Genomic DNA, 57,671 nt, shown 5'->3' on the forward strand with positions numbered 1-57,671 from the left:
GAAATCAGCGATCTGGTCACGGTCGGGATTGACCACCTCGCATCCGACCTGCGGATTTACCGCAACGTAATTTTGCTAACTATTTGATATATAATGACATACTATCGATCTTCTCTGCCTCCTAAAAAATTCGGTGACAAGCACATCCAAAACTAGCATGCTAGCGTGTAACAAATGACGGGAGGAACCCATGCATCTTTGGCCCGAAATCGCACGCGGCAGCATCCGCCTGGGATATGTCCAGGCTGGCCCGATCCGCACGCGCTATGTGGAGGCGGGGGACGCCGGCGCCGATGAGGCGGTGGTCTTCATCCCCGGCACGGGCGGCCATCTGGAGGCGTTTACACGCAACCTGCTGCCGCACGCTGAACAATACCGCACCATCGCGCTGGACATGATCGGCCACGGCTATAGCGACAAGCCCGACCATGATTATGAAATCCGCCATTATGTTCAGCATCTGCTGGATTTCTGCGATGCGCTGGGCCTGGCCCGCATCCATGTCCATGGGGAATCGCTGGGCGGCTGGATCGCGGCGCAATTCGCCATCGACCATCCCGACCGGGTGGCGACCCTGACGCTGAACACGGCCGGTGGCCTGAATACCGATCCCGCCGTCATGCAACGCGTCTACAACGTCACCATGAAAGCCGTGGCGGAGGCCAGCCCCGCCACCGTCCGCGCCCGCCTGGAATGGCTGATGCACGATCCAAAGCGCGTCACCGATGATCTGGTCGAGCTGCGCTTCGCTATCTACACTCAGCCCGGGTTCCTGCGCGCCATGGAACATATCCTGTGCCTGCAGAACATGGATATCCGCATGCGCAACGTGCTGACGGATGAAAGCCTGACGGGGGTGAAGGCGCCGACCCTGGTCATCTGGACCGACCATGACCCCACGGCGCCCGTGGCGACCGGCGAACGTTTCGCGCGCGCCATCCCCGATGCGCATCTGGTGATCATGGATGATTGCGCCCACTGGCCGCAATGGGAGAAGGCGGATGAGTTCAACCGCCTGCACCTGGAATTCCTGGCAAAGCACGCGCCGGCCTCCCGCCGGCCCGCCACCTGATGGGGGCGTCCATGTCGTCACCGAATGTGCGCATGATCTGCGCCTCGCACACACCCCTGATGGACCATGTGGATGCCGATCCGCAGGTGGATGCCGATGTGCGGCGCCACTTCGCCGCGCTGGCGGCGGAGGTGACGGAATTCGACCCCGAACTGATCGTCGAATTCGCACCTGACCATTTCAAAGGCTTCTTTTACGACATGCTGCCGCCCTTCACGGTCGGCATCCGCGCCACGGCCATCGGTGATTATGATATCGGCGGCATGGGCGATGCGTTCAACGTGCCGGAGGATCTGGCGCTGGATTGCGTGCGCGCCCTGCATGCATCCGATGTCGATGCCGCCATGTCCTACCGCGCGCAGCTGGACCATGGCTTCGCACAATTGCTGGTCCTGCTGACCGGCAATGTGGGGCGCTACCCGGTGCTGCCCATCCATATCAACTGTTCCGGCCCGCCCCTGCCCTCCTTCCGGCAGGTACGGCGACTGGGGACGGAGGTGGGGCGCTGGCTGTCGGGCCTGAACAGGCGGGTGCTGATCCTGGGCTCGGGCGGCCTGTCGCATGATCCGCCTATCCCCAGCATCCAGACGGCCCCACCGCCCGTCGCCGAAATGCTGATCGCTGGCCGCAACCCGCCCATGGAGGCGCGGCGTGCGCGTGAGCAGGCCAATTACGAAACAGCGCGCAAGCTGGCACGCGGCGAAGGAAGGGCCACACCGCTGAACCCCGACTGGGATCGCGCCTTCATGGAGCAGATGGCGACGCTGGATTTCGACAGCATCGCCACCCTGGGCGAGGCGGAACTGACCCGGCTGGCCGGGTGCGGCGGGCACGAGGTGCGCAACTGGGTCGCCGCCTATGCCGCCATGGCCGCCACGGGTCCCTTCGACCATCAGCAGATTTTCTATCGCGACATCCCGCAATGGAATGCCGGCATGGGCATCGCCACTGCCCGGCATCAGACGGCCTGAACAAGGAACAGCACAATGACGAAGGTTCTCGTCCTTTATTACTCCGCCTATGGCCATATGGAGATCATGGCCGAGGCGATGGCAGACGGTGCCCGCCGCACCGGTGCCGACGCCGTGGTGAAGCGCGTGCCGGAAACCGCACCGGAGGAGGTGGCCAAGGCCGCCCATTTCAAGCTGGACCAGAAGGCTCCCGTCGCGACCGTGGAAGAGTTGGGCGAGTATGACGCCATCATCGTCGGCTCCCCCACCCGCTTCGGTCGCATTGCCAGCCAGATGGCCGCCTTCTGGGACCGCACGGGTCCGCTCTGGTACTCAGGCGCCCTGCGCGGCAAGATCGGGGCGGCCTTCACCTCCACCGCCACCCAGCATGGCGGACAGGAAACGACCCTCTTCTCCATCATCACCAATCTGCTGCACCATGGCATGCTGGTGTGTGGTTTGCCCTATTCGCATCAGGGGCAGATGCGCATTGATGAGGTGACGGGCGGCTCCCCCTATGGCGCCAGCACCGTCAGCGGCATGAAGGGTGAGCGGCTTCCGTCGGAAACCGAACTGGAAGGTGCCCGCCACCAGGGAGAGACTGTGGCCCGGCTGGCAGGCCGGCTCGGTGCCTGAAAGGTGCCGGGGCAACGATAAAACGGGAGGAGGAGTGCCAAGATGATCAACGGCTTGCAACATCTGGCCCTGGGCGTGCCGGACCTGGCACCCGGTGCCGACTTCTATGAAACCTTCGGCCTGTCGGTGGAAAACCGCGCCGACCATCTGGCCTTTCGCTGCAAGGGGCGGGCACAGGACCAAATTGTGCTGGTGGAGACGGGGCAATCACGGCGCTTCCACCATGTCTCTTTTGGCACGGACGCAGCGGGGCTGGAAGCCATCGCCGGTCGCCTGCATGTGCGCGGGGTGCAGTTGCTGCCCCGCCCCTTCGCCGGTGCCGCAGAGGGCTTGTGGTTCCTGGACCCGGATGCGCATCTGGTGAATGTGCAGGTCGCGGACAATGCCGGGCGCGCACCGGAAGCGGGACCGGTGATCAACAGCCCCGGCCTGAACCCGCGCGCCGGCACGCGTGGCTGCCCGACCCGGGCGCTGCCCACCAATCCGCGTCGGTTGGGCCACCTGATCCTGTTCACGCCCGACGTGACGCGCAAGCTGACCTTCTATTGTCAGGTGCTGGGCATGAAACTGTCCGACACGTTGAAGGATGAATATGGCGCCTTCCTGCGGATCGCCGGCGACAGCGACCATCATGTCATCGGCTTCCTGAATTCGCCGGCCCCCGGTTTCCACCATGCCAGTTTCGAAATGGCGTCGGTCGATGAAGCGGAACTGGCGGCGGTGAAGCTGAAGACCAAGGGTTACAAACATGCCTGGGGACCGGGGCGGCATGCCATCGGGTCCAATTACTTCCATTATTTCCGCGATCCGTGGAATGGCATGTGTGAATATTACTATGACATGGACCATATCCCGGCCCAATGCGACTGGGAGGCCATTGAATGGACCAAACAGGACGGCATGTTCCTCTGGTCCGCTGACGGCCCGCCGCCCCCAGATTTCGGCCGCAATTACGAGATCGACTGAGGAAGAGGAAAATCATGGACCTGGGTTTGAAGGCCAAGAGCGCCATTGTCTGCGCCGCCAGCCAGGGGCTGGGGCGGGCCTGCGCCATGGCCCTGGCACGCGAAGGCGCCAATGTCGTCATCAATGGCAGGACCGAAGAAACGCTGTTGGCGACCGCCGCCGACATCAGGCGGGAAGCGCCGGACGTGACGGTGATCCCCGTACTTGGCGATATCAGCGACCCGGCAATCCGGGCAGCCGTAGTCGCGGCGGCCCCGCAGACGGATATCCTGGTCAATAATAATGGCGGCCCACCGCCCGGTGATTTCCGGGATTGGGACCGTGACACCTGGATCAAGGCACTGGACGCCAATCTGCTGACGGCGGTGGAACTGATCCGCCTGACGGTGGATGGCATGGCGGAACGCGGCTATGGCCGCATTGTCAACATCACCTCCTCCTCCGTGCGCGTGCCCATCCCCGTGATCGGGCTGTCCAGTGCGGCGCGGGCGGCGTTGACAGGGTTCGTGCTGGGTCTGGTTCCGTCCCTGTCGGGCAAGGGTGTGACCATCAACAACCTGTTGCCCGGCCCGTTCGACACCAACCGCTTGCGCCATTCCAAGGCGATCACGATGCATTTGACCAAGAACCATGTGGCCGGTCGCGTGGGCGATCCTGACGAACTGGGCGCCATGTGCGCGTTCCTGTGCGGACGCTATGCCGGCTACATCACGGGGCAGAACATCCAGATGGACGGCGGCCTCTATCCTGGAAATTTCTGACGGACGGGGAGACTCCCACCCCGACTGAGCGCCCGCTGGCAACGGCGGGCGCCTTTTTTATGCGCCACACTTCCCCCCAAAAAAAGACCGCCGGCCAGGGACAGGGGGTGAACCCTGCCCCGACCGGCGGTGTATCCGCAGTCAGATCGGAAAAGTTACGCCACATCCGCCAGGAAGGAAGCCGCTCCCTGGATGTTCAAAGTCGGGCTGCGCCAGGCCACATATCCGTCGGGACGGATGATGTAGAGGGCCTGACCATCCCGGAGATCGACGCCGTAACGCTCAAACACATCCGACAAGGCGGTGAATTCCACCCCCTGGCCCATGCCGAAATCCTGACGCGCCACCAGATGCGCCGACAGGTTGGGCCGGTCCGCCACCATCCCAGCCAGCGACTGGTTCAGATGCTCGATCTGCCGTGCGTCCAGCGGTTTGCGCGACAGGGCCAGCACCGTCATCCGGTAACCGGCCAGCAGGTCGAAAACCTCCCGCCCCAACCGCAGGGGGGCGTTCGGCGCCCGTGCGCCCGGCACCGGCCCCTTCTTCCAGCCGGCCCTGTCAGATGCGACCGCCGCCGTACCTGCGGGATAGATGATGTCGCGCTGTGACAGGCGGCGGAAGGCCTTGGTCTGAATGGGCCGCGCGCGCGATATGATCTTCAACATCAGCGGCAGGATCAGGTCGCGCAGCGCCGCCTTGAACCCCGCCTGACCGGCAGCGGCGGCGAACAGGCGGCCTGTGCTTTTCACCACCTTCTCGCCCACGGGCCGGCGCTCCCCGTCATAGGTGTCCAGAAGCGCGGCATTGCCGCCACGCAGGGCGGCGGACAGTTTCCAGGCCAGGTTCGCCGCATCCTGAAGGCCGGTATTCATCCCCTGCCCGCCCGCCGGCGAATGGATATGGGCGGCATCCCCCGCCACAAAGGCCCGGCCAGACCGATACCGGTCCACGAACCGGTGATGGGCGCGATAGCGGGTGATCCAGACCGGATCGCTGAGCGTGATGGGCATGTTGATGGCGGCCGACATGCCTTCCTGCATTTCCTTCAGGTCCAGGGGCAGCGGCTGCGCCGCCTCCCCTTCGCCGAAGCCACCGGAAAGATCGGTCGCCATCACACGTGACAGCCGGCTACCGTAAAGCGGCAGGAACAGGCCGATGCGCCGACCATTGATGAAGACACGGAACCGGTGATGGTCCAGCGGCCATTCCACCTTGCAATCGGCCAGCAGGAAACGCTGCGGCAGCATCTCCCCGTCCCAGCCAATGCCCGCCGCCTCGCGCACCACGCTGCGCGATCCATCCGCGCCGACGATGTAGGTGCTGCGGATTTCCTCGACCGTACCGTCCAGGGCCGTGACATGGGCGCTGACCCCGTCCTGATCCTGCACCAGATTAAGCAATTGCCTGCCGCGCTCCACCCGCACGCCTTGCGCCTCCAGATCCTGGATCAGCAGCGTTTCCGTCTCCGATTGCGGGATCATCAGGATGAAGGGAAAGGGTGTATCGGCGGTGCGGGCCAGATCGAAATTCAACCCGCCCCGGAACGGCCCCTTCACATGCAGGTTCACCGAACCGGCAATGACGCCGCGCGCCAGGAAACGGTCGGCCAGACCGATGGATTGCATCAGTTCCAGGGTGCGCGCCTGGACCGCGAAGGCACGGGATTCACGCGTGGGTTCGACCCGGCGTTCGATGATCCGCACCTTCACGCCGCTGCGCACCAGCAGGCACGCCGCCATCAGGCCCGTGGGACCGGCACCGACAACCAGGACCTCACAATCCGGTACCGCGCTCATGGGACGTCCCCCTTCGCGGCGAAGGTGCGGCAGAGCGTGATGGCATAGGGTTCTGTAAACAGGTCCTCGCGGCTGTCCTGTACCCAGCGCGCCACCTCGCCGCCGACATGCAGCTTGAAGGCATCCTCATCGATGAAGGTGTTGAAAATGGCGAAGCGGCCACCGCCCAGGTCCATGGCGCGAAAGCTGGTGGTGCCGGGCTCTGCCTGCAGGCGGCGCGCCGCCTCTGTCAGGAAGACGCGCGCGGCATCTTCCTTCCCGGGGCATGCCTCCATCGTCGCCCAGACGGCAAGTGCATCCGTCGGCATATCATCCTCCCTGCTTGGATCGTTATGCCGGTAGAATGTGCAGACGATGATCAAAGTGTCAACAGTTTGCAGTTGCACTGTCGACAAATACTGCTAGAATGGTTTGCATCATGAATGAACGCGCCCCAACCCCGTCTCGTGAGAATGTCACCGCCGTCTATCGGCGGCTACGCCGGATGATCCTGTCCGGCAAGCTGAAGGGCGGGCAGCACCTTTCCCAGGTGCAACTGGCCCTGGATTTCGACACCAGCCGGGGACCGGTGCGCGAGGCGCTGCGCATGTTGCAGCAGGAAGGACTGATCGAGGCGGAAACCAACCAGCAGGGACGGGTCGTCAGCTATTCCATCGATGATCTGGAACAGGTCTTCTCCTTGTTGACACTCAACGCCGCCATGGCCATCCGGGCGGGGGCGGACCGGTTGACGGAGGCCGACATGGCCATCGTCCGCCGCGCCGTCGCCCGGATCGAAGCGGCACCGGAACTGGCGCAAAGTCCACGGGGCGCCACACGGCGGCGGCTGGCGTTCCGGCGGCTGATCAGCACGCTCTGCCGCCATGGCGGACGCCATGTCACGCAGATGATCGATGATCTGCTGGACCGGCTGGCCATGTTCCGTGGCATGCATGAGGTGGTGGGCAGTCCCCCGCCCTATCCGCTGGAGAACGGGTTCCAGCCCCTGCTGGACGCCTGCGAGAAGAAGGACGCGGCAACGGCTGCCCTGTTCATGACGGAAAAGATCGCCAACATCGCCGGCAAGGCCCTGGCCTATCTCGACCGGCGCTATCTGCCGGTGCAACTGAACCTGTATGTGGAAGCCGTGCGCGGCGCGTTGAGCGCCTCCGGACAAGCCGGCCCCTCCACTGTGACCATCCGCGTGCGCGGCATGCCCGGCGGACGTGTGGAATGCGTGATCCTGCCCGACTGAGCAGTCGCCGCAGGAAGTGTTGACACCTATGCTGCGCACCAGCCGTAACCGACACCGAATCAACAGGTGGAACCATGGATATGATTGCCCCGCGTGAGGGCGGATTGTCCGCCCGCGATGGGCCACGCCCCCGCACGACCCCACATGCCCCGCACAGCCAGATCGACCAGATCCCGACGGACCGGCGGCAGCTGGGACGGTCGCTGCTGACGGCACTGTCGGCCCTGCCCGGTGTGGAAACCGGCAGTAGCCGGCGCGCCCCGCCCGGTACCGTCGGGCTATACCTGCGCGGAGGGCGGCCCATGGAACGGCCACGGGCCTTCCTTCTGGGCCATGAATTCGCCCATGTGCATCTGGAGGATGATGGCAGCCTGCATACCGTCCTGCCCGAGCCGCTGCGCGGCGATGCCATCGCCAAAGGCTGGGCCGAACCGCACCCGTTGGCCGGATACCCCACCGTGTCGCCCGACACCGTGATGATCTACGCACCCCGCAACCAGGAGGAGGTGTCATTGGTCGCCTGGCTGGTCCGCAACGCCCACGCATACGCATCCGACAGCGTCAGCGCGGAACCAGCCTTCTAAAACCGCCGCAGGCCGCGAAACAGCCATCGCAGCCCGCCCAATCTTCAAAATCAAGCCATGACCAACCGGCATCCGGACGCTTCACCGGGGGCCGGAGAGGGAGGTTGCACGCCCAGACGCGGAAGTTTCCGCAATCATACCAATCCGCCTTGATGCTGACCAATAGTCAGCATCAAGGCGGCCCTCAAACGCCGGGCGCGCGCATCCGCGCGCTTGGCTTACGGCGCACGAGCGCCGGGCCGCCAGTCGGCGGCCTCCAATCCACCGAAGGTCAAACCTTCGGCGGATTGGTATCAGAACAACAAGGGTCCGGGTGTGGTTTCAGCCAGCCGTCCCCGCCCTTGCCGAAATAATCCAACCGACGACAATAAATATCTTGGGGAGGTACTCATGAAGAAAATCCTTCTGGCCGGCACAGCCCTGCTGACCGGCCTGACCGCAACCACCGCCTTCGCGCAGACACCCGCACCGGCCAAATCCGGGCTTGAGGAGTTCGTACTGGAAGAGATCGTGGTCACGGCGGTGCGTGCGCAGACGCTGTTGTCCAAGACGCCCGTGTCGGTGTCCGCCGTCAGCGCCGACAATCTGCGCGACCAGGGCATCAGCGACCCGACCAATCTGGCCGACGCGGTGCCGAACCTGGCCATCGACCGCGTCAATGGTGCCGGCGTGCAGATCACCATCCGTGGCGTTTCCAGCACCGATAACAGCGAGAAGGGCGACCCGTCCGCCGCCTTCCTGGTGGATGGCGTCTATATCGCGCGGCCACAAGCACAAGAGGTCAGCTTCTTCGACCTGGAACGGGTGGAGGTGCTGCGCGGCCCGCAGGGCACGCTTTACGGACGCAATACCACGGCGGGTCTGATCAACCTGATCTCCGCCCGTCCCAAGGATAAGTTCCAGGCATCCGGCGACCTTGCCTATGGCAGCTATGATACGCTGCAGGCCGCCGCTATGGTGAATGTGCCCGTGGATGACAACATCGCCATCCGCGCCGCCGCCAACTACAATTACCGCGATAGCTACCTGTACGAGGGCGCGTCCACCCCTTCGCTTGATGCCGGCAAGAAGGACCTGTCCTTCCGGCTTAGCGCCAAGGCCGATATCGGGGAACGGGTGCGGCTCTATGTAAAGGGCGACACCAGCACGATGAAGGGCAATCCCCAGACCGGGGTGGCCCTGTCCAACTTCTTCCAGATGCCGATCATTGCGGCCCCCAACGGACAGCGCGGGGCCACGCCCATCCGCCTTTCCGACCAATCGTCAAAGGAACTGCGCACCCTGGGCTTCACCCAGAACCGCAAATCCACGACCGATAACAGCACCTGGGGCATCCATGGCGAGCTGGAGGTCGATATTGTCGAGAACCTGACCGCCACCTACCTCGGCTCCTACCGTGAATTCACGCGCGACGAATTACAGCGCGGCTATGTAGGTCTGACCTATCAGGCGCTGCCCGGACTGCCGCCGCCGGGCGTGCGGGTACCGCTGGAAGCCACGTTCGATGGCGAGTATGAGCAGCAGTCGCATGAGCTGCGCTTCGCCTATCAGACCGACCGCCTGTTGGCCCAGGGTGGGGTCTATTATTTCCGTGAACAGTCCGGCGTGGAATTCCTGCTGTTCGGCACGCGCGGCTTCACGGCCGGCCAGCGTGGCTATGTCTATGGTTTCCCGCAGGACCCAACCATCTCCAAGACGTTGGGCTTCTTCGGGCAGGCGACCTTCAACCTGACCGATGATCTGCGTTTCACGGGCGGCCTGCGCCATACCAGCGATGACAAGTCTCGCGTGGGCGCCACCATCAACCACGCCAATGTCACCGATCCCCTTGATTTCACACCCGCCACCCAGCCCGGAACCACCAATCCGCGCGGACAGCGGGACTCACTGAACAATGCCGCCGTCAGCTATACCAAGCTGACCTGGCGGGCGGGCCTGGACTATGACCTGACCGACGATACGATGCTCTATGGCACCGTCTCCACGGGCTACAAGGCCGGTGGCTTCAACGAGGGCTGCCTTGCCGGGCAGGTGAACTGCAATGCGCCGGTTCCCGCCAGCGATCTGTTCTATTCACCCGAAACCCTGACCGCCTATGAGGCGGGGGTGAAGACCAGTCTGGCCAACCGCAAGGTCCGGCTGACCGGCGCCTATTTCCACTATGATTATTCCAACCTGCAGCTCAGCCAGATCTCGGCCACCTATTGCGGTGGCGCGCCGTGCCTGGTGACCAGCAATGCCGGCAAGGCGAAGATCGACGGCGTGGAACTGGAGGCCCTGGCCCAGCCCGATGCGCGCAACCGCTTCAACCTGTCGCTGGCCTGGCTGGATGCCCGCTACACCGATTATCTGGTCTCCGCCGGCGTCAATCTGAAGGGTGAGCAGTTGGACCGGTCGCCGAAATGGACGGCCACCCTGGGCTATGACCACACGCTGCCGGTGGGCGAAGGGTCACTGGTGCTGGGCGCGCGGTCGCGGATCAGCGGCGGCTATCACCTGATCAATACCGCGCTGCGCAACTTCTTGCGTCAGCCCAGCTTCACGCGCACAGACCTGACGGCGACCTACAATGCGCCCGGCGACCGCTATTACATCCAGGCCTATGCCAAGAACCTGGAGAATGACATCGCCCTGGGCAGTGTCGCCCTGTCGGCCAATTACCCGGCCATGACCGATGGCACAGCCCAGATCTCCGACCCCCGCACCTTCGGCGTGCGGGCCGGGTTCAAGTTCTGAGGTGGTGGCCGTAGGTCAGGTCGAGCGGAGCGAGCCCTGACAGAAAAGGCTTGAAAGCAATACTGTCAGGGCTCGGCTGGCGCCTCGACCTGACCTACGGGTCGCCGGGAGGAGATCATGGAATTCACGACCTCGCTGGCCGCACCCTGGGTCATCCCGACCCTGCTGGTCATCCACCTCATCGCCATCGCCTTCATCATCGGTTCAGCACTGGTCAGCAATTTGCGGCTTGCCGGTGTCCTGGCGGGTGATGTGGAGGTGGGTACGGTTCTGCGCCGCTATCGGCCCTGGCTTTGGGGGGCACTGACGGTAGCACTGATATCCGGACTGATCATGGCCGTCGCGCGACCGGACAGGCTGCTCGGCAACCCGGTCTTCGGGGCGAAGCTGGTGCTGCTGCTGACAGCCATTGTCATGACGCTGCTGGCATCCCGGCTGCCGAAGCCGCTGGCCTGGGTGTCACTGGGCCTGTGGATCGCCGTGATCGTCTGTGGGCGCTGGGTCGCCTACGCGGTTTGAAAGGGGCATCATGAGCGACTTTCTTCACGCCGTTCAGGCCTCAATGATCGGGCAGTTCATGCGCGACAGCGCGCTGGCCTTGCCCGGCGTCGCGGCGCTGCATGTCGTCGCGGTCGCCCTGGTCCTGGGCACTATCGCCATTGTCGATCTGCGCCTGCTGGGCCTTGTCGCACACCGGCGCGGTGTCCAGCATCTGGCTCGCGAGATGCTGCCCTTCACCTGGGCCGCCTTCGCCCTGGCGGTTCTGACGGGCCTGCTGCTGTTCAGCGGCCATGCGGTCGACTATGTCGGGAAGGGGCCGTTCAAGGGCAAGATGCTCATGCTGCTGCTGGCCGGCATCAACATGGCGGTCTTTCACGCCACGGTCTGGCGGCGCGTCGCGGATTGGGACCATGCAAGGCAGCCGCCGGTGGGTGCCCGTATCGCCGGGGGCCTGTCGCTGCTGTTCTGGACCGGGGCCATCTTCGCGGGCCGCTGGATCGGTTTGGTCTGATCGCAGTTCCCAAGAAGGAAAACGGCCCGCGATGAACATCGCGGGCCGTTTGCACATCATCCCCGCCGCAGGATCAGTTCCGCCGCCCGTTGGCCGATGGCCATGGCCGGGCCGTTGGTATTGCCCGACACAGGCGTGGGCATGATGGAGCAATCGACAACCCGCAGCCCCTCAACCCCATGCACGCGACAGGCATCATCCACAACGGATGTGGCAGGATCGGTGCCCATGGAACAGGTGCCGGTGCCATGCAGGCCCGGATCGGTCATGCCGCGCAGTTCGGCCAATATCTCCGCATCGGTTTGAAGGGCCAAACCGGGCTGCCGCTCCTCCCCCACGAAGCGCGCTAGGGCCTTGGACCCCGCCATCCGGCGCAGCAGGCGGAACAGTTCCAGCGCCTTGCGCTGATCCTCTTCCTCCTGCCAGAAGCGCGGATCGATGACGGGGGCGTCGCGGAAATCGGCGCTGGCCAGCCGCACGGTCCCGCGCCCCTTGGGCCGCAGATGAAAGCCCGCGAAGGTGATGCCCGGCCTGTCGGAAATCGGGCTGCCGGGATTGGCGGCCATTTCCTTGACGGTGCGCATGGCGAAGGGAGAGGCGGCAAGCTGCATGTCGGGCCAGTCGGCGGGCGCCCCCTCCCCCGACACCAGGGCCGTGACCGGCATGCCGACCCGCGCCAGTGGCCCCGTGCCTGTCAGGAAATAGCGCAGGGCATTGCGCGGCAGCCGCCAGCCCCGAAATTCCCGGTTCAGGCCCGGATGGTTGCGCAGATCGTAGGAGATGCCCATCTTCTGATGGTCGCACCAATTCTCCCCCACCGCCGGCAGGTCGCGCAGGACCTGGATACCCTGCTGCGCCAGATGCGCACCCGGCCCGATGCCCGACAGCATCAGAAGCTGGGGGGAACGATAGACGCCGGCGGACAGCACGATATCCCGGCCGGCCGTATGGCGCAGGGTTTCCCCGCCCCGCTCGCATTCGATGGCGATCGCCCGCCCTCCCTCGACCACCACCCGTTTCACCAGGCAATCGGTGACGATCGACAGGTTGGGCCGGTTGCGCACAGGGGCCAGGAACGATTCATAGGCCGAAGCCCGTTGTCCACTGCGGTTCACGGTATATTGCGTGCGCCCAACCCCTTCCAAGGCCGGGGCGCAGATATCCTCCGTCCAGGGGATTCCCATTTCCCGGCAGGCGCCGACGATGGCATCGAAAACCGGCCCGCGATATGTGGCCTGGGTGATCTGCTGTGGGCCTTCCAGGCCGCGTGAGCTGTCGGCGCCGGCGGCCTGATAATCCTCGATCTGGCGATAGGCCTTGCGGATCGCCGTCCAGCCCCAGGAGGGGAGGCCCGCGTCGCGCCAGACGTCGAAATCGCGCGGCTGTCCGCGCAGATACCAGGTTCCGTTGACGGCAGAGGAGCCGCCGAGACCGCGCCCATAGCTGTGCCGTTCCGGTCGACGCCCCGGCTGCGGCACCACGGGGAAGGACCAGTAATAGTCCGGATTGCCCATGATCTTCGCGAAGCCGGCGGCCATCTTGATGAACACGCTCTGGTTCGTGCCGCCGGCCTCCACCAGCAGAACCCGGTTGGCGGGATCATCGCTGAGCCGCCGTGCCACCACGCAGCCCGCCGACCCAGCCCCCACCACGATATAGTCAAAATCAGCCATTCTTTGATCTTTCCGATCCATTGATGCCCATGACCCGCGCGTTCAGTGCCAGGTCGGCACCGCCAGCGGCGAAATCGTCGAAAGCGTGTTCGGTGACGCGGATGATATGCCGATCAATGAAGGGCACGCCCTTGCAGCCCACTGCGGTCGTCCAGCCAGCGATGGCGTCAAGCGAGTTGAACGGGGCTTTGTCGCCCGCGACCTGCGCCAGGAAAATGGTGGGTCCCTTGATCGTGCGCATCTCTACACCTCGAATTCGACCCAGCCGGCCCCGGCCCGGCTGGCGGTGACGGCCAGATGGATGAAGGCCATGCTGCGCAGCCCGTCATCGATACCGGGCAGCAAGCTGCCCTCCTTCTCCCCCCGCAATTGCCGGGCGAAGTCACGATAGAGGTTGGCGAAGGCCTCCAGATATCCTTCCGGATGGCCGCCAGGTGTGCGGGTGGCCCGGCACGCATCGGGACCTAGGCTGGCATCGCCCGCCTGGATGATCTCCGTCCGCCCGTCGCCGTGCCGCCAGATCAGCATGTTCGGCTGTTCCTGGCTCCAATCCAGGCCCGCTTTGTCACCATAGACGCGCAGGCGCAGCCCGTTGCGCTCCCCCACCATGATCTGGGAGGCCAGCAGCACGCCACGCGCGCCGTTATTGAAACGCAGCAGCACCTGACAATCATCATCCAGCGCACGGCCCGGCACCATGGCGGCAAGATCGGCCAGCAATTGCGTAACCCGCAGTCCCGTCACGAATTCCGCCAGATGAAAGGCATGCACGCCGATATCGGCAATGGCCCCGCCTTCACCCGCCTGGGCCGGATCGGTGCGCCACAGCGCCTGTTTGCCCTCCGCAGCGCTGGCCAGCCAGCCTTGCGGATATTCCACCACCACCTTGCGCACGGCCCCCAGCGCACCAGACGCTACCCGCGCCCGCGCGTCGCGCACTAACGGATATCCCGAATAGGTGTAGGTCAGGCCATAAAGCCGGCGCGTGCGGGCGATGATGGCGGCCAGTTCCTTGGCCTCCGCCAGGGTGGCCGTCGCCGGCTTGTCGCACATCACCGCCACACCCGCCCGCAGCGCCATGCGCGCCGCCGTGAAATGATGGTGGTTGGGCGACGCGATGGTGACGAAATCGATCCCGTCATCACGGCCCGCCTCCGTCGCCAGCATCGTTGCGACATCGGGATAGGCCCGCTTGGGATCGATACGATAGATGTCGCCGGCCTGACGCGACCGGGCGGGATCACTGCTGAATGCGCCGGCAACCAGTTCAATCTCCCGGTCCAACTCGGCGGCGATGCGATGAATCGGGCCGATAAAGGCACCCGCCCCGCCGCCGATCAGTCCCATGCGTAGCCGCCGCATCACATCTCTCCTGCCATCTTCGGATTTTGGCGCAACGCCTGACGCCGCGCCGGGGCGTTCGATGCCATCTGATCGGGAAACGGATTGCAGGCGCTGCGCCGGCCAGCCTGTCAGGACCGGCACGTCCGTCATGGGGTCCAGAACCCGCACCGTGCATCCGCATGGGTAGTGATACAAGCCCGCAAGCTAGAATGCAAGAATTCTAGTTTGCGGTATTTCTCCGTCGTTCTGGCCCCAAATCCCCCACACACCAGACGCAAGATGGAGGAAGAAAGAGTTGCGCGGCCTGTGCCGCCACAGGCCGCAACGGCATCGCGTCCCCATTAAGTCTAGGACTTCTGCCGTACTCATCATCGGCCATCAGCGAACAGACCTGTCCCCTATCTTGTCCGCCCGCTTACGAGAGCCCTTGCATGCCAGTGAAAAGCCTGCTATTCAGAGGATGAAGCGAACGCACGGGATGGCTGCCCGGCGGCGATGATACGATCCGTTCCCCGAATACATACCAGGGCATGTATTGCCTCTGGTCAGCGGGGCGGTACCTGTTCATCATCAACATGGTTGCATGCGACACTGTTCCCATCGGGGGCAGTGGCCGATCAGCGCCTCCCGCCGGTTCCCCCTGATTTCCCCTTATCTCCAGCGCCCCCATGCCCTGCCCCCGCAGGTTGGAGAACCGTAGATCATGCCGAGGAGACACGCTCGATGAGCAACGAGTTGCAACGGACGAACCGGAACCAGGCCGACAGGGCCAAACAGGGGATCGTCGTCTTTTCCCGCGTGGGTCAGCGCGACCTGTTCGCCGACAATGCCATTGAAAGGACGCCCGACGGCTGGCGTCTGCTGATCCGCAATCCCTGGTACACGGGCACCTATCTGTCCACAGTATCCTTCATCAAGATCAGCGTGAACGGCCATGTGGTGGCGGAGGCGGACACCTTTATCGCCCTGCGCGGGCAGAAGGTCCCTGTCGCCTATGCCAAATATCTGCATGAAATCTGGTGGGGCATGGGCGAGGTGGCAGAAGTGCTGCTGACCGACGCGGCACTGGCCGACATCGTGACCGCCAGCAACCAGGTCGGCGTCGATATCGATATGCGCACGACCTTCAGCTACGGCTTCCCCAACGACACGCTGCCCTACCGGCTGACCGGTGAACTGGAGATGCGTTGAAATGAAACTCGGCCTCAGCCTCTACACCTTCGGCGCCGACATCCATGCCGGCAAGATGAACGTCTTCGATGCCATCCGCAAAGCCGCCGAGATCGGCTGCGATGGCGTGGAGATCATCGCAGAGCAGCATATCCCCGGCTGGCCCAATCCCAACCTGGATGACCTGACGGCCATCCGGGAACTGGTGGCCTCGCTGGACATGGAGATTTTCTGTTTCAGCTGCTATTTCGGCAAGAATATCCGCAGCGACCGGCCCCAGACCTGGGAAGAACTGATCCACAACGCCAAGCGGATCATCGCCCTGACGGCGCATCTGGGCGCCAAGGTCATGCGCCCCGCCTTCAATGCCGAACCGGTCGGTGAACTGATCGAATTCGTGAAGGCCGTGCTGCCGACGCTGGAGAAATACGGCGTCATCTGGGGCGTGGAACTGCACGCCCCGCACCCGCCATCCTACTATCTAGAAGCGCTGGAGACCGTGGCCTCGCCCTGGTTCCGGCTGGTTCCCGACTTCTCCTGCTGGCAGGGGCCGAACGCGCCGGGGCAGATACAGACCAACCCGCTTTCCACCTTTGAACCACTGCTGAAATACACGGTGCATTGCCACGCCAAGGCACACATGTTCGATGCGGCGGGGGAAGAGCCGAACACGCCCTACAAGGAATTGCTGGGCATGCTGGCCGATCATGGCTTCAAGGGTTCCATCGCCGGGGAATATGAGGGCTGGTTCATCAATTACCTGCCATCCGAACAACCGGCCCGGACCCTGTTCAACCTGCTGGAGCGATACGGACGATAGGTCGCCCTCCAGGCAAACCCGCCGTAGGTCGCGGGTGAGCGACAGCGAACCCCGACAAGCGACAGTGCCATTGAATGTCGGGGTTCATCTCCGCCTCACCCACGACCTACGGACATTTACGACGTGTGACCGCGCAAAGGAGTGCCAATGTCCGCTTCCCATCCAGAGACCATGCAAGGTGCCTATGCCCCCGCCCAGGGGGTGAAAACACCCAGCCTGCGTGAACAGCGGCTGCTCGGGCTGCTCTTTACGCTGGGGCTGGCGGCGGTGTCGCTGTTCCTGTTCTGGACGGCCCTGCAATCGGTCTTTCTGGCTTTGCAGGTCCAGAAGATTGATCCCGCAGGGGCGGCGGGCAGCTTGGCCTTCGTGATCGGCATCGGGGCCGTCGGCGCGCTGTTCACAGCACCGGCGGCCGGCGCGCTCAGCGATCGGACCCGCAGCCGGATCGGCGGGCGGGGCCCGTGGATGCTGGGCGGCGCCGGGGCGACCATCGTGCTGGCCCTGCTGTTGTCGCAGGCCGGCAGCATCACGGAACTGGCGATCTATTGGCTGTTGATCCAGGTCAGCACCAATCTGGTCTTCACGCCCATCACCGCCTATATCCCGGAACGGGTGCCGGTGGCGCGGCGCGGCATCTTCTCCGCCGCCATCGGGCTTTCCCATCTAGGAGGCGTGCTGTTCGGTCAGGTGTTCGGTGCGGCATTCGCGGAGCGGATGCTGCTGGGCTATGCCGTCATCAGCGTGCTTTTACTGCTAGCCATCAGCGTCTTTGTGGTGGTGAACCGCCGGTCCAATATTGGGGAGCCGAAGCCGCCCTTCAACCTGTCGAAGCTGCTCTCTACCTTCTGGGTCAATCCCTTGAAATATCCGGCCTTCGGCTGGACCTTCCTGGGCCGCTTCCTGATGCTGACGGGCTTTTTCCCGCTGAAGGTCTATCTGCTTTACATCTTGCAGGATTATGTCGGCCTGGGTGCCGACGCCGTGAAGAACGTGCCGGCCATGGGCCTGGCCGGCATGGCGGGAGCCGCCATCGGCACACCCCTGGCCGGCTGGCTGAGCGACCGACTGGGTGTCACGCGACCGCTGATCTATATCTGCGCCACTGTGATGGTCGGGGCCATCCTGGTACCCCTGGCTTTCCCCACCTTCGCAGGCATGGTCATCTATTCCTTCCTGATCGGGGCCGGCTTCGGCGGCTTCGGATCGGTGGATTATGTGCTGATCACCAAGGTACTGCCGTCGCAGGATGATGCGGGCAAGGATCTGGGCATCATCAACATGACCACGACCCTGTCCCAGACACTGGGCGTCGGACTGGCGGGCGCCATGGTCAGCATGGTCGGGACCTATGGCGTGCTGTTCCCCATGGGGATCGGCTTCATCACCCTGGGCACGCTCTGCGTGGCCTTCATCAAGGGCGTGCGGTAGGGCGGACAAGGGGCAGCCTATCCCACCAACCTTTCGACGTCACGGGACGGCGGCATGCCGAAGGCCCTGCTATATTCGCGGCTGAACTGCGACGCGCTTTCATAGCCGACCTGATAGGCCGCCTCGCCCGCCTCCATGCCGGATGCCAGCAGGCGCCGCGCCATGTGCAGGCGCATGGTCTTTTGATATTGCAGCGGGCTCATCGCTGTTACCGCCCGGAAATGCCGGTGGAAAGATGCGACACTCATGCCCGCAATCTCCGCCAACATGCCGGTGCGCAGCGTTTCCTCATAATGGCTGCCGATCCAGTCGATCACCCGGCGGATGCGGGCCAGGCGACTGTCGGCCTGTGCGATCTGGCACAGGTGCCCGCCCAGCGGCCCCCGCAGCAGACGGTAAATGATTTCCCGTTCGCGGGCCGCCGCCAGGGCCGGCACATCCTCCGGCTGATCCAGCAGCGACAAGAACCAGTTCCAGGCCTCCAGCAGGTCCGGCGTGACGGCGCTGACCCCGAAACAGGGCTGATCCCCCGCAACGGGCGCGTTGTTGACCAGTCCCGGCGGCAGACCGGCAATCAGATCGGCCAGGACCGCGCGGTCCAGTTCAAGCCCCACGGCAAGGTACGGCTCCACCGGGCTGGCATCCAGCACCCGGCCCGTGGCCGGCAGGTCCAGCGAGGCCACGAAATAACGGGCGCTGTCATATTCCAGCATCGTGTCCCCCACCGTCACCTGCTTGCGCCCGCGCAGGATCAGGCAGGTGACAGGGGTCAGCATGGTGGCGACACCGCTGCCGGGTCGGTTCAACACACTCAATGTCAGCCGGGGGATCGGCGTCTCGGTGCACGGCGAGGTCGCGTGCCGCAGCACCCGGTGCCGCATGATCTCCATCATGTCATGCATCGGCGTGACCATCTCCGTTCCGTCGCTGATTGATAGGATTGGGCAAGTGATCGCCAGGATCGGGCAGCCGGTTTCAGGGAGGGCCAGATATCATGGCCAGGACAGGGAGACAGCATTCCCTGAGACATGAGGAAACGTCAATGACCCAATTCGATGTAACGACCACGACCGACGACGTCCTGGCCGGCCTGACACTTTCAGGCAAGCGCATTCTCGTCACCGGCACCTCCTCCGGCCTGGGTCTGGAAACCGCCCGCGCGCTGGTGGCGCATGGGGCGGAGGTTGTGGGCGCCGTGCGCGACCTTGCCCGCGCCGAACAGGCCTGCGATGGGGTCCGGGCGGCAGCGGTTGCGGGTGGTGGCCAGTTCTCTCTGGTCACCCTCGATCTTGCCTCGCTGACCAGTGCGCGCGCGGCGGCGGATGCCCTGATCGCCGATGGCCGCGTTTTCGACGCCGTGATCGCCAACGCCGCCATCATGGCCACCCCTTTCGGTCGCACCGCAGACGGGTTCGAGCTGCAATTCGGCACCAATCACCTGGGCCATTTCGCTTTCATCAACCGGATCGCACCCGTGATCCGTGACGGTGGCCGCGTGGTGGTTCTGTCATCGGCGGCGCACCGCTTCTCCGACGTCGACTTGGACGACCCGAACTTCGAGCGCACGGATTACGATGCCTGGATCGCCTATGGCCGGTCGAAGACGGCAAATGCCCTGTTCGCCGTCGAACTGGACCGGCGCTGGAAACATCGCGGCATCCGGGCCGCATCGGTCCATCCCGGCGGCGCCGAAACCGGCCTGAAGCGCAGCGTATCGCAGGAGGATATGGACGCGCTGGTGGCCCGCATCAACGCCGTCGCCAAGGCCGAAACCGGCGCCCCCGCCTTCAAGTTGAAGACAATCGCACAGGCCGCCGCGACCTCCGTCTGGGCTTCCGTCGTCGCCGACGGTGAAACTATCGGCGGACGTTACTGCGAGGATTGCAACGTCGCCCCGCTGGCACATGGCGATGGCGTGCGCAAGGGCGTTCGCGAATACGCCATCGACGCGGAAACGGCGAAGGCGCTGTGGCTCAAAAGCGAGGAATTGATCGGCGAACGCTATTGATCAGCCGGTTGGCTGCACCGGGATTCTTTGCGCACAGCCTCCGATCGATGGGCGCCGGTCGGAGGCGGACAGGCTGTGTCTGGCGGCGTGAACTCGCTTAACGCCGAGCCAGAACTGTCCCCTCACCGGGGACCAGCACTATTCAACCCTGTCCCCACATGCCACGATCATCATTGCAGATGGCACGAAATTTCCGCAGTGAAACGGCGTGCCGTCTGCCCCACCGCCGTCGCCCCCATGCCAGGGCGGTAGAGGGCGGAGCCCAAGCCGAAGCCGTCGGCCATGGGGCGCCAGTCACGCAGGCTCTCAGGCGTGATGCCGCCCACGGCCAGCACCGGCATGTCCGGAGGCAGCACCGTCCGTTGTGCCGCCAGGAAGCGGGGCGAGGCCACCTCCGCCGGGAACAGCTTCAGCCCCGTGGCACCGGCGGCAATGGCGACCATCGCCTCTGACGGGGTGAGAAAGCCCGGCAGCGACACCATGTCCGCCGCCACGCTGGCACGGATAACGGCGGGATCCGCGTTGGGCGACACGATCAGGCGTCCGCCGGCATCACGCACCGCCGCCACCTGCGCCGCCGTCAGCACAGTGCCAGCCCCGACCAGCACCCGATCACCCAGGCGCTTGGCCAGTCGTTCGATGCTGCGCAGTGGATCGGGGGAATTCAGCGGCACCTCGATCATTACGAAGCCTGCTTCGGCCAGCACGTCGCCCACTGCCTCCACCTCATCCGGCGTGATGCCCCGCAGGATGGCGACCAGCGGACATTGCCCCATCGCCTGGGCCAGGATCTCACGCGCACTCATCGAACCATGCTCCAGATGGAAGTGATGCCGGCCAGGAACGCGGTCTGGCTGGAAACCGGGTGAACGACACCGCCCGCCGCCTTGATCGCCGCAGCATAGAGTTGGGCGAGCGGCCCATCGGCCAGCAGATACACCGGCTGGCCGGGGGTCAGTCCCTGTTCCGCCACATCGCCACCGATTAGCAACCCGCTGACCCGCGCCGCCACTGGCTCCGGCTGCCGCAAGCCCAGCAGGGTGGCAGCGCGTTCCCCGAACAGCCGGCCCAACGGCGCGCCCTTCACCGCCAGCGCCAGCCCGGCATCGAAATCCGCCCCCGGCTGCACCGGCCCGTCCAGCAGGCCCGACAATAGGCTGTGGCGGCGCAGCAGCGCGAACAGTTCGCCCGTCATCGCGGTGCGGAAACCAGTCAGCGCCCCATCCGACAGGGTCGCCCATTTGCAATGGGTTCCCGGCTGGCACAGCAGGGCATCGGGGGGCACCAAGCCCGCCTGGAGGGCACCCAGAACCTGCACCTCCTCCCCCCGCATCACTTCCGGTCGGGCCGGATCGGCGACCGCGACGCCCGGCACGATGACCGTTCGTCTCGGTTCCATCCAATGCAGTCGCGACGCGAGGTCGGACAACGTGACCGGACAGGGAAGATAGGGCAAATCGGCCCAGCCCCGTGCCGATCCCACCATGCCGCCCGCGATCACGGGCAGGTCACCGAACCGGGCACGCAAGGCCGCGATCTCCGCCGGGAACTGCTCACGCGTCAGGGACAACACGCCCTTGTCATCAGCTTCTGCGGCCAACAGGGAACCATCCGCGTCCAGAACATGGACGCGCCGGTTCGTCGTTCCCCAGTCGATGCCGAGGAAGGCGGGTTTGCTCATGATGTGAAGGCCTTGAGAGGGGTTACCGTTCCGCCAACCCGCGCCGGGCCGTGTCGATACGGTCGGCGCGGCGCATCAGGTCCCAGACGCTGCCGCGCGCTTGGCCCGTCCACAGCCGTTCGGCCATGACCAGCATCGGTTCCTCCCCGCGTCCCAGGAAATAGGCATCCGTGTGCCGCTCCGCCCGGTCCGCCCAGATGGCCAGCGCATAGCCCAGCACCTTGGGCGACGTGTCACGCGGGTAGCGCTCATAGACCTTTTCCAGGTCGAACAGGCCGTAATTGCTGTTGCGGTTGATGTCTTCCCAGGGGGTCACATACATCGTGTCCTCCGGCGTCAGGATGACATCAAAGCCGTCGGCCTTGATCTGTGCCTCCATGTCCTGGTTCCAGACCTCCACGATGATGTCGCGGTCCGGCAGGGTGGAGGTCTTGTCATCCTTGAAGCCCCACCAGCTCCAGATCATGGTGCGCTTGCCATGCGCCTTCACCACCTGGTTGGACTGGTTGATCCAGTCAATGAACACGTCACCCGGATACTTAAAACCCAGGCGCTTGGTCGCCTCCATCAGTTCCGGACAGCGTTCCTTGTCGGCGTCATACTGGTATTCGTCACCGCCGACATGGAAATAGGGGCCGGAGAACCAGGGGATGAACTCCCCCAGCAGGCCCTTCAGCCACTCCGCGTTTTCCGGCTTTGTGATGTCGATGGTCCAGGCCTTATCGCCGATGTTCGGCGCCGCCTCCCGCAACCAGTGGGAGGACCGCATCGACGGACATTTGAAGCCCAGCTCCGGCTTGTAATCGGTCAGCGCCACGGCATGGGCCGGTATGTCGACCTCCGGCACGATGGTGATGTGGTGGCGGGCGGCCCATTCCTCAATCTGCTTCACATCCTCCCGGCTATAGGACGCACCCGCCGGGGCCAGGCCCGGATAGCGTGGGCTGTCCAGGCGGAAGGCGGGCCAGTCGGTGAAATGCAGATGCAGCGTGTTCAGCTTGTAGGCACCCATGCGGGCGATCAGGGCCTTGATGCTCTCCATCTGGAAATAGCGGCGGCCCAGATCCAGCATGACCACGCGCGTGCGGTACTGGGGATGGTCGCTGCCCACCCCGCGCGGCAGCAGTGCCTTGGCGGGATCGGCAGCGGTCAGCAGCCATTGCAGCAGGGTGCGCCCGCCATAATACAGGCCCGCCCCGGCCGACGCCTCGACCGTGACCTTGCCATCGACGGAGAAACGATAGCCTTCCGCCGTCAGCGGCGCGGCGGCGGGACGCAGCGCCACCTCACCCTCTCGGGCCGCCCTGCGCACCACCTGCCAAGCCCGGCCCGTCACCTTGCCCAGGTCCTTGGCCAGCAGTTCCGCCTCCCCCGTCCAGTCGGCGGGGGCCTTCGGATCGATGGCGATGGTAGAGGTGGCGGCCAACGACAGGGTGCCGCCGGTGGCCCGCCATTCCTGCATCAGCGGCAGAAGATGGTCTGCCGACAGGACAGCCGTTGCGGCCATGGATGCTGCCTGGGGCTGCTGCCCCCAGGCCGGACCGCCCGTCAGCAGGGCAGCGGCCAGCACGATCGACGCCGCCCTCACAGTTTCACCGACAGCATCAGGGTGAAGCGGCGGCCATAGTCGGTATAGCCCAGGAACTGGTTGCTGTAGCGGCCATAGGCCTTCACCTTCTCCTCCGTCAGGTTCACGGCTGTGGCGGTCAATGCCGTGCTTTCCGTCAGCTGATAGCCCAGGCGGGCGTCGATCTGGTGATAGGGCGCAAAATATTGCGGCTCCCCGGAACCGTTATAAAGCAGTGAGCCCAGGAAATCCGACCGCCAGTTATAGGCAAGGCGGGCGGAGAACGGCCCCTGTTCATAGAAGCCGACCAGATTGGCGGTATCGCTGAGACCAGGCAGCGCGAAGCTGACATTGGGCTGCGCCTTGTCCAAGGTGGCGTTGCTGGTGACATGGGTATAGTTGGCCTGCACGCCGAAGCCCATGTCGAACGCATAGGTGAAGGACGCGTTCAGCCCCTCGATCGTCGCCTTTTCCGCATTCACCGGTCTGGTGACGATGAAGTTGCGATAGGCGGGGTTCTGCACGCTGTCGATACTCTCCGTCGCCGTGCCCTGGACGATGAAATTATCCACCTTCTTGCGGAAATAGCCCAGTGCCAGGGCACCGGTATCGGCGAAATACCATTCGGCCGAGGCATCGAAGTTGGTCGACAGGAAGGGTTTCAGGTTCGGGTTGCTGCCCGTGGCATAGCGCGCCACGACGAAGGTGCTGCCATACGAAATCTGGGGTGCCAGATCCTCCAGCGTCGGTCGCGTCATGGTCCGCGACACTGCCCCGCGCAGCACCACATCCGGATGGACATCCAGCTTCACGTTCAAGGACGGCAGCCAATTGGTATAGGAATGGTCGGCGCTGATTTCCGTCAAGTCGGCGCTGGCATATTCCTTGTACAGCACACCGGGATTGTCACCCGCCTGAACCGCCAGGTTGGTCAGCACCCGCATGCGGCCCGTCGAGGTCAGTTCGGTATGGGAAACGCGCAGGCCCGCGGTGACATTGATCGGCATCGACCCGATCTCATCATCCAGCTTCAGGCTGGCGTAACCCGACGTCACCTTCTCCTTGATCTCGAAACTGTCGCCCGTCTCCACCGCCTTCCAGCTGCGGCCATTGGCGATGAATTCCGCCAGGCCACCAGCCCCTGCATTGCGGGTGCGGTTGGCCAGGTTGACCGGGTCGGCCATCCATTTACGCAACGCGTCGCCATCGATCAGGAACATGTCGGCGTTCAGCTTGTCGTTGCCGAACTTGTCGCCGCCCCGATAGATGCCGCTGACGATGCTGTTGAAATCGATGATTTGGCCCATGGCATTGGCCTGGTACAGGCGCTGAATGGGCAGCGGCGTTTCCCAATTCTCGTTGGTCTTGCGCGCCTCGCTATAGGCGGCACCCATATCCAGCGTCAGGTTGTCCAGCGCCTTCCAGCTGGTATCCAGCTTGGCCTGTCCCGTGCTGGCATCGACATAGGCGCCGCTGTTCTTGTTGATGCGGGCACGCAGCAGGCGCTGGTTGACCTCAGAGACCAGATTGCCATTCTGCTCAAACCAGGGCACGCCGCCATCCATATGCACCAGGAAGCCGGGCTGGTTCAGGATTTCCAGTGTCTGGCTTTCATCCAGGCCGCGATTATCGTTGCGCGCCGTGGAGTAGGAAGCGTCGAACACCGCCTTGAAGCTGTCCGACGGTTCCCAGGCGGCGTTGAAGCCGCCCAGCTGCGTCGTGGTCGGTCGCTTCTTCTTCGTCAGGTTGAAGGCATAGCCGGACAGGTCGTAGCCGACGCCATGGTCAAAGGTGGTGTAGGAACCGTTGGCGTCGATGACGTTGCGGTTGGTGTCCTGCACGGCCCAGAACCAATTGCTGGCACTGTTGATCTCCGTCTTCACATTGAATTTCGAATAGAGATAGTCCAGGCCCAGGGTCAGGTTCTCCGTCGCCTCGAACTGTACCGCCAGCGTGCCGCCGGTGCGGGTGCGATCCTCTTCCACCACGGACCGCGTCAGGTCCTGCATGCGCCATGCCTCGTCCCGATCGTCGGAGACATAGGCATAGGCATCAGCGTCGAAGAACAGATTGTGGATTATGCCGCTGTTCTGGACGTCATAAGTCCGCTGCTTGCGCTCCTGATGCACGAAGGAGGCGAGAATGCCTAGGCGGCCATCATAGAACCGGTTCGACGTGACGAAGGAGATTTGGGGGCTGGCCTCCCTGCTGTTCTCCTCGTAATTGGCGGAGACATTGCCGGAGAACTGAAAGCCCTTGAAATCGAAGGGCTTGGCCGTCACGACGTCGACAGTGCCGCCCACCCCGCCCTCCGGCACATTGGCCGGCTGGCTCTTATAGACCAGGACATTGCCGATCAGGTCGGATGCGACCGTGTCGAAGCTGAAGGAACGACCGGAATTCTCGCTGGCGATAGGACGGCCATTGAACAGGACATTGGCGAAGTCCGGCCCCAAACCATCGATGCTGACATAGCGCCCCTCGCCCCCCGACCGGTCGATGGAGACGCCGGGAATGCGCTGCAGCGCCTCGGCGATATTGGCGTCGGGGAACTTGCCCACATCCTCCGACGAGATGCCGTCGACGATGGCGTCCGACGAACGCTTCATGTCGATGGCGCTTTTCAGACTGGCGCGCACACCGGTGACAATGATCTCTTCCAGCACATAAGGCTCACTGCCTGCCTCCTGCGCAGCCGCAACCGGCGCGAATGCCAGCACCGACGCCCCGGTCAGCAGCAGGCCACGCCGCGGAAGACCCTTAAGGAAATGCTCCATCGCTCTACCCCCCGTGCCGGTCGATGCCGGCCGTCTTATGTATCCCGTTCCGGTCTTCCGGGGGTTCAGACCCTCTTGGAAGCAACGGATGTCAGTATGTTACATTTTTGAACACACAAATCAATCATTTTTGTATCAACGCTACGACACCAGATCAGAACCGATAGTCATGGGCCTGGATCACCGCCTGCTCATGCATGCCGACCAGATCACGCAGCGCCGGGCTGTAATAGTCGCGGTACGGGCCGTGCCGGCTGGTATTAAGCGGCGGCGCCTGTTCCAGGAACAGCGCCGCCAGCGGGTTTGCGGGCACATCCATGTCGGCCAGCAAGGCACGTAACCCGTCACGCAGCGATTCCATGGGGAGGATGCGCGGCGATGCGGCACCGGCATAAAGGCGGCGATAGAGGAAGCTGTAGAAACCCAGACCGGACCCCCGGATCGGGGCGATGCAACGGCTGGTCAGGTTCAACCCGTGCTGCATGAATTCCTGCGGAAATGCGGCTTCCAGCGCCGTGATGCGCGACTCGCTTTCATGCAGGGTGACCAGATTGCGGATGGTGCCCTCGAAATCCAGCGCACCATTGTCGGAGCATGTCAGGAACAGCACATTGGGCCGTTCCTGCTGGCGCTGGAAGAAATACCAGGAAACATAATAGTCCCAAGGATTGCGCACCGTGCCGGCCACGGGCAGGTGCCGAAACGATACCGACAGCTCTGCATAGGGCAGGTGATACCCCGCCCGCCGCGCGCCGGGCACGCATTTCAGCAGCAGCTGATTGGCAAAAGTCCCGCCGGACTTGTGCAGATGCAGAAAAATGAATGAGGGACAGATAATCATGTCGGTATGATATCATCCGATGTAGCGAAACTCCATATGATCCCCACCATGACGGTAACCATGCGGCAGAATGAACTCCACGCCTCCGCGCTGGCCGCCCTGATCGCCGGTCGGTCGGATCGGGCGGAAACTTTGCTGCGCCCCGCCCTGGCCCGCGATCCCGGCGATGCCGCCGGCTGGTCGCTGCTGGCACGCGCCATGGGCGACCAGGGACGGTTCGCCGAAGAACTGGAGATGTGCGGGCGGGCCGTGGCGCTGGCCCCGACCAATGGTGAATATCAGGCCCAGTTGGGCAAATGTCATGCGCGGCGCATGGATATCGGGGCAGCGGAGGAATGCGCGCGGGCGGCACTGGCCTGTGTGCCCCTGTCCGATCTGGTGCTGGACGCCATCGCCGCTATCCATACGCGGCTGGGCCAGCATGAACAGGCGGCCTTCGTGCTGCGCCGGGCGGCCGATGAAGGCTCCCGCAACCCCGCCGTCCATTTCAACCTGGGCAGCAGCCTGAAATTCACCGGCGACTTCGACGGCGCCCGCATGGCACTGGAAACAGCGATCAATCTGGTCCCGCGCTACATCAAGGCGCACGCGGCCCTGACATCGCTGGGCGGCATCAGTCCTGAGCACAACCATCTGGGCCGGCTGACCAACCTGATCGCGGAAGTCCCCGATGCACGCGACCGCATCCATCTGGCCCATGCCGCCGCCCGGGAATGCGAGGCGCTGGGCCGCTATGACGAGGCCTTCGCCCATCTGCGCGATGGCAAGACCGCCCTGCTGACGGCCTTGGGCGCCAGTCCGCGCGAGAGTGTAACGGCGCTGACCGCCGTACTGGCGGCCCCGGCCCCCGCAACCGTCGGCACCTGCATGGCCGAACCCGTCTTCGTCGTCGGCATGCCCCGGTCGGGGACCACGCTGGTCGACCGCATCCTGTCGGGCCACCCCGACCTGACTTCCATTGGGGAGTTCCAGCATTTCGCCCAGCTGCTGCGCCAGGCGACGGGCATCGCCAGCCGCCATCTGGTGGACCCGGCGATGCTGGAACGGGTGGCGGCGGGCCGCGTGGACCTTTCCGGGATCGGCCATGCCTATGTGGAGAAGGGGCAGCAACTGGCGGGCGGCGCGGAACGGTTCCTGGACAAGTTCCACCTGAATATCCAGCTGGTCGGCCTGATCGCCGCCGCCCTGCCCCGCGCCCGTTTCATCTGTCTGGTCCGCGATCCGCTGGACACCGTGGTCAGCAATTACCGCCAGCTGTTCGAATTCGCCACCCCGCTCTACCGCTATTCGCTGGACCTGGGTGCTGCGGCAGAATTCTATCTGGGCTTCCGGCAGTTGGCTGCACGCTGGGCAGCACTGCTGCCCGACCGTTTCAAGATTGTAGAATATGAGGCGCTGGTGGCCGATCCGGAGCCGGGTGTGCAGCGATTGCTGGATTTCTGCGGCCTGTCCTGGCACCTCGCCTGCCTGCGGATTGAGGAGAACAAGGCCGCCGTAGCCACGGCCAGCGCCGTCCAGGTGCGCCAACCCATCAACACATCGTCGGTTGGCGGCTGGCGTCGCTATGCGGCCCATCTGGGGCCGGCGGAGGCGGTGTTGACGGGCAGGCTCCGTAGCGCGGATTAGCGTCAGCGTAATCCGCGGAAATCCCGTCAACGTGGTTCCGCGGATTACGGCTCACGCCTAATCCGCTCTACGCGCAACATCCTGCCCTGGCGAGGAACCGCCCCGCCCGTTCCCCGGCCAGCTTGCCGTCGGCCCAGGCCAGGGCGCCGTTCACATAGACAAACTCGATCCCGTCAGCGATGGCCTTTGGATCGCTGTAGGTGGCCCGGTCCAGGATGACTGCCGGATCGAAAACCGTGATGTCGGCAGCCATGCCAGGGGCGATGCGGCCCCGGTCGCCCAGCTTGAAGGTGGCGGCCGACAGGCCGGTCATCCGATGCACCGCCTGTTCCAGCGAGAACAGCCCCAGGTCACGCGAATAGCGGCCCAGGACGCGCGGGAACGTGCCCCACAGGCGCGGATGCGGCAGGGGATCGTTGGGCAACCCGTCGGAGCCGACCATGCAGGCCTCATGCGACAGGATGCGCCGCATATCATCCTCATGGATCTGGAAATAGCTGGCCCCGCCGGGCATCAGCCGGGTCGCCGCTTCGGCCTGGGTGCAACCCCAGTCGGCGGCGATGTCCTTCATGGTGCGACCGGCCATTTCCGGATGCGGTTGCGACCAGTTGACCAGCACCTCGATCTCCCCGTCCGCCAGATCGGCCCGGATGACGGTGGAGCCGGCATTGTAGGGGTAGCAATCCATGAATACCGACTGGGACGCCCGCGCCGCATCGATCAGGCCCAGCGTCTCCGCCGCCCGACCCCAATTGCGCACGCCGGCGCATTTATGGTGGGAAATGACCAGCGGCAGCTTGTCCGCCGCCGTCACGGCAAACGCCTCGCGCAGGGCATCGGCCACCCCATCATATTCGTTGCGGATATGGGCGGTATAGACCCCGCCTTCCGCCGCCACCAGATGCGCCAGACAGGTCAGTTCCGCGATATCCGCCGCGGCCCCCGGCGCATAAAACACCCCGGAGCTGAGACCCAGGGCGCCACCGCGCAACGCATCGCGCAGCAGGTCGCCCATCGCCCCGCATTCGCGCGCATCGGCGGGCCGGCCCAGATCATCCATGCACATCAGGCGCAAGGCCGAATGACCAACCAGAGCACCGACATTGACGCGCGGCACCGTGCGTTCCACGGCAGCACGGTAGGCGGCGAAGTCCGGGTAGCGGAAATCGCCGGCGGCCCCCAGCAGGTTGAACGGTTCCTTCACCCCGTCGGCAAAGCGCAACGGGGCGGCGGAGATGCCGCAATTGCCGACGATGACGCTGGTCACGCCCTGGCTGACCTTGGCCACCATGTCGGGGTTGGTCAGGCAGGCCAGGTCGTCATGGGTATGGACATCGATGAAGCCGGGCGCCACGGCCCGGCCAGCCACGTCGATCTCTTGGCGTCCGCGAACGCTACGCAGATCGCCGACGGCCAGAACGCGCCCACCGCCCACGGCCACATCGGCGGTGAAGCCGGGCGCGCCGGTGCCGTCGATCACGGTGCCGCCGCGCAGCACCAGATCGGGTTGGATGTCCGAAGCCACTTTGCGGGCCCTTTCAGAAGAAGGTTTTCAGGCCGCCGGTGACGCGATAATCGTCATCGACTTCCAGCAGCACACGCCATTTGTCGAAGGTCGTGCAGGGATGGGAAATGCCCAGCGCCACCATGTCGCCCACCGCCAGCGGCGTGGCGGCCTCCGGCGCCTCGGCCAGGACATGGGCATGCTGGTCGCTCAGCTTAGCGATGCGCCAGCCATGGGTGGGCTGCGGTGCCTCGTGCAGCCCCGGTCGATACCAGGATTTCAGGGTTGGCAAATCGATATCATGTGACAAGTCACGCTTGCCGGCCGACAGGACCAGCAGCCCCGGCTCCGGCCGCGACAGAACCCGGGCCCAAACCTCCAGCGCAGGTTCCAGGCCCGGCGCTTGCCCCCGCGCCGCCACATCCCCCAGCAGGCGGCCATAGAAACCGTCATCATGGGTGATGTAACAGCCACTGCGCAGGATAGGCAGGATGCCGGGGGCGCCCACCCCGCCGAACAGCCGCGCCACCAGATCGAAATAGGCCGATCCCCCCGCGCTCAGCAGCACATGATCGGGATCGGCGAACCGTCCGTCGGCGCGCAGGATGGTCAGCAGCCCGACGACGTTATCCAGATAGGCATTCACCGCCTTTGCGTCGGGTAGCAGCCCCTCATACCCCTCCACCCCCACCAGGCGCAGCCGGTCCAGGTGCCGGATCTCATCAGCCAGGATCAGGCCTTCGGCCAGGCTGCGCACGCCACAGCGACCGCCGGGGAACCCAACCTCGATCAGCACGCGGGCCGGCGGCGCGTCGGGCCGGGCCGCCATCGCCGCCTGCAACTGCCGCGCCCCCTCCACACTGTCCAGCAACAGATGATAGGCGCTGTCCGGCGCCGCGGCACTCATCGCGGCGAAGGCGGCCAGCTCCGCCGGCCCCAGCACCTCATTGGCGATCAGCACGCGCTGCACGCCGATGGCATGGCACAAACCCAACTGCTGGATATTGGCGACCGTGATGCCCCAGGCGCCGGCCTGCAACTGCCGCTCGAACAGCTGCGGGCACATCGTGGTCTTGCCGTGCGGGGCCAGCTTCATGCCGCTGGCCGCCAGATATTCCTGCATGCGGGCGATGTTGCGGTCCATGGCGGGCCGCTTTAGCAATGCCACCGGCAGCGGTACATCCCCCGCCAACACCCGCCAGCCCTGGTCCGCGATCCGGTCCAGCGTGAAGCCGGGCGGCAACGGCGGCATTCCCTTGGTACCGGGCGGCAACGGATCGGACAGCAGGGGGGCAAGGTTCAGCATGATCAGAACTTTTCCAAGGTCAGTTCAGCCGCCATCACCGGGTTGCCCGCCGTCAGGCCGGCATCCACGGGCAGCACCACCCCGGTGATCATGCGCGCATCGTCGCCGGCCAAGAAGGCAGCGGCCTTGGCGATGTCCGACGGATCGGGGAAATCGCGCAGCGGATACCATTTGCGCAAGCTGGTGAATATCTCCGGATTGCGCTCCGCCCGCGCGTTCCAGGCCTGGGTGCGCACCGTGCCGGGGCAGATGATGTTGGCGCGGATGCCCAGCGGCCCATATTCGATGGCCAGCGAGCGGGTATAGCTGATCAGCCCGGCCTTGGCGGCGCTATAGGCCGGGTGGCCCAGGCCCGTCAGGGCGTTCACCGTGCCGATATTGACGATCACCCCGGCACCGCGCGCGATCATGGCCGGCTTCACCGCCTCCACGCAATGGTACGCTGCCGTCAGGTTGATGCCCAGGTCGTGGGCCCAGGCGTCGGGCGTCAGGTTGGCCAGCGCCGTGGCCGCCGCCGCCCCAGCATTGTTGATCAGGATGTCGATGGGCCCGAACCCGTCCACCACGGCCCGCACGGCGGCCAGATCGGTCAGGTCGACGGCGGCGACATGCAGCCGGTCCCACGCCGCCAGCATCTCCGCCAACCGGTCCAGCCCGGCGGCATCCAGATCCAGCGCCAGGACGCGGGCGCCGGCATCCAGGAAATGCCGGCACAGCCCAACGCCGATGCCGCCAGCGGCCCCGGTGATCATGATGTGTTTCGTGCTGAAATCAGCCATTCGCTCCACCCTTGCGCAGCACCCGTACCGCACGATCGACCCAGCCGATCTGCGCCGCCGGCAGCAATCCGAAATTATAGAAGGAGATATCGTCGATACCCTGGGCCTGCACAGCCGCCAGCGTGTCGGCCAGTTGCGCCTCGCTGCCCATGTCGGGCAAGCCGGGACGCAGGATGACACTGGGCACCGGCCCCTGTCCCGCCAGCAAATCCAGGACATGGCGCAGATCCGCCGCCGCATCCGCCGCGGATCCTTGATAGATCGGCAGTTCCAGCCCGTCGGTAACCCCATTCAGCGCGCGCAGGTCGCCGCCCTCCCGATAGGTGGTGGCATGCGGCCGCTGGCAGGTGGAGATGATCCGCACCTTCACCGCATCCCGCACGGCGGCACGGATTTCCGCGCACAGGTCCGTGACGATGGCGCAGCGCCAAGCATGGAGCGCGGCCAGCAAGTCCGCATCCACCGCCGCCTCACCCCCGGCCAGGTCCGCATCGATGGCGGCGCGGGCCTGAAGCCGCAGCGCATCGGCATCGATCCCGGCCCCCTTGGCCCCCGCCCGGCAATGGTCGCAGAAGCACAGGCCCAGCAGTTCCTCGGCCAGCGCCCCCAGGTTGCTTTGCGCGAATTCATGGTGGTAGCCATGGGCATAGGTCAGCCAGCCCGGTGTTTCCAGCAGCAGGCTTTCCACATCCAGGCTGTCGGCAATGTCGGCGCACAAAGCCACGGCATGGTCGCGCACCGCCGGATGGGCTGGGCACAGGCTGTAGACATAGGCATTGCCCCAGGCATTGCGGACGGTACAGTCCGGATGCATCAGGCCCAGGCGGGTATTGTGGTTCAGCACGGTCCAGGCCCGGATGGGCACTATGCCAGCCCCGCACAATTCGCCCAGCACGTCACGCGCACCGGTCGCGGCGGCCATCCGGGGCTGCAACGCGCCATATTGAATGCGGCCACGGCTGCGGAAATAGACGGTGCCGTCCTCCGGGAAATAGACCCGCGCCACGGGGTCGCGCGGCTGGATGAACTTCCCGGCATGATAGGCGGCCGCCACCGTCAGGTGCGTCATGCCGCCGTCGCGCATGCGGGCCAGATCGTCTGCCGGGTCGTGCAGGTTCCAGGGATAGGCGTACCAGCCCAGCGACAAGCCCATGGTCAGGCCGGCTCCCGATAGGCGGTAACGTCGATCTCCACCTTGGCATCGACCATCAGCGGGGATTGCACGCAGGATCGCGCCGGCGGCCCGTCCGGGAAATAGCTGGCATAGACGCGGTTGAAGGCCTGGAAGTCGCGGGCATCGTCCAGCCAGACATTGGCCTTCACCACATCGGCCAGCGTGCAGCCGGCCTTTTCCAGGATGGCGATGACATTGCGCATTGTCTGGTGTGTCTGGGCAACGATGCCGCCATCGATGATCTCCCCGTTCGCATCCATGGCCACCTGGCCGGACACGAAGACGAAACCGCCGGCCTTCGTCGCCTGACAGAACGGTAATGCCTGCCCGCCCGTGCCCGTCTTCACACCGCCGATCCGTTCAATCGCCATAGTGGCAAACCCCTCCCCAAACATCCGCCGTTGCCCGGCACCCACCCTTCATCCGCCGAATTGATCAGGACGTCAAACATAAAATGTAGCTTTGATACATTCTTGATCTCAATTCGGCTTCCGAACTGCGAATCCATGACAGAAGGTCGGCTCAACAATGCCCAAACACCCACAAGGCCATCGTCATGCCTCCCAAGAGGGTAAACGGAATTATCATTAATTATCAACTCACTAATAATCCAACTCGCGCGCCGTCGCCACTCCGGCCAAAAATGTCGTTGATTGTTCGACGGAAATGTAACAAACATCCAACGACATCAAAACGCGTGCAATCCGGTGGGACGGTCGATGGTATATCAGGACAGTGCGATGCCGGACGATCTGCTGGAGCGTGTCGAAGCGCTGCTGCCGTCGCTGTCGCGGTCGGAGGCGAAGATCGCGCGCAAGCTGATGGCGGAGCCGGAGGAATTCGTGCGCTCCAGCGTGCGCGCCATCGCCGCCGATATCGGCATCAGCGAGCCGACGGTGGTTCGCTTCTGCCGTACCATCGGTTGCGAAGGGTTCCGCGACCTGAAATACCGCATCATCCAGGATCTGGCCCTGCGCCAGGCCCAGCGCGATGCCCGCCTGCCGGTGGATAATAGCGGTGGCGCGCCGGCCACGGAACCGCCCGCCGGCTTCGACGGTGCGGCCAGCGGGGAATTCGCCCGCCACCTGCATGGGCGCGCACTGGCAGCATTGGACGGGGCGATGGCCGGGCTGGATCTGGAGATGATCGGTCGGGCCGCCGCCGCATTGGCGCGGGCGCGCAAGGTGCTGATCTACGGCCTGGGCGGTAGTTCGGCCATCCTGGCGCAGGAGATGCACAATCGCCTGTTCCGCCTGGGCATCGCCTCCACCTTCTATACCGACAGCTATATGCAGCGGATGAGTGCGGCGACGCTGGAGGCGGCCGACGCGGCCATCTTCGTCTCCTCCACCGGTCGACCGCGCGCCCTGCAGGACAGTGTCGAACTGGCCCGCTACTACCGGGCGCAGACGGTGGCCATCACCGACCGCGACAGTCCGCTGGGCCGTGACGCCGATATCTGCCTGCATGTCGACCTGACCCAGTCGGGTGTGCATGAGTTCCAGCCCAATCCGATGCGTTTTGCTCAACTGCTGATGATCGATCTTCTGGCTTATCAGGTTGCCGAAAGCCTGGGGCCCCGTGCCAAGCTGATGCTGCGCCAGACCAGGGCCAGCGTCGCCTCGCTGCACGGGATCGCCCCGCAACAGCCCATCGGCGACTGACCGCCAACAACAACCCCGGAAAACGGGGCGGACATCGGGTGCGGACGGACGGCGTAACAGCTTGTCTGAACGGTACCTTGTGCCCGAACAACAGGGAAAACAGGGATGAACACGGAATTGTCCGCCCCCACCGCCCAACGCGGCACCATCGCGATCCTGGGGGCCATGTTCTTCATTTTCGGCTTCGTCACTTGGCTGAACGGGCCGCTAATCTCCTTCGTGAAGCTGGCCTTCCAGCTTAGCGATGTGGGCGCGTTCCTGGTGCCGATGGTCTTCTACCTCTCCTATCTGGTGCTGGCCCTGCCCAGTGCCGCCATCCTGCGCCGCACGGGCATGAAGCGTGGCATGGCGCTGGGCCTGGGCGTGATGGCCTCAGGCGCTGTCCTGTTCGGGCAGTTCGTCACCATGCACTGGTTCCCCGGCGCGCTGGCGGGTCTGTTCGTCATCGGCGGCGGCTTGGCGGTTCTGCAAACGGCGGCCAATCCTTATGTCGTGCTGGCCGGCCCGCCGGAAAGTGCGGCCCGGCGCATCGCGCTGATGGGCATCTGCAACAAGGGGGCAGGCATGCTGGCCCCTATCGTCTTTGGCCTTCTGATCATGCAGGGCGTGGGTGACCTGGCGGCGGAGGTAGCTAATACAGCACCCGAGGCTCGTACGCCGCTGCTGGAAAGCTTCGCGCAGAAGGTCCACGGTCCCTATCTGGCCATGGCCGCCATCCTGGCCCTGCTGGCCCTAGGCGTTCTGCGCTCCCCCTTGCCCGACCTGCGGGCGGAGACGGATCAGGGCGGCGGCAGCGACTGGCGCGGGCTGCTCGGCTTCCGCCATCTTTGGCTGGGTGCGGTCGCTCTGTTCCTTTACGTCGGTGTGGAGGTGATGGCCGGCGATGCCATCGGCATCTATGGCGAGGCCTTCGGCCTACCGTTCGAGCAGACGGCCTATTTCACCTCCCTGACATTGGGCGGAATGATGCTGGGCTACATCGTGGGGCTGGTGCTGATCCCGCGCGTAGTCAGCCAGGAACGCTACCTGGCCTTGTCCGCCCTGCTGGGGGTCGCCGCCGTAGCGGGTGCCTGGGCGACGCAAGGATACGTCTCCGTGGGGTTCGTGGCCGCATTGGGCTTCGCCAACGCCATGATGTGGCCCGCCATCTTCCCGCTGGCCATCCAGGGGCTGGGACGGCACACGGGCACGGGCTCCGCCATCCTGGTCATGGCCATTTCCGGCGGCGCTGTCGTCCCGCAGATGTTCGCGCTGTTGAAGCAAGTGGCGGATTTTCAGTGGGTGTTCCTGGCTCTGATGGCGCCCTCCTACCTGTTCATCTGGTACTTCGCCGTGCGCGGCAGCCGGCCCGTCATACCGCCGGCGTGATCGGAGGAAAGCCCATGTATTTCGACGGAGAATACCGTTTCATCGGCAGTGCCGATCCAGCCCCGGCTCTGGCCGCCTTGGCCGCCATGGGAGCAGATGCCTGGGGGGCGGAAACGGGGCGCCAGCAGGTCTATCGCGCCCATGCGCAAACAGAGACGGTGGGCCTGATCTTCGATCCGGACATGCGGCACACGGATGCCACTATCCAGCCAGCCTTCGCCCGGTTCCAGCCGTTGCTGGAACCGGTGATGGATATGATCCGGGATTTCTATACCCACAACCCGCCGCCGGGTGCCATCAGTGGTCAGGGCTATTTCCAGCGCATCATCCTGGTGCGGCTGGCGGCTGGGGGCTCCATCGGCTCCCACCGCGACAACGGGGCCTCCCTATCCCGTGCCCACCGCATTCATTTCCCCATCGTCACCGCACCGGGCGTAGATTTCGCCATTGCCGGCGTGATCCGCCATCTGGCCGCAGGCGAGATATGGGAAATCAACAACCGCAAGCCCCACGCCGTGCGGAACCAGAGCGGCCAGGCCCGCATCCACGCCATCCTGGACTATGTCCTGCCTGGCGAAATCGTGGAGGATCCCGATGGACGGCTGGTCGCATGAGGGGATGACATGTCTTTCCATACAATGTCACCGGGCCGACGCCGCTTAAGCACGCTGGGTGAAATTGATTTCAACAATGCCTGACAAGCACGCGCCCGGCGCCAGTATCGCCATGGGCGGGAGCAGACTGTCATTCAGCGCATCCGCACCATGGCTGACAGGCTCCAGCGCGAAAAAGTCTCGCCCTTCTGGAACATAGAGGCGCAAGACACCGAACGGTGCAGAGGCGCGCAATTCCACGCCGACCCGGCTCTCGCCACCCGTCACCAGCGCAACCCCCGACCAGAGATGGAAATCGGCATCGACTATCACATCATCCAGGCAGCGTCCCGATTGGAAGTCCGGATCGCGGGGCGGGGATGGCGCCAGGGCCGAAAAGCGCAGACAGGTCCCCGGTCCACGGATGAAATAGGGATGCAGCCCCAGGCCAGCCGGTGCAGCGACCGTACCCTCATTGACCAATGCCATCGTGACCCGCAATCCGGTCGGCGACAGGTGATAATCGATGCCGGCGGTAAAAGGGAACGGCCAATCCCCCTGCCCCGCCGGTCGATGGACCAGACGCAGCGACAGATGCGCCGGCCCCTGATCCACCCGTTCCCAGGATCGCTGCCAGCCGTACCCATGCACTGCGTGCGGGATGCCGGCCAGATTGGGGGTCAGGCGATGGCGCTGCCCAGCGAACTCAAAAATGCCGTTGGCGATGCGGTTGGCGAAGGGCAGCATGGGAAAGCAGGCTGTCAGCCGTCCGTCCCCCCGCGCCAAAGCCGCCTGCGGAGTTGGCCGCAGGAGGGGCCGGCCATCCAGATCCAAGGACAGGATGGCAGCCCCTAGCGATGGGGCGACCTCCGCACGCATCGCCCCCGCTGACAGGCGCACCTTCTCCACCGCCATTACCGTCAGGGTTTGATGACGAAACCGGCGCCGTCGCGCGTGATCACCAGATTGTTGGCCCAGTAGCCATCGCCGTAATGCAGCGTCCCGGTCAGGGCGGCCAACGGGAGGGGTGCCGTGACGAAGCGCCCCTGATCCCACACCGCTTTCAGCGGCTCCCCGCCTTCCCGTTCCACCGACAGTTCGGCCAGTGCGAAGGGGGCAGCCCCCGGCGGGACGGTTACGGCAACGCGCACGGGGCGGTCAGCACTGGTTCCCGTCACCAGCACCCCCGTGGCGGCATCCAGCAGTTCCACCTTCGCCGTCTCATGGATCAGGCGGGCCAGGGTCACATTGTAGGCGGCATTGAAGGCCGTCCAGCCCTCCAGATGGCGCGACGCACCGGCTGGCCCCTGCTTGTACTGTTCGTCCGACGCGCTGGCATTGATGGTGCCGCGCGCTGTTTCCAGCCGGGCGCACAGATCTGCCGGATACCAAAGCGGCCAGCCGCGCTCCACGCCTGGATAATCGCGGGGGCCGTTATTGGCGGCATGTGCCGCCAGCGGATTACGCCCGAACATGGCATCCAGATGCGCGATGCCGATCTCGTGCAGACGCGGCCGCAGCGCCGGATCGGCGAATTCAGCCAGCATGCTGGCCACGCCCGGCATGCCCACGACATTGCCGACCTCGTTCCAGCCGTGGGGCTTGGCCGCCTTCTCCGGCTCCTTGGGCCGAACATTGTCCACCGAGTAGCGCGGGATGGTCCAGGCGCCGGCATCATAGCGACGGAAATCCCATTCATTGTCCGACCGCGCCACGGCCAGTGCGCCGTAGCGCTTCAGGAAGTTTTCCAGGCCCGGCGGCGCCTTGTCCGGATATTGGCTGGCCAGCAGATAGAGGCCGGTGACGACCATATGCTCGCTCATCCGCTGGCCCTTGGTCAGGGCCGGGTCGGAGAGGTCGAGATTGTTGATGATCCAGGCTGCCTGACGCGCGGCCGCGTCCAGGAACCGGTCGGCATCAGCCCGCCCCTCGCGTTTGGCCACCTCATACATCATCAGGTTGGGAGTAATGGCATAGCCCGGCGGGTTACGGCCCTTGAAGGCGGTGATCAGGTTGTCGATACCGAACAGCCCTACCTTCTCCCACTGGTCGAAGACGAATTCCTTCGTGCGGACCTGCAAGGAGACCGGGATCCATTGCGCATACTCGGGCAGACCGTAGAGGAAATAAGCCAGTTGCGCCACGGTCTGGGAATGCAGTTTCTCCCCGACGGGGTCGCCCGACGGATCATGGGAAACCGGGCGCATCAGATGGAAGCCCACCCCCCAATGCAGCATCTGCACCAGGTCCGGCACGGCCTTGCCGCCCACCGGCGGCTCAATCTCCGTGTAATAGCGGCGGACCACATCCAGCGCGCCCTCGTCACCCCTGTCACGCACCCAGCGGAAGCCGGGATCGAGGATTCGGGCCTTGTCGGCCTGATAGTCGATCTCCACGGGCGCCTGACGGAAATAGTCGGGATGGGCCAGCCAGAGCATGACCAGCGACGGCAGCTCGAACGTATAATAGGTGCCGTCGCGCCAGGGCTGCCCGCCATAGGCGGACGGATGCGTGCCGACCAGGGAACGGGCATCGACCATGAAGCGCAGGGCGGCGTTAAGCGACACGTCGATGGGCAGCGCACCTTGCACCTGGAACGCGTCCGAAGCAGCGCCATTCTCCAACCTGACGATATAGAGGGCTTTTGCGTCCGTGGGGCGGAAAGCGGTGAAGTCCCCCACCCCGCCCTTCAGCGCCCCTTCGAACAAGGTGGCACCGCCGGATGCCGGCTCCAGCTTGAAACGGGTGCCATCGCGAAAGCCGGGGGCGGAGAAGCGCTTGGGCCAGTCCAGGCCATAACCGGCCTGATTGACGAAGACCTTGGTGGTCACCACGGGCACCTCGGCCGCCCAGGACGACAGGGGCATCAGGGCGGTGGTCAGCAGCAGGGCAGCAGCGATCAGGCCCTTGCGGGCGGCGGCATGCATCAAGGTTTCTCTCCCGTTTCTCAATTTTGCTTCCCGGCCTTGCTGCGGCGCAGGGTCAGTACCAGCAGCAGGGCCAGCGGGTGCATCAGGCCCATGGCCAGGAACACCATTTCGTAGGAATAGCGGGTGACCAGATCGGCGATCAGCGGTTGGGACAGAATGCCCCCCACCCCGCTACCTGCCGCCACCAGCCCGAAGATCGTGGCCAAGCGCGGGCCGGAAAAGCGATCAACGATCAGGGTCGACAGGTTGATCAGCCATCCCATATGGCAGAAGGCGACAATGCCCCCGATCAGGAAGGTCAGCGGCAGGCTGGGCGTCGTGGCCAGCAGCAACCCAACCGGGGCAACCAGGGCGGCACCGGCCATGACCAGGATGCGGCTGTCCTGGGCGCCGCGCCCACCCCGGATCAGCCGGCCCGACAGATAACCACAGGCCACAGCGCCTAAGTCGGCCGCAAGATAGACGGTCCAGCCAGATTTCCCCACGCCCACCATGTCCAGGCCGCGCGCATCCATCAGGTATTTGGGGAACCAGAACAGGTAGAAATACCAGACAGGGTCGGTCAGCAGCCGCGCCACGACCAGCACCCAGACCGACCGTTCCGCCGCCACCCAGCGCCACAGGGCCAGTTCGCCGCGCCAGCCCAGCGAGGGCGTAGGCGCGGCAGGCCGGCGCTTGTAAAGCATAAGCCAGGGCACCAGCCAGAACAGCCCGGCCACACCGGTAATCAGAAAGGCCGAACGCCAGCCATAGGCTGTGCCCAGCCAGGTGATCAGCGGCGGGGCCAGCGTGGCGCCGACCATGGCGCCCGACGTATAGAGGCCGACGGCCAGCCCGCGCTCCTTCTCCTGGAACCATTCCGACACGGCCTTTGGGCCAGCGGTATAGTTCCCGGCTTCGCCCAGCCCCAGCAGGAAGCGCACTGCCCCCAACTCGCCCACGCCGCGCACCAGCCCCGTGGCCATGTTGGCCAGCGACCACCAGCCCAGGAACAGCGCCAGGCTCAGCCGTGCCCCCAGCCTGTCGGTGATGCGCCCGGAAACCAAGTAGGCCAGCGTGTAGGCAATGAGGAAGAGCTGCACGACCCCGGCATAGTCGGTGTCGGTCATGCCCAGCTCGTCCTGTATGGTCCGGGCCAGGATGGACAGCGTCTGCCGGTCGACATAATTCAACACCGTCGACAGGAACAGCAGCCCCAGGATCACCCAGCGGCGACGGGACGGGGTAGGGATCGTAGTTTCAGACGTCACGGGACGCAGGCTCCGAAAGACCAGTAGTCGGTATCTCGCACATCCGGGTCACTCCCCGCTCTTCCCCGGAAGGCCAACTTGACTTCCGGGGAAGAGCGGGGTCCCGTGATGCACGTCAGAACTTGCCGCGCAGCGCCACGCTGTAGGTGCGGCCGGACAAAGCGTAGAGCGCGGTGGCGTCGGGCACGCCGCCATATTTGCGCAAGCCTTCGTCCAGGAGGTTGGCCACCTGGGCATCCACGCTCCAATCCTCGGTCAGCTGGTAGCGGGTGGAGATGGACAGGTCACTGTAGCTGTCGAAGAACACGCCGTCACCGCCGCCGCCCACGCGATCCAGATACTTGTCGCGCCAGTTATAGGCCAGGCGGACGCCGAAATCGTCCTTCTCATAATAGAGGATCAGGTTGGTGTTCTGCTTCGACAGGCCCTCGATAGGCAGCTTCTTGCCCGTGCGCTTGTTCGTATAGGGCGTGTCGCTTTCGATATAGGCGTAGTTCACCATGATACCGAACCCGTCCAGCGGTTCCGGCAGGAAGGTGAAGGGCTGCTGGTACTGCAGCTCGATACCCTGGATGGTACCGCCGGAACCGTTATATTTGCGGGTGATGGCGAAGGGGGCGGTCTGGCCGGGCACCGGTTCGAACGTCACGCGGGTGGAGATGAAGGACTTCACCTTCTTGTAGAACAGGCCCGCCGACAGCAGCGATTCCGGCCCCAGATAATATTCCACCGAGGCGTCGACCTGATCGGCGCGGAACGGGTTCAGATTGGGATTGCCCGCCGAACCCGTGTTCACGGTGTAATTCAGTGCAAGGTTGGGCGACAGGTTGGAACTGCTGGGCCGCGACATCACCTTGGCGGCACCGACACGGGCCACCAACTTCTCCGACAGGTCGAATTTCAAGATCGCACTGGGCAGGATGTCGTCATAATCGACCTTGGTGTCCAGCGGCTGGTAGGTACCGTTCTGCGCCTGATAGACGCCGACGGCATTCAGCTTGGTCTTGGTGTAGCGGGCACCGATATTGCCGCTGAACGGCACGTCGCCCAGATCACCGGCCAGATCGATGCGGCCATAGGCGGCGTAGATATCCTCCGTGGTGGAGAAGCTGCCCAGGAAGTTCTTTTTGCTCACGTCGCAGGTGGGGATGAAGGCGGTGCAGGCATGCTCCGTCCCCGCCGCAAATGGAACGCCCAGCAGTACCGCGCGGGGAAAGGAACCCGACGCCCCCTTCAGCAGATCGGACAAGTCCGCCACCCGCGTCTCGCCCACGCGGCCAGCCGTAGGGATGACCGGGTTGATGGCCAATTGCGCGTCGTTGGTCCGCAGCTGGTAATCCAGGTTGGCATAGCGCGCACCGACCTTGAGCGCTGAAAGGATGCCAGCATCCAGCGTCCATTTCAGGTCGGCCTGGGCCGCCTTCTCCTTGGCGATGGTCGTCGTGTAGGTGTCGTAGACGTTGGAGAAGGCGAACAAAGCCGGATTGGTCAGGTCAAGCCCGACCGGCAGTGTCACATTCGCCGTATCCGTGTCGCGCAGGTCGAAGCCGATGGAGTAATTGCTCAGCGTGCGCACGCGTAGGAAGATCTGTTCGATATCCTGGCGGGCATAGGTGTAGCTGCCCTCCGCCGACACTTCGACAGTATCGCCCTTCCACTTGCCGCCGATGGTGCTGGTGGAGAAATCGCCGTCATTGGCGAAGCCCTCGAAATTGCCCTGCACCTGGGTGGACAGCGTACCAGCCATCAACGTCTCGGTCGGCGACATGGTGACCGAACTGTAGGCCGAACCGTTGCCCGACAGGGGGATGCCCAGCCAGACGCGATCACGGCTCACATCCTGGTTGGAATAGAGCGTTTCCGCCCAGAATTCCGTCACCTCCGTCGGCTTCCACTGCACCGACCCGTTGGCGCCCAGGCGCTTGCGCTCATCCGTCACCTTCTGGAAGCGCAGATCGGACAGGAAATAGGCGGGCGTGCCGTCGCCATTGGGATCGAATTTGATACCGGCTGGATTGTTGTTGAAGCTGGCCGTGAGGGGGACATAGCCGCTGAAGCTGAAGAAACTGTCCTCGCGGAAATTCCGGTCGGAATAGGAGGCGTTCAGCAGGATGCCCAGCGTATCGTCGTTCAAGGTGCGGGAGATCAGCGCCGACCCGCGGTAGGACATCTTCTCCGCACGGTCATTATAGATGCCCTCCAGCGAGGCGGCATTCAAATCACCACTGTCCAGCGGGCGGCGGGTGACGATGTTCACCGTGCCGCCGATGCCGCCCTCCTGCTGGTCGGCAGAGGGTTGCTTGGTCACGTCCAGCCGGGAGATCAGTTCCGACGGCAGCAAGGCCAGCAGGCTGTAGCTGCCGGTCTCCGTGCTGTCCAGGCCGTTGCCGCCGCGCCCGGCGGCATCCACGATGGAGCGGTTGTTCATCAAGATCAGGTTCTGGTTCAGGCCGCGGATGGAAACACTGGACCCCTCGCCGATGCCGCGCTTGATCTGCACACCGGAGACGCGCTGAAGCGATTCCGCGACATTGGTGTCGGGCAGCTTGCCGATATCCTCGGCCACGATGCTGTCCAGGAACTGGTCGGCATTGCGCTTGACATCCACGCCCTGGGCCAGGCCCCGGCGGAAGGAGGTCACCACGATCTCTTCCAATTGATCGGGCTCCGCCGGTGCGGTTTGCGCCGCCACCGTTGGCGCCATCGCGAGGGCTGTTGTCAGGGCGAACAGACTGATACCGATTCCAGACATATTTTTCATGATCGTTTCCCCTCCATTGGCCGCACCTTTGCGGGCGGCGCACGCCACGCCCTGAGGGTGGCTCCTTGTTGAGTTCAACATGTGTCATTAATAGCAACGCGTCAACAGGCTTTTCGCTGTTATAGCAACATTTTTGACGCGCATGATGATTGGAAGGATTGCTGCGCCTTTCGCGCAGCAGGTCAGGCATAAGCACAACCAGAACCGGGGATGCGCCTGCCATCAGCCCCGATAGACCTCGTTACAAGGGAGGTATATCCGGAACATTTAATTGCTATATGTGATACATTTAACGGCGTGTAATCAAAGCGCCGCCATCCACGGGAAACACCTGACCGGTGACCCAGGATGCCTGGTCCGACACCAAGAACAGCAACATGTTCGCCACGTCATCAGCTTCGCCCAGCCGGCCCAGCGGATGGCGCAGGATATTGGCGGCGCGGGCCGCGTCCGGGTCGGGTGCCCGGTCGAAGGACAGGCGTAGCATGGGCGTGTCGATGGAGGCCGGGGCCACGCCATTGACGCGGATATTGTCCGGTGCCAGTTCCAGGGCCAGCGTGCGCAGGAACGTCTCCAGCCCGCCCTTCGATGCCGCATAGGCGGCAAGGCCCGGCGTGCCCCGGCTGGCATTGATGGAGGAAACGAAGGCGAAGTTGCCCCGCCGGCCTGCCCGCATGGCCGGCGCAAAAGCCTGGACCAGCCGCAGCGCGCCGCAGACATTCACGTCATAGAGCCGCAGGAAGGCGGCAGGCGAAGAAGACAGCGTATCGGCATGTTCGATGATGGCGGCGGCATGCACGACAATGGTCGGCACACCCAGTTCCACCCGCACCCGTTCCGCCGCCTCGGCCACCGATGTGTCGTCGGCCAGATCGCAGGCAAGGCGCAGGTCGCCATCGGTCGGCACCGTCAGGTCCAGGGCCGCAACCCTTGCCCCCTGGTCGGCGAACAGGTGGCAGGCCGCCGCCCCGATGCCGCCGGCGGCCCCGCTGATCACCGCGATCTCCCCCGACAGCCGTTTGCCCGTCATTTGTTTCCTCCTCGGAAATACTTACACTTTCACCGCGTAGCGCCATAGTTCGTCACTCGGCTCCACACCCAGGCCCGGCCCCTGTGGCAGGTCGAAGGCACCGGCCCCACAGGCGGGCTGGCCCGTGACAAAACGGGCATTCCGGTCGTAAATCGAATGCTGATACTCATGAAACGGCAGTTCCAGGATGGCGGCCGAGGCCTGCAGGCTGGCCGCCATGAAGATGCCAACACCGATGGTGGCGTGCGGCATGGTACGGACATGAAAGGCTTGGGCCATCTGGGCCATGCGCACGAACTGCGTGACGCCGGTATGGCCCATCTCCGGCTGGATGATGGACACGGCGCGGGCCGACAGACGCGGCAATGCGTCGTAAACGGTGCGCCACTCCTCCCCCGCCGCCACGGGCACGGCGACCTGGGCAGCGACTGTGGCCAGACCCGCCACATCTTCCGACCGGCACGGTGCCTCTGCAAAGCCCAAGTCATAGCGTTCCAGCCGGCGGATCAGCGATGCAGCCTCGCCAGCCGTAAACATCCAGTGGAAATCGATGAATAGTTTCACCGCCGGCCCCAGCGCCCCGCGCAACGCCGCCAGTTCCGCCTCGATCCCGTCACCGCTGACGGCAGCCGCGATCTTGATGGCATTGAACCCCTGCGCCACGAATTGCTGCGCCAGTTCCACCTTCTCCGCGATGGTGGCGCGCGGCAGGCCCGAGACATAGGCGGGGATCGACGACCGCCGCTCCCCGCCCAGCAGCTTGCGTAGCGGCAGCCCCATCAGCTTGCCGCACAGGTCCCAGAGCGCGATATCCACGGCGGCCAGGGCATCCAGCCAGAACCCGCCCTGGTAGCCGCGCACCCGCAACATGTCGTAGAGATCTTCCCAGATCACCTGCACGTCGCGGGGATCACGGCCGCGCAGCAGCGGCTCGATCAAATCCTCCACCAGGGCGCCAATGACCTTGGGTGCCGTCAGCCCATAGGTCTCGCCCCAGCCCACCGCACCCGACGCGGTGGTGACCTTGACCAGAACCGAACGGTCCTGGGTGGGATAGATGGTGCGGTTGGCCTTGCGGACCAGATACCCGCGCTCATTCACCACCTCCCCCGGCTTCAGCGGCCCCAGATAGGGCGTATCGCGCGGAATGGTGACGATGAAGGTCTCGATCCTATCGATCATATCTGACATGGCGTTGCTCCCTGAAGCATGGGCACTATGTCAGACCGCAGACGGATGCGTCAGCGGCCCCGTGAGGTCCTCCAACGGCATCAGCATCAGGGTCAACTCGCGCTGGTCCATCACATCGAAGGCCGGCCCCGGCGCACGGACGAAGGCGCTGGCGATCAGACGGCGGCGGCGCAGCACCTCCTTGGTAAGGCGCCAGCGGAAGATCGCCTGCATGGACAGCACGGGCAGCATACGCTCGAACAGGGCGCGTACCGTCGTCTGGTCGCCCGCGCGATGGGCGGCGAACATGGCGGCATGCACTTCCGACAATTCACAGGCCGGCATGGTGCCCGTGGCACCGCGTGCCAGCTCATCGGTGATGTAGCGACCGCCGGCCCCGCCGAACACCCCGTCCAGCGCGCCATTGGCGCCATTCAGAAGGGCGGTGATCCGCTGCCCGCAGGGCATGTTCTCCTCCTTCACGTAACGGATGGCCGGGACCGCCGCGACCAGCCGCAGGATGGCATCGGGCGACAGGCCCAAACCCATGGGCTTGGGCGCGTTCTGCAACATGATGGGCGTGCTGGCAACCTCGCCCAGATGCCGGTAGAAGGCGATAAGCCCAGCCTCGTCTCCCTCCAGCCGATGCGGCGTCACCACCATCAGCGCCGCGGCACCGGCCTTGTGCGCGGCCTGCGCCAGAGCGGCACTTTCCGCATCGCTGCGCCCGCCGGCCCCGGCCACGAAGGCGACACGCCCCCGCGTCAGGTCGCCCACCATGGCGATCAGGTCCAGCCGCTCCTCCAGAGTCAACTCGTCATATTCGCTTGCCAGACCCGGAAACACGCAGCCATCGGCCCCGCTGGCGATCACATATTCGACGACGTGGGCGAACCCTTCCCTGTCCACGCGGCCATTGGCGTCGAAAATGGTGGGCAGCACCGGAAACACCCCGGCGATCCTGGTCATCGCATTTCCCCTGATTGTTCTTTGAATTCCATCACGCCAGCCCGTTCGGTCAGCGTGGACTATCTAAATCATTTTGATGCTTAGTTAGCAACATAAAAATTTGGACGCAGAAAGACCATATCCGGCAGCGACCGCCGGATTAGGCAAACTGGCAATGGACCTGTTTCAATCCTTGATCGCCTGCGCCGCGTCGCGCAGGGCTTCCACGATGGGCGATGTGGATTGCTCCGGAATCCAGCCCGACACGCCGACCGCCGCATAGCCGGAGGCCACATGCACTGCCACCGTATGCTTTTCCTGGTCGGGACTGACGGCGACACGGGCATAGCCTTGCCGCCGCGTGACGGCCAGTGCGGCCAAAAGGTCGGGCAAGCCGCCGGGGAAGGAGGGGATATCCTTTCCCTCGTACAGTTCGGCCAGATGCTCATCCTCATGCTGGGCCAGCAGCGCCATGCCGATGCCGCTGGAACTGGCCGGCAACAGACCAATGCGGCCTAGCCCCTGGGCCGTCTCCACGTTGGGCGGAGCGTGGAACAGGTAGGAGACGCTGTCATTCCACAGCACCCCCAGCGCTACCGTATGCCCGAAGCGGCGCAGTTTCTCCAATACCGGCAAGGCGTTGCGGATCAGGCCCGACGCGAACAGGCTTTGCGCCGCCAGCACATGCATGCCGGGACCAGAGGTGTATTTCCGGTTCGCCGTCTGCCGCGCGATGCCCAGATAGGCCAGCGTCTTCAGCAAGCGGTTCACCCGCGTGGCATCGAACCCCAGTTGCCGCGCCAGTTCGCGGTTGCCCACCGGTTCCGGCGACACGGCCAGCGCCTGCAAGGTGGCGATCCCGTCGATCAGGCTCTGGTTGGGCTGGGCGTTAGGCTTGATCTTCATGGGGCAGCACCGGCAGGCAAAGGGAGTTTCCGAATATATTGACGGCGGGGGCCAAGTCCACGCCGCTGCACAGGCCCTTCGGAGGAGCTGTGCAGCGGCAGGAAGGAATCGTCCTTGCTCGTCAGGATTTTTGTCGCTAAATGTGTAACAAATTTCACGCCAGTTGGGGAGAGAAATGATGACGGCACCCGTGTTCATCGCCGGGGAATGGGGTTCTGTGTCCATGCGCCTGCTTTTATGCCGGCGAACGGCGACCGGACCGGAGATCATCGACAGCCTTTCCGGGCGCGGCGTGCGTCAGTGCCAGGATATGGAAGAAGAATTCTTCACCGTCACCGCCCCCTGGATCGCCCGGCATGGCCCCATGCCGGTGATCCTGGCGGGGATGATCGGGTCCGAGTTGGGTTGGCGCTCCTGCACCTACGCCCCCTGTCCCGCCGGTGCCACCGACCTATCGCAGTGCCTGACGCGTTTTTCCGCACGCGGGCTGGACATCGCCATCGCGCCCGGCCTTACCTGCACGAACATCTTCGGCCAGCCCGACGTGATGCGCGGGGAGGAGATGCAGCTTTTCGGCTGGCTGGGCGCCACCCCGCGCCAGACAGATGAGCGCCACCTGCTTTGCCTGACCGGCCCGCATCCCAAATGGACGGCGACGCGGGGCGACCGGGTCGAAAGCTTCTTCACCAGCATGCAGGGCGAGCTGTTCGACCTTCTGCTGGGCCACAGCCTGCTGGGCCGCGGCATGGTGCTGGACACTGATCGGCAGGCGGTGACCGATATGGCGGAGTTCCGGCGGGGTGTGGCATTGTTGGCCGGTGATCGCCGCCTATCCGTCGGCCACGCTCTGTTCGCGGCGCGCGCGCGGCTGGTGACAGGCGGGCTGGCGGCCGACGCCGCCTCTTCCTTCCTGGCCGGTATCATGGTGGGCGGCGATGCCCGCGACGCGCTGCTGGCCCATCAGGGGCGCGGGCTGCTGGAAACGCCGGTCGTGCTGGCCGGGGGGGAGCACTATTGCCGCCTCTATGCCGAAGCCCTGTCCGTGCTGGAGGTACCGGTAGAGACCGCCGCCGGGCACGACACGGTGCTGCGTGGCCTGACCGACTGCTTGTTCGGAGTACGATGACCATGCCGGCAAGCTTCATCGCCGGCGATTGGGGCACCAGCAACCTGCGCCTGTTCCTCTGCCATGACGGGCGGGTGGCCGACCGGCTGTCCGGCCCCGGCATCGCCGCCGTGCCCGGTGCGGCGGAGGTCACGATGATGGCGCTGATTGCCGGCTGGAAGGCGATGTATGGGAAGCTGCCGATATTTCTCTGCGGCATGGTCGGGTCCAGCCTGGGCTGGGTGGAGGCACCCTACATCCCCTGCCCGGTCGGCCTGTCGGCGCTACGGGACGGGTTGCAGTGCTTCAGGGCGGGCGGGCATGCGGTGACCATCGCGCCCGGCCTTTCCTGCACCAACCCCTTGGGCGCACCAGACATCATGCGGGGGGAGGAGACGCAGATCATGGGCGCCCTGGCCACGTGGCCCGCCCTGTCGCAGGGACGGCAGATACTCTGCCTTCCCGGCACCCACAGCAAATGGGTCCTGTTGAATAATGGCCGTGTGGAGCATTTCCAGACGGCCATGACAGGCGAGCTGTTCGCGCTGCTGCGCCGGCACAGCATCCTGGGTCGCGGCACGGAGGATATGGAGCCCCGCGCCGGACCTGCCTTTCAGGCTGGGCTGATGCGTGGGCTGGAGGAACATGGCGCCACCCTGCCGCACCTCCTGTTCGAGGCGCGCAGCCGGCAATTATGCTCCGGCCTGAGTCCGGATTGGGCCCTGTCCTTCCTGTCTGGCCTGCTGATCGGCCAGGATTGTGCCGGCACAATGTCGCGCTACCGGCCCGGATCGGGCCAACCCGTCACCATCATCGCGGCCCCGGAACTGGGCCGCCGCTATACCGACGCCCTGACCCATCTGGGCCTGACCAGCCGATTGCTAGCCGGCGACGACCAATCCCTAGCCGGTCTGTTCGCGCTGGCCGGCCAAAGCTTAAAGGAACCCTTGTCATGATCCTGCCCGATCCCCCGCTTGTCGCTATCCTGCGCGGCATCACCCCGCCGGAGACAGAAGCTGTGGGCGATGCCCTGTCGTCCGCCGGCTTTCGTATGATCGAAGTGCCGTTGAATTCCCCCGACGCGCTGACCAGCATCGCCATGCTCGCCCGCCGGCTGGGCGATACCTGCCTGATCGGGGCCGGCACGGTGCTGACGCCGGCGGCGGTGGAGGAGGTGGCGCGGGCTGGCGGCCGTCTGATCGTCACGCCAAACAGCGACGCCGCCGTAATCGGTCGCGCCATCGCGCTGGGCATGGCGGTGATGCCGGGGTTCGCCACGGCGACGGAGGCATTTCAGGCCATCAACGCCGGGGCACGGCACCTGAAGCTTTTCCCCGCCGCTACCTATGGTACCTCCCATCTCAAAGCCCTGAAGGCCGTGATGCCGACCGATGTCAGGCTTTATGCCGTCGGTGGGATCGGTGGAACCGAAATGGCCGCCTGGCGTATCGCCGGCGCGCAAGGTTTCGGCATCGGCAGTGAACTATATCGACCTAGTATGTCCGCAGAACAGGTCAGGGCACAGGCGGACAGCTTTATGGGCTTCTGGCAGCACTTCCACGGGAATGATTCAGGTTGTGGTAACGATTTAACTATTTGAGTCATGCCATCGGCATAAATGACTGACCGTTGATGTCACTACCGAGACTTCATCGTAGCGCGGATTAGCGAAGCGTAATCCGCGGAGCGACGCCAGGGAAGCCCGCGGATTACGGCTGCGCCTAATCCGCACTACGTAGCCACCCCAGACCATCAGTCATGATTTTGTGCCCCTGGTATAATACGACCAGCTGATCGACAGCAGCGCGCATTGACGGACAACCGACAAGCTGGGTGGCAGCTTCACCGATGAACCGGCACCGGCCAGCAGCTTTTACCACATTGTCTGCACGGTGGCAGGACTTGACCAATGGCATGCCTGTCTTTCCACAGCTGTTAAATTGGCAACACCATCATAGACTTGGCATCATTACAACCGGATGCGTTGCCTGATCTCGATATGCTGCTTTTCCGGGGATCGGTGGTCGGGATCGATATCCAGGCCCAGACGGCGTTCCGCATAATAGAGCAAGGCCTCACGCACCGTCAGGCGCAGAACACCCTCCTCCATGCCGTAATCGCGTTCGATGGCTGCGCGTTGCGGCGGTGACAAACCGCGATGGGGCGTAATCTCCAGCACAACCAACTGTTGCCATTGCGTATCCAGGGCGGGATCAGCTTCCGCCCTGGCCTGATCCGTCACGCACAGGATGCGGCCCAGCACGAAATCCTTGAAGGCACCGTCACGGCGGCACCAGGATCGGGCGTGCCAGCGGAACCCATCAAAGGCCAGGCCGTGCGGCTCAATCCAGCGCTCTGTCGGTGTGGCTGAAGTCATGGACTGATAGCGGACGGCCAGGGCTTGCCGATGCCGGATCGCCGTGACGATGATGCGCAAGGTTTCCGGCGGCACCGCCCGTCGCGGGCTGGGCACTGTCGAAAAGGGCGGCAGGTCAGTCTGGGACAGGCCCGCATCGGCGACAATCCCATCGGCGGCCAGCCGCAACCAGGCCAGATAGCGGTCACTGTCGGGCAACAGCACCACAGGCTTGAAACCGGGTGCCGCCCGGTAACATTTCCCGCTCTTGTCGTATTGTATGTTGTCCGGTGCCATCGTCTGATACCGGGTCAGGTCGCCTGACGCCTGATTGATGGAAATGTCGAACCGTTCCATCAGGTCGGACCGGTTCACCGTTCCGCCCCAGTACAGTCGGAATTCGATGAATTCAAGACGATGTCGAACCCCCCAACGCAGCCCAGACGATTCTTCCTGCCCACTCAATTGAATCTCCATTGACTCTGCGTCCGACATAAACCACCATGGGATGCAATCAAAAACTAGATGGGATTGATTTATGGATGGGTTGCTTTCACAGACCCATCAGTTTCCAATACCCGTCTGATTTCAGGATGGACGATCATGCTGCCGCAAGTATCCACGCCGATCAAGCGCCGTGGTCTTCTGGCCGGGCTTGCCGGGATCATCGGCGGCCTGACGCAGGCGCGCGCCACCGCGACGACAGTGGCCGGCGCGCCGCCGGCCCCCATCCTGCTGCTGGAAAGCCATGTCGCGGGGACCGCCTATTATGATGCAACCCGGCTGCTGACCACCCTGGCCCCAGGGCAGGTTCTGACCCTACGGCGACAGCCCGGCAACGAATATGACAACCTCGCCATTGAGGTGCTGGTGCCCGAAGCCGGAAAGCTGGGCTATATTCCCCGCATCCACAACCAGCCCCTGGCCGGGTTGATGGATGCCGGCAAAATCCTGCACGCACAGGTGTCGCGCCTTTCTCCTGGAACCTGGGAAAAGCTGCGGCTGAATGTCTGGATGGTGGGGTGAGGGGGATGGATTTCGACCAATTCTTCGCAAAGGCGTCGGGAAATGCCAGCCAATTGCCCTATGATTACCAGCGGGCGATGGCTGAGGAAAGCTGGCCCGATGCCTTGATCGCCCCCACCGGCCTTGGCAAAACGGCTGCCGTCATCTTGTCCTGGCTATGGCGTCGATGGAAGGACCCGGCTAGGACACCCCTTCGGCTTGTCTATTGTCTGCCAATGCGGACGCTGGTGGAACAGACAGCGGCGGAAGCGGAAAAGTGGCTGCGCAATCTGGGGGAATTGGCGGGAGATGATTGGCCAGACCCGGATAACGGATTGACCTTGCTGCTTGGCGGCATGGAGCGGGACCGGGAAAAGCCAGCCTGGATTATGCACCCTGACCGCCCTGCCATTATCATCGGCACCCAGGACATGCTGTTGAGCCGGGCCTTGATGCGTGGCTATGGCGGCAGCCGTTTTCAATGGCCAGTCGAATTCGCCCTGCTGCATACGGATGCCCAATGGGTGTTCGATGAGGTGCAACTGATGCAGGCGGGCCTTGCCACCTCTACCCAGTTGCAGGGATTCCGGCAGCAGTTTCTCCCCCCATCCAATCGGGCCACCCGTTCTCTCTGGCTGTCAGCCACCCTGTCAGAAGCATGGCTGCGCTCGGTCGATCATCCGGTGGAGAAGCTGGATATAAGGCGCATCACGCAGGCACCGGAAGCCGCCGCGCGCATGCAGGCCAGCAAGCGGGTTGAAAAGGCCGGCAGCAGCTTGACCGGCCCCTCGAAGAAGGAAACCGCCGACTATATCAAGGCGTTGAGCGCGGAGGTGCTGGCCAGCCGACGTGACGATGGCCGAACATTAATCATCCTCAACACTGTTGCGCGCGCGCAGGAACTGTACAAGGCGCTGCGGCCTGCCATTGGTGCGGACCATCTTGTGCTGGTGCATAGCCGTTTCCGGGCGGGGGAGCGGCAGGCATTGCAGGACCGTCTGCGCAACCTGACGGTCAATGACGTGGTGGTGGCAACACAGGCCGTCGAGGCGGGCGTCGATATCAGCTCTGCGGTGCTGTTCACCGAACTGGCCCCCTGGCCGTCACTGGTGCAACGTCTGGGCCGCCTGAACCGCTACGGTGAATTTGGAGCCGACCGACCAGCCCTTGTGCGCTGGATCGACATCGGTGATGACGGGAAGGGCGAACTGGCCCGGCCCTATGCGGCAGCGGACCTCAGCACCGCACGGGAAACGCTGGACGGTCTGGCCGATGCGGCCCCGGTACATCTGCTGAATATCCCCTGCGACATGGAACCACCGCGCCATGTCATCCGGCGCAAGGATTTCCTGGATCTGTTTGACACCGACCCGGACCTGACGGGGTTCGATACCGATATCAGCCCGTGGGTGCGTGACGCGACGGATACCGACGTGCTGGTGTTCTGGCGTGACATGACCGGCGCGGGGGCGGACGGGCAGCCAGCCCCCGGCGCAGATGAACTGTGCCGGGTGCCTATCGGCCGTGTCGGCGACCTGCTGAAGGGTCGGGAGGTCTGGCATGACGATCCGCAGGCAACCAGCAGTCAGATGGCCTGGGTACGCCTCAAGAACCGGCCATGGCCAGGCATGACCCTGATGCTGCGCGCGGACCAGGGGGGATATGACCCGGCCATCGGCTTGGACCCGGCAAGTCCATCGGCGGTTCCCGTTCTGGCAACCACAGCCGGGGAAGTGCCGGGCCATGGCAGGGAGCCTGACACGTTCCAATCACGACGCGCCGTTCTCCTGACCCGACACCTGCAAAATGTCGAAGGGCGTGCGCGCCAACTGGCCGTTTTGTTGGGCTTGAACCCTGCTGATACGGAAATCCTGGCCACAGCCGCCCGTTGGCATGATGTCGGCAAGGCGCATAAGCATTTCCAGGCCTCTTTGGGTATGGCGATGCCGGGGCCATGGGCGAAATCCAACAATACAGGGGGAAAGAAGGAACGGTCCCATTTCCGTCACGAACTGGCATCGGCCCTTGCCTATCTGTTGGCCAATGACGGTGCCGCGGCGGACAGACCGGCGCAGACCGATCTGATTGCCTATCTGATCGCCGCCCATCACGGCAAGGTGCGCCTGTCCCTGCGCGCCCTGCCGAAGGAAAAACCAGCCGACCATGGCCATCGCTTCGCCCGTGGCGTGTGGGAAGGCGATAGCCTGCCAATGGTGGAGCTTGGCGACGGCACGGCAGCCCCTGCGGTCACCCTGCGGCTGGACATCATGGAAATGGGCGAAGGTGCCATGGGTCCAAGCTGGACAGAGCGCACGCGCGGGCTTCTGCGTGAACACGGGCCTTTCCGGCTGGCCTGGCTGGAAACCCTGCTGCGCATCGCGGATTGGCAGGCATCGGCAGCCGAGCAGCAAGCGGAGAATGAGGAGGCTGTGGCATGAGCGTGGATATTCATGAATATGCCCTGCCCGGCTGCGCCCCGCTGCCCCTGGCCAATTACCTGAAGGCCCTGGGCATTCTGCGCCTGATTGCCGAACAGGCGGACCCCGGCGCGCGGGGCTGGTGGAAGGATGAGTGTTTCTGGCTGCGGACCACGCTGGACGAAGCAGCCTTCCAACGCTTCTTCCTGGAAGAATACCGCCCCAGCCCCATCGCCGCCCCATGGAACGGGGGGAGTGGGTTTTACGATGGCGATAATGTCGATGGTTTCGCGCCTCTCCTGTCATCGCAAGCTCCCCGCTTTGCAGCCTATGCCGCCACCCTGCACCACGAAGTGGCCGCTGTGCGGGATGCAGGCTTCAGCGAACGCCCCAAGGAAGAGGCAAAGAGCAGCTTCGTCGCCCGTCTGCGCTCCACCTTGCCGGATGAGGCACTGCATTGGCTGGATGCCGCGCTGGCGGTGGGCAGTGACGGGCTCTACTTTCCACCCCTGTTGGGCACCGGGGGCAATGACGGACGCCTGGATTTCACCAATAATTTCATGCGTCGGCTGGTCTCCTCCAAGAACCCGGTGGGCTTGTTCAAGCCTGACGATGGCATTGCACGACCTGAAGCAGAAACCCTGTTGACCACAGCCTTGTTCGGCACTGCTTCGGCCAGCATGATTGATTCCGCTATCGGACAGTTCGCCCCTGGTGCGGCAGGCGGCCCCAATGCGTCCACCAGCTTCGAGGGTGGATCACAGATCAACAGTTGGGATTTCGTGCTGATGATCGAAGGGGCGCTGGCCTTTGCCGGAGCCACGTCCCGCCGTCTGGAGGCGGGTGGGCGATCCAGCGCCAGTTTCCCCTTCTGTGTCCGGACGACGGGGGCCGGCTGGGGCGGTACAGCGTTGGATGATGAGGGAGACGCCAGGGCTGAGTTCTGGGCACCTCTCTGGGGCGTCAAGAGCACAGCGGATGAAGTCAATCTGCTGCTGGCGGAGGGCCGGGCCATCGTGAATGGCCGCACGGTCCGCGATGGACTGGAGTTCGCCAGGGCGGCCGCAAGCCTGGGGGTCTCACGCGGGATCGACGCCTTTCAACGCTATGGCTTTGTGATGCGGTCGGGCAAAGCCTATCTCGCCACACCGCTGGGTCGGCGTTTGGTGAAACGGCCACGGGCCGATACGCTGTCCCTGATCGGCGAACTGGAACAGGGTGGTTGGCTGGACAAGGTACGCATCAAGCTGCGTGATGGCAAAGGCCCGGCACGGGGCCGCATCGCCCTGCGCGCCCTGGAAGAAAGCCTGTTCGACCTGACCGCCCCCGATGCGGGTGCAACCCAGGTGGAACGGTGCCTGATCGCCATTGGTGGGATTGTTGCCTATCTGGTCCATGCCCCACGGTTGCGGGAGGATATTCCGCCCCCGCCCCGCCTGTCCGAGAATTGGCTGCAGCTCATTGATGATGACCAGCCATCGACTGAATTCCGCGTCGCCACGGCCCTGGCAAGTCTTGGCTGGGCAGCGGAGGGCAGGAACGCCCGGATCATGGCCGCGCATTTCGCACCGCTGTTGCCGGCGAACAGCCGCAGTCAGTACCGTCAGTGGAATGATCAAGAAGCGGCGTTGGATTGCGTCTGGGGCGAGGGCAGCCTGGTCCGCAACCTCGTTGCGGTGCTGAACCGCCGCCTTTTGCAGGCCGAGGCCGTGGCGGAAGGCGGGCCGGGCGACCCGTTGGATGCGGTCCTGGGTGCGCCGCTTGCCGATATCATGGATTTCCTGGCGGGCCGGTTTGACGATGCGCGTTGTGCTTCGTTGCTGGCCGGGTTGGTCTGGGTGCGCCCCACCACCTTGCGCTGGAAGGCGTGCAACCGGCCAACCGACGTACCGCTGGCCTATGCCGCCTGCAAGCCGCTGTTCACGCCGCGCCAACGGTTACGACATCTGGAGCTTCCCCACGACCCGGCAACGGGTGAGGTGCGGACGATTCCCCTGCTGGCCGAGAAAACGCGGCTGCCGGTGCCACCGGGCATGGTCACCCGGCTGGTGCGCGGCGATATCGTGACGGCAAGCCAGGAGGCGCTTCGACGCGCGCATTCATCCGGTCTGTCCAGCCCCCTGCTGACCCGCGCGGGCGGGGCACCAAGTCTGGCACCAGCCGCCATCAAGGGCGACCGTCTGGCCGCCGCCCTGCTGATCCCGTTGGATAGCGGGGGCCTGGTCCGGGTGCTGAACCGTGCCTTCGATCTTTCCGTGACGAAATCCACCGATATTGATGCCGCTTGAGGAGACAACCCGTGACGCTTGATCTATCCCCGCTGAACAATGTGCCGCGCCTGTTGATCGAGGCGTCACTGCAACCTGTCCAGGGCACGCGTTTCCAGCCGACCGGCTTCCCCAACCTGGGGGCCGCCGAATATGCAGCCCCCGATGGCAACGGCAAGATGCTGCTGGTGGAAAGCGCGCAGAGCATGGCCAACCGGCTGGAGGCCGTATGCTGGGATGAAGGAAGAGGCAAGAATGGCGATCTCGTAAATAGTCTTGCTGGGCTTCCTTATGTCACCGTCGAAAATACGGACGGTGTATGGATGACCAATTCCATCCTTGAGGCCCATAGACTGAATTCTGTTTATATCGAGGAGACTGACTGGTTCGAAACAGAGTTCGCTTCGGCCTTGAAATACAAGAAAAAGGGGAAATCGTTTGAACGAGACGTTCCAA

Annotated in this window: 50 protein-coding genes (1 of these 50 running past the window's edge); 25 read left to right on the top strand and 25 right to left on the bottom strand. The window is 64.4% G+C overall.

The window, feature by feature from the left end:
- Positions 1-190: 190 nt before the first annotated feature.
- Genes ACODSP_RS21170 through ACODSP_RS21190 form a run of 5 tightly spaced genes read left to right on the top strand, consistent with a single transcriptional unit; the run spans position 191 to position 4,385 of the window.
- Complete coding sequence (locus ACODSP_RS21170; RefSeq protein WP_488967526.1) at positions 191-1,072, top strand: alpha/beta fold hydrolase; 882 nt, start codon at positions 191-193, stop codon at positions 1,070-1,072.
- 11 nt (positions 1,073-1,083) lie between these two features.
- On the top strand, positions 1,084-2,043 hold the full coding sequence (locus ACODSP_RS21175) for a 3-carboxyethylcatechol 2,3-dioxygenase (protein WP_488967527.1): 960 nt from the start codon (positions 1,084-1,086) through the stop codon (positions 2,041-2,043).
- 15 nt (positions 2,044-2,058) lie between these two features.
- Positions 2,059-2,658, top strand: a complete 600-nt coding sequence (gene wrbA / locus ACODSP_RS21180; RefSeq protein ID WP_488967528.1) for an NAD(P)H:quinone oxidoreductase — start codon at positions 2,059-2,061, stop codon at positions 2,656-2,658.
- A 42-nt stretch (positions 2,659-2,700) separates the two neighbouring features.
- Positions 2,701-3,624 carry a VOC family protein gene (locus ACODSP_RS21185; RefSeq protein ID WP_488967529.1) on the top strand — a complete coding sequence of 308 codons (924 nt, stop codon included), beginning with the start codon at positions 2,701-2,703 and terminating at the stop codon, positions 3,622-3,624.
- A 14-nt stretch (positions 3,625-3,638) separates the two neighbouring features.
- Positions 3,639-4,385, top strand: coding sequence for an SDR family oxidoreductase (locus ACODSP_RS21190; protein WP_488967530.1), 747 nt, complete (start codon positions 3,639-3,641; stop codon positions 4,383-4,385).
- Between the two features lie 155 nt (positions 4,386-4,540).
- Here ACODSP_RS21190 and ACODSP_RS21195 read toward each other — a convergent pair whose 3' ends face one another.
- On the bottom strand, positions 4,541-6,181 hold the full coding sequence (locus ACODSP_RS21195) for an FAD-dependent monooxygenase (protein ID WP_488967531.1): 1,641 nt from the start codon (positions 6,179-6,181) through the stop codon (positions 4,541-4,543).
- The gene (locus ACODSP_RS21200) at positions 6,178-6,489 is read right to left on the bottom strand and encodes a putative quinol monooxygenase (protein ID WP_488967532.1); all 312 of its coding nucleotides are present in this window, start codon (positions 6,487-6,489) and stop codon (positions 6,178-6,180) included. The genes ACODSP_RS21195 and ACODSP_RS21200 overlap by 4 nt, the downstream gene beginning before the upstream one ends.
- A 110-nt stretch (positions 6,490-6,599) precedes the next feature.
- Between ACODSP_RS21200 and ACODSP_RS21205 the strand changes: the two genes are divergently transcribed.
- The 5 genes from ACODSP_RS21205 to ACODSP_RS21225 all read left to right on the top strand — a co-directional run bounded on the left by ACODSP_RS21205 (position 6,600) and on the right by ACODSP_RS21225 (position 11,747).
- Positions 6,600-7,415, top strand: coding sequence for a GntR family transcriptional regulator (locus ACODSP_RS21205; RefSeq protein ID WP_488967533.1), 816 nt, complete (start codon positions 6,600-6,602; stop codon positions 7,413-7,415).
- Positions 7,416-7,489: 74 nt separating this feature from the next.
- Complete coding sequence (locus ACODSP_RS21210) at positions 7,490-7,999, top strand: luciferase domain-containing protein (protein WP_488967534.1); 510 nt, start codon at positions 7,490-7,492, stop codon at positions 7,997-7,999.
- 390 nt (positions 8,000-8,389) lie between these two features.
- Positions 8,390-10,735 (top strand): TonB-dependent receptor, encoded by a 2,346-nt coding sequence (locus ACODSP_RS21215; protein WP_488967535.1) that lies wholly within the window; start codon positions 8,390-8,392, stop codon positions 10,733-10,735.
- Between the two features lie 117 nt (positions 10,736-10,852).
- On the top strand, positions 10,853-11,254 hold the full coding sequence (locus ACODSP_RS21220) for a DUF6644 family protein (protein ID WP_488967536.1): 402 nt from the start codon (positions 10,853-10,855) through the stop codon (positions 11,252-11,254).
- A 10-nt stretch (positions 11,255-11,264) separates the two neighbouring features.
- Positions 11,265-11,747: a DUF6644 family protein gene (locus tag ACODSP_RS21225; RefSeq protein WP_488967537.1), complete on the top strand. Its 483-nt coding sequence runs from the start codon at positions 11,265-11,267 to the stop codon at positions 11,745-11,747.
- Between the two features lie 56 nt (positions 11,748-11,803).
- Here ACODSP_RS21225 and ACODSP_RS21230 read toward each other — a convergent pair whose 3' ends face one another.
- Genes ACODSP_RS21230 through ACODSP_RS21240 form a run of 3 tightly spaced genes read right to left on the bottom strand, consistent with a single transcriptional unit; the run spans position 11,804 to position 14,782 of the window.
- Entirely contained in the window at positions 11,804-13,420 is a 1,617-nt protein-coding gene (locus ACODSP_RS21230) for a GMC family oxidoreductase (protein ID WP_488967538.1), read from the bottom strand.
- On the bottom strand, positions 13,413-13,661 hold the full coding sequence (locus ACODSP_RS21235) for a hypothetical protein (RefSeq protein WP_488967539.1): 249 nt from the start codon (positions 13,659-13,661) through the stop codon (positions 13,413-13,415). The genes ACODSP_RS21230 and ACODSP_RS21235 overlap by 8 nt, the downstream gene beginning before the upstream one ends.
- A gap of 2 nt (positions 13,662-13,663) precedes the next feature.
- Entirely contained in the window at positions 13,664-14,782 is a 1,119-nt protein-coding gene (locus tag ACODSP_RS21240; RefSeq protein ID WP_488967540.1) for a Gfo/Idh/MocA family protein, read from the bottom strand.
- Positions 14,783-15,487: 705 nt separating this feature from the next.
- Here ACODSP_RS21240 and ACODSP_RS21245 point away from each other — a divergent pair.
- From ACODSP_RS21245 to ACODSP_RS21255, 3 genes are all read left to right on the top strand, one after another.
- Positions 15,488-15,955: a C-glycoside deglycosidase beta subunit domain-containing protein gene (locus tag ACODSP_RS21245; protein ID WP_488967541.1), complete on the top strand. Its 468-nt coding sequence runs from the start codon at positions 15,488-15,490 to the stop codon at positions 15,953-15,955.
- A gap of 1 nt (position 15,956) precedes the next feature.
- Positions 15,957-16,754 carry a sugar phosphate isomerase/epimerase family protein gene (locus tag ACODSP_RS21250; protein ID WP_488967542.1) on the top strand — a complete coding sequence of 266 codons (798 nt, stop codon included), beginning with the start codon at positions 15,957-15,959 and terminating at the stop codon, positions 16,752-16,754.
- A gap of 147 nt (positions 16,755-16,901) precedes the next feature.
- Positions 16,902-18,182, top strand: a complete 1,281-nt coding sequence (locus ACODSP_RS21255; RefSeq protein ID WP_488967543.1) for an MFS transporter — start codon at positions 16,902-16,904, stop codon at positions 18,180-18,182.
- A gap of 17 nt (positions 18,183-18,199) precedes the next feature.
- Here ACODSP_RS21255 and ACODSP_RS21260 read toward each other — a convergent pair whose 3' ends face one another.
- Positions 18,200-19,096 (bottom strand): AraC family transcriptional regulator, encoded by an 897-nt coding sequence (locus ACODSP_RS21260; RefSeq protein WP_488967544.1) that lies wholly within the window; start codon positions 19,094-19,096, stop codon positions 18,200-18,202.
- A gap of 128 nt (positions 19,097-19,224) precedes the next feature.
- Here ACODSP_RS21260 and ACODSP_RS21265 point away from each other — a divergent pair, with 128 nt between their 5' ends.
- Positions 19,225-20,190 (top strand): SDR family NAD(P)-dependent oxidoreductase, encoded by a 966-nt coding sequence (locus ACODSP_RS21265; RefSeq protein ID WP_488967545.1) that lies wholly within the window; start codon positions 19,225-19,227, stop codon positions 20,188-20,190.
- Between the two features lie 170 nt (positions 20,191-20,360).
- On the opposite strand, the gene ACODSP_RS21270 is transcribed toward ACODSP_RS21265, so the two are convergent.
- The 5 genes from ACODSP_RS21270 to ACODSP_RS21290 all read right to left on the bottom strand — a co-directional run bounded on the left by ACODSP_RS21270 (position 20,361) and on the right by ACODSP_RS21290 (position 27,056).
- Complete coding sequence (locus tag ACODSP_RS21270) at positions 20,361-20,996, bottom strand: 2-dehydro-3-deoxy-6-phosphogalactonate aldolase (RefSeq protein WP_488967546.1); 636 nt, start codon at positions 20,994-20,996, stop codon at positions 20,361-20,363.
- Positions 20,993-21,871 carry a 2-dehydro-3-deoxygalactonokinase gene (locus ACODSP_RS21275; protein WP_488967547.1) on the bottom strand — a complete coding sequence of 293 codons (879 nt, stop codon included), beginning with the start codon at positions 21,869-21,871 and terminating at the stop codon, positions 20,993-20,995. Before ACODSP_RS21275 ends, ACODSP_RS21270 begins: the two co-directional genes overlap by 4 nt.
- A gap of 22 nt (positions 21,872-21,893) precedes the next feature.
- Positions 21,894-23,459: a family 20 glycosylhydrolase gene (locus ACODSP_RS21280; protein ID WP_488967548.1), complete on the bottom strand. Its 1,566-nt coding sequence runs from the start codon at positions 23,457-23,459 to the stop codon at positions 21,894-21,896.
- On the bottom strand, positions 23,456-26,215 hold the full coding sequence (locus tag ACODSP_RS21285; RefSeq protein WP_488967549.1) for a TonB-dependent receptor: 2,760 nt from the start codon (positions 26,213-26,215) through the stop codon (positions 23,456-23,458). The genes ACODSP_RS21280 and ACODSP_RS21285 overlap by 4 nt, the downstream gene beginning before the upstream one ends.
- Before the next feature lie 154 nt (positions 26,216-26,369).
- Entirely contained in the window at positions 26,370-27,056 is a 687-nt protein-coding gene (locus ACODSP_RS21290) for a hypothetical protein (RefSeq protein WP_488967550.1), read from the bottom strand.
- Positions 27,057-27,104: 48 nt separating this feature from the next.
- Between ACODSP_RS21290 and ACODSP_RS21295 the strand changes: the two genes are divergently transcribed.
- Positions 27,105-28,682 (top strand): tetratricopeptide repeat-containing sulfotransferase family protein, encoded by a 1,578-nt coding sequence (locus ACODSP_RS21295; RefSeq protein WP_488967551.1) that lies wholly within the window; start codon positions 27,105-27,107, stop codon positions 28,680-28,682.
- A gap of 67 nt (positions 28,683-28,749) precedes the next feature.
- Here ACODSP_RS21295 and ACODSP_RS21300 read toward each other — a convergent pair whose 3' ends face one another.
- The 5 genes from ACODSP_RS21300 to ACODSP_RS21320 are packed head-to-tail and all read right to left on the bottom strand — an operon-like array spanning position 28,750 to position 33,816.
- Complete coding sequence (locus tag ACODSP_RS21300) at positions 28,750-30,207, bottom strand: N-acyl-D-amino-acid deacylase family protein (RefSeq protein ID WP_488967552.1); 1,458 nt, start codon at positions 30,205-30,207, stop codon at positions 28,750-28,752.
- A gap of 13 nt (positions 30,208-30,220) precedes the next feature.
- Complete coding sequence (locus ACODSP_RS21305) at positions 30,221-31,492, bottom strand: alanine racemase (RefSeq protein ID WP_488967553.1); 1,272 nt, start codon at positions 31,490-31,492, stop codon at positions 30,221-30,223.
- Between the two features lie 2 nt (positions 31,493-31,494).
- A complete protein-coding gene (locus ACODSP_RS21310) occupies positions 31,495-32,271 on the bottom strand; it encodes an SDR family oxidoreductase (RefSeq protein ID WP_488967554.1) in 777 nt (258 codons plus the stop codon).
- On the bottom strand, positions 32,264-33,424 hold the full coding sequence (locus ACODSP_RS21315; RefSeq protein WP_488967555.1) for a hypothetical protein: 1,161 nt from the start codon (positions 33,422-33,424) through the stop codon (positions 32,264-32,266). The genes ACODSP_RS21310 and ACODSP_RS21315 overlap by 8 nt, the downstream gene beginning before the upstream one ends.
- Positions 33,425-33,426: 2 nt before the next feature.
- Positions 33,427-33,816 (bottom strand): RidA family protein, encoded by a 390-nt coding sequence (locus ACODSP_RS21320; RefSeq protein WP_488967556.1) that lies wholly within the window; start codon positions 33,814-33,816, stop codon positions 33,427-33,429.
- A gap of 369 nt (positions 33,817-34,185) precedes the next feature.
- Here ACODSP_RS21320 and ACODSP_RS21325 point away from each other — a divergent pair, with 369 nt between their 5' ends.
- From ACODSP_RS21325 to ACODSP_RS21335, 3 genes are all read left to right on the top strand, one after another.
- Positions 34,186-35,109, top strand: a complete 924-nt coding sequence (locus tag ACODSP_RS21325) for a MurR/RpiR family transcriptional regulator (RefSeq protein WP_488967557.1) — start codon at positions 34,186-34,188, stop codon at positions 35,107-35,109.
- 105 nt (positions 35,110-35,214) lie between these two features.
- A complete protein-coding gene (locus ACODSP_RS21330) occupies positions 35,215-36,477 on the top strand; it encodes a sugar MFS transporter (protein WP_488967558.1) in 1,263 nt (420 codons plus the stop codon).
- A 14-nt stretch (positions 36,478-36,491) separates the two neighbouring features.
- Positions 36,492-37,091 (top strand): aspartyl/asparaginyl beta-hydroxylase domain-containing protein, encoded by a 600-nt coding sequence (locus ACODSP_RS21335; RefSeq protein WP_488967559.1) that lies wholly within the window; start codon positions 36,492-36,494, stop codon positions 37,089-37,091.
- 45 nt (positions 37,092-37,136) lie between these two features.
- On the opposite strand, the gene ACODSP_RS21340 is transcribed toward ACODSP_RS21335, so the two are convergent.
- The 8 genes from ACODSP_RS21340 to ACODSP_RS21375 form a co-directional block, all read right to left on the bottom strand.
- On the bottom strand, positions 37,137-37,985 hold the full coding sequence (locus ACODSP_RS21340) for an aldose 1-epimerase (protein ID WP_488967560.1): 849 nt from the start codon (positions 37,983-37,985) through the stop codon (positions 37,137-37,139).
- A 5-nt stretch (positions 37,986-37,990) separates the two neighbouring features.
- The gene (locus ACODSP_RS21345) at positions 37,991-40,000 is read right to left on the bottom strand and encodes an early set domain-containing protein (RefSeq protein ID WP_488967561.1); all 2,010 of its coding nucleotides are present in this window, start codon (positions 39,998-40,000) and stop codon (positions 37,991-37,993) included.
- A gap of 17 nt (positions 40,001-40,017) precedes the next feature.
- Positions 40,018-41,250 (bottom strand): MFS transporter, encoded by a 1,233-nt coding sequence (locus ACODSP_RS21350; RefSeq protein WP_488967562.1) that lies wholly within the window; start codon positions 41,248-41,250, stop codon positions 40,018-40,020.
- Positions 41,251-41,365: 115 nt separating this feature from the next.
- Positions 41,366-44,011, bottom strand: coding sequence for a TonB-dependent receptor (locus ACODSP_RS21355; protein ID WP_488967563.1), 2,646 nt, complete (start codon positions 44,009-44,011; stop codon positions 41,366-41,368).
- A gap of 289 nt (positions 44,012-44,300) precedes the next feature.
- Positions 44,301-45,041, bottom strand: coding sequence for an SDR family NAD(P)-dependent oxidoreductase (locus tag ACODSP_RS21360; RefSeq protein WP_488967564.1), 741 nt, complete (start codon positions 45,039-45,041; stop codon positions 44,301-44,303).
- Between the two features lie 21 nt (positions 45,042-45,062).
- Positions 45,063-46,232 carry a mandelate racemase/muconate lactonizing enzyme family protein gene (locus ACODSP_RS21365; protein ID WP_488967565.1) on the bottom strand — a complete coding sequence of 390 codons (1,170 nt, stop codon included), beginning with the start codon at positions 46,230-46,232 and terminating at the stop codon, positions 45,063-45,065.
- Positions 46,233-46,262: 30 nt separating this feature from the next.
- Complete coding sequence (locus tag ACODSP_RS21370; RefSeq protein WP_488967566.1) at positions 46,263-47,180, bottom strand: dihydrodipicolinate synthase family protein; 918 nt, start codon at positions 47,178-47,180, stop codon at positions 46,263-46,265.
- Positions 47,181-47,345: 165 nt separating this feature from the next.
- Positions 47,346-48,065 carry an IclR family transcriptional regulator gene (locus ACODSP_RS21375; RefSeq protein WP_488967567.1) on the bottom strand — a complete coding sequence of 240 codons (720 nt, stop codon included), beginning with the start codon at positions 48,063-48,065 and terminating at the stop codon, positions 47,346-47,348.
- 175 nt (positions 48,066-48,240) lie between these two features.
- Here ACODSP_RS21375 and ACODSP_RS21380 point away from each other — a divergent pair, with 175 nt between their 5' ends.
- The 3 genes from ACODSP_RS21380 to ACODSP_RS21390 are packed head-to-tail and all read left to right on the top strand — an operon-like array spanning position 48,241 to position 50,770.
- Positions 48,241-49,191, top strand: a complete 951-nt coding sequence (locus ACODSP_RS21380) for a 2-dehydro-3-deoxygalactonokinase (RefSeq protein WP_488967568.1) — start codon at positions 48,241-48,243, stop codon at positions 49,189-49,191.
- Positions 49,188-50,126 carry a 2-dehydro-3-deoxygalactonokinase gene (locus tag ACODSP_RS21385; protein ID WP_488967569.1) on the top strand — a complete coding sequence of 313 codons (939 nt, stop codon included), beginning with the start codon at positions 49,188-49,190 and terminating at the stop codon, positions 50,124-50,126. The genes ACODSP_RS21380 and ACODSP_RS21385 overlap by 4 nt, the downstream gene beginning before the upstream one ends.
- Entirely contained in the window at positions 50,123-50,770 is a 648-nt protein-coding gene (locus ACODSP_RS21390) for a 2-dehydro-3-deoxy-6-phosphogalactonate aldolase (protein WP_488967570.1), read from the top strand. Before ACODSP_RS21385 ends, ACODSP_RS21390 begins: the two co-directional genes overlap by 4 nt.
- 369 nt (positions 50,771-51,139) lie before the next feature.
- On the opposite strand, the gene ACODSP_RS21395 is transcribed toward ACODSP_RS21390, so the two are convergent.
- Positions 51,140-52,021, bottom strand: a complete 882-nt coding sequence (locus ACODSP_RS21395) for a helix-turn-helix transcriptional regulator (RefSeq protein ID WP_488967571.1) — start codon at positions 52,019-52,021, stop codon at positions 51,140-51,142.
- 108 nt (positions 52,022-52,129) lie between these two features.
- On the opposite strand from ACODSP_RS21395, the gene ACODSP_RS21400 reads away from it, so the two are divergent.
- The 4 genes in view from ACODSP_RS21400 to cas7g are tightly spaced (at most 11 nt apart) and all read left to right on the top strand, a layout consistent with a single transcriptional unit that may run on beyond the window.
- On the top strand, positions 52,130-52,552 hold the full coding sequence (locus tag ACODSP_RS21400; RefSeq protein WP_488967572.1) for an HIRAN domain-containing protein: 423 nt from the start codon (positions 52,130-52,132) through the stop codon (positions 52,550-52,552).
- 5 nt (positions 52,553-52,557) lie between these two features.
- A complete protein-coding gene (gene cas3g, locus ACODSP_RS21405) occupies positions 52,558-54,969 on the top strand; it encodes a type I-G CRISPR-associated helicase/endonuclease Cas3g (RefSeq protein ID WP_488967573.1) in 2,412 nt (803 codons plus the stop codon).
- Complete coding sequence (gene cas8g1, locus ACODSP_RS21410; RefSeq protein WP_488967574.1) at positions 54,966-57,236, top strand: type I-G CRISPR-associated protein Cas8g1/Csx17; 2,271 nt, start codon at positions 54,966-54,968, stop codon at positions 57,234-57,236. Before cas3g ends, cas8g1 begins: the two co-directional genes overlap by 4 nt.
- 11 nt (positions 57,237-57,247) lie before the next feature.
- Positions 57,248-57,671, top strand: partial view of a type I-G CRISPR-associated RAMP protein Csb1/Cas7g gene (gene cas7g / locus ACODSP_RS21415; RefSeq protein ID WP_488967575.1) — the start only. It continues 569 nt past the right edge of the window; 424 of the gene's 993 nt are visible here — the first part of the coding sequence; it begins with the start codon at positions 57,248-57,250; its stop codon lies off the right edge, out of view.

The sequence above is a fragment of the Niveispirillum sp. FG156 genome, assembly GCF_057809555.1.

Bases quoted from the DNA above. Each gene is read 5' to 3' on its own strand.
- ACODSP_RS21170 (WP_488967526.1), top strand. From the start codon at position 191: ATGCATCTTTGGCCCGAAATCGCACGCGGCAGCATCCGCCTGGGATAT.
- ACODSP_RS21175 (WP_488967527.1), top strand. From the start codon at position 1,084: ATGTCGTCACCGAATGTGCGCATGATCTGCGCCTCGCACACACCCCTG.
- wrbA (WP_488967528.1), top strand. From the start codon at position 2,059: ATGACGAAGGTTCTCGTCCTTTATTACTCCGCCTATGGCCATATGGAG.
- ACODSP_RS21185 (WP_488967529.1), top strand. From the start codon at position 2,701: ATGATCAACGGCTTGCAACATCTGGCCCTGGGCGTGCCGGACCTGGCA.
- ACODSP_RS21190 (WP_488967530.1), top strand. From the start codon at position 3,639: ATGGACCTGGGTTTGAAGGCCAAGAGCGCCATTGTCTGCGCCGCCAGC.
- ACODSP_RS21195 (WP_488967531.1), bottom strand. From the start codon at position 6,181: ATGAGCGCGGTACCGGATTGTGAGGTCCTGGTTGTCGGTGCCGGTCCC.
- ACODSP_RS21200 (WP_488967532.1), bottom strand. From the start codon at position 6,489: ATGCCGACGGATGCACTTGCCGTCTGGGCGACGATGGAGGCATGCCCC.
- ACODSP_RS21205 (WP_488967533.1), top strand. From the start codon at position 6,600: ATGAATGAACGCGCCCCAACCCCGTCTCGTGAGAATGTCACCGCCGTC.
- ACODSP_RS21210 (WP_488967534.1), top strand. From the start codon at position 7,490: ATGGATATGATTGCCCCGCGTGAGGGCGGATTGTCCGCCCGCGATGGG.
- ACODSP_RS21215 (WP_488967535.1), top strand. From the start codon at position 8,390: ATGAAGAAAATCCTTCTGGCCGGCACAGCCCTGCTGACCGGCCTGACC.
- ACODSP_RS21220 (WP_488967536.1), top strand. From the start codon at position 10,853: ATGGAATTCACGACCTCGCTGGCCGCACCCTGGGTCATCCCGACCCTG.
- ACODSP_RS21225 (WP_488967537.1), top strand. From the start codon at position 11,265: ATGAGCGACTTTCTTCACGCCGTTCAGGCCTCAATGATCGGGCAGTTC.
- ACODSP_RS21230 (WP_488967538.1), bottom strand. From the start codon at position 13,420: ATGGCTGATTTTGACTATATCGTGGTGGGGGCTGGGTCGGCGGGCTGC.
- ACODSP_RS21235 (WP_488967539.1), bottom strand. From the start codon at position 13,661: ATGCGCACGATCAAGGGACCCACCATTTTCCTGGCGCAGGTCGCGGGC.
- ACODSP_RS21240 (WP_488967540.1), bottom strand. From the start codon at position 14,782: ATGCGGCGGCTACGCATGGGACTGATCGGCGGCGGGGCGGGTGCCTTT.
- ACODSP_RS21245 (WP_488967541.1), top strand. From the start codon at position 15,488: ATGAGCAACGAGTTGCAACGGACGAACCGGAACCAGGCCGACAGGGCC.
- ACODSP_RS21250 (WP_488967542.1), top strand. From the start codon at position 15,957: ATGAAACTCGGCCTCAGCCTCTACACCTTCGGCGCCGACATCCATGCC.
- ACODSP_RS21255 (WP_488967543.1), top strand. From the start codon at position 16,902: ATGTCCGCTTCCCATCCAGAGACCATGCAAGGTGCCTATGCCCCCGCC.
- ACODSP_RS21260 (WP_488967544.1), bottom strand. From the start codon at position 19,096: ATGGTCACGCCGATGCATGACATGATGGAGATCATGCGGCACCGGGTG.
- ACODSP_RS21265 (WP_488967545.1), top strand. From the start codon at position 19,225: ATGACCCAATTCGATGTAACGACCACGACCGACGACGTCCTGGCCGGC.
- ACODSP_RS21270 (WP_488967546.1), bottom strand. From the start codon at position 20,996: ATGAGTGCGCGTGAGATCCTGGCCCAGGCGATGGGGCAATGTCCGCTG.
- ACODSP_RS21275 (WP_488967547.1), bottom strand. From the start codon at position 21,871: ATGAGCAAACCCGCCTTCCTCGGCATCGACTGGGGAACGACGAACCGG.
- ACODSP_RS21285 (WP_488967549.1), bottom strand. From the start codon at position 26,215: ATGGAGCATTTCCTTAAGGGTCTTCCGCGGCGTGGCCTGCTGCTGACC.
- ACODSP_RS21290 (WP_488967550.1), bottom strand. From the start codon at position 27,056: ATGATTATCTGTCCCTCATTCATTTTTCTGCATCTGCACAAGTCCGGC.
- ACODSP_RS21295 (WP_488967551.1), top strand. From the start codon at position 27,105: ATGACGGTAACCATGCGGCAGAATGAACTCCACGCCTCCGCGCTGGCC.
- ACODSP_RS21305 (WP_488967553.1), bottom strand. From the start codon at position 31,492: ATGCTGAACCTTGCCCCCCTGCTGTCCGATCCGTTGCCGCCCGGTACC.
- ACODSP_RS21310 (WP_488967554.1), bottom strand. From the start codon at position 32,271: ATGGCTGATTTCAGCACGAAACACATCATGATCACCGGGGCCGCTGGC.
- ACODSP_RS21315 (WP_488967555.1), bottom strand. From the start codon at position 33,424: ATGGGCTTGTCGCTGGGCTGGTACGCCTATCCCTGGAACCTGCACGAC.
- ACODSP_RS21320 (WP_488967556.1), bottom strand. From the start codon at position 33,816: ATGGCGATTGAACGGATCGGCGGTGTGAAGACGGGCACGGGCGGGCAG.
- ACODSP_RS21325 (WP_488967557.1), top strand. From the start codon at position 34,186: ATGCCGGACGATCTGCTGGAGCGTGTCGAAGCGCTGCTGCCGTCGCTG.
- ACODSP_RS21330 (WP_488967558.1), top strand. From the start codon at position 35,215: ATGAACACGGAATTGTCCGCCCCCACCGCCCAACGCGGCACCATCGCG.
- ACODSP_RS21335 (WP_488967559.1), top strand. From the start codon at position 36,492: ATGTATTTCGACGGAGAATACCGTTTCATCGGCAGTGCCGATCCAGCC.
- ACODSP_RS21340 (WP_488967560.1), bottom strand. From the start codon at position 37,985: ATGGCGGTGGAGAAGGTGCGCCTGTCAGCGGGGGCGATGCGTGCGGAG.
- ACODSP_RS21355 (WP_488967563.1), bottom strand. From the start codon at position 44,011: ATGAAAAATATGTCTGGAATCGGTATCAGTCTGTTCGCCCTGACAACA.
- ACODSP_RS21360 (WP_488967564.1), bottom strand. From the start codon at position 45,041: ATGACGGGCAAACGGCTGTCGGGGGAGATCGCGGTGATCAGCGGGGCC.
- ACODSP_RS21365 (WP_488967565.1), bottom strand. From the start codon at position 46,232: ATGTCAGATATGATCGATAGGATCGAGACCTTCATCGTCACCATTCCG.
- ACODSP_RS21370 (WP_488967566.1), bottom strand. From the start codon at position 47,180: ATGACCAGGATCGCCGGGGTGTTTCCGGTGCTGCCCACCATTTTCGAC.
- ACODSP_RS21375 (WP_488967567.1), bottom strand. From the start codon at position 48,065: ATGAAGATCAAGCCTAACGCCCAGCCCAACCAGAGCCTGATCGACGGG.
- ACODSP_RS21380 (WP_488967568.1), top strand. From the start codon at position 48,241: ATGATGACGGCACCCGTGTTCATCGCCGGGGAATGGGGTTCTGTGTCC.
- ACODSP_RS21385 (WP_488967569.1), top strand. From the start codon at position 49,188: ATGACCATGCCGGCAAGCTTCATCGCCGGCGATTGGGGCACCAGCAAC.
- ACODSP_RS21390 (WP_488967570.1), top strand. From the start codon at position 50,123: ATGATCCTGCCCGATCCCCCGCTTGTCGCTATCCTGCGCGGCATCACC.
- ACODSP_RS21395 (WP_488967571.1), bottom strand. From the start codon at position 52,021: ATGTCGGACGCAGAGTCAATGGAGATTCAATTGAGTGGGCAGGAAGAA.
- ACODSP_RS21400 (WP_488967572.1), top strand. From the start codon at position 52,130: ATGCTGCCGCAAGTATCCACGCCGATCAAGCGCCGTGGTCTTCTGGCC.
- cas3g (WP_488967573.1), top strand. From the start codon at position 52,558: ATGGATTTCGACCAATTCTTCGCAAAGGCGTCGGGAAATGCCAGCCAA.
- cas8g1 (WP_488967574.1), top strand. From the start codon at position 54,966: ATGAGCGTGGATATTCATGAATATGCCCTGCCCGGCTGCGCCCCGCTG.